This is a genomic window from Amnibacterium setariae, from assembly GCF_003581425.1.
GTDB classification, from domain to species: Bacteria; Actinomycetota; Actinomycetes; order Actinomycetales; family Microbacteriaceae; genus Amnibacterium; species Amnibacterium setariae.
On sequence record NZ_QXTG01000002.1, the window covers coordinates 507,006 to 562,470 of the forward strand.

Genomic DNA, 55,465 nt, shown 5'->3' on the forward strand with positions numbered 1-55,465 from the left:
GCGACCAGCCGGGGCAGAAGCCGCTGCGGCGCATCGCCGGCGCGAAGAAGCTGCTCACCACCGCCGCCATCACGATGAGCGTCTTCCTGCTGACGTCGAGCTTCGTCACGACGCTGCTGATCCCCCAGCGCGCGTTCGAGCCGGGCGGCGAGGCGAACGGGCGCGCGCTCGCCTACCTGGCGCACGAGCACCTCGGCGCGGTCTTCGGCACCGTCTACGACGTCGCCACCATCGCGATCCTGTGGTTCGCGGGCGCCTCCGCCATGGCCGGCCTGCTCAACATCGTGCCGCGCTACCTGCCCCGCTACGGGATGGCGCCGACCTGGGCGCGCGCGGTCCGGCCGCTCGTGATCGTCTTCACCCTGCTCGCCGTGCTCGTCACCTTCGTCTTCAACGCGTCGGTGGACGAGCAGAACGGCGCCTACGCGACCGGCGTCCTCGCGCTCATCAGCTCCGCCGCCGTCGCGGTGACCCTGTCCGCGCGCCGCAAGCGGCAGTGGAAGCGGATGGTCGGCTTCGGCTTCGTCGCCCTCGTGCTGCTCTACACGCTCGTCGTCAACGTGGTCGAGCGGCCCGACGGCATCCGCATCGCCCTGCTCTTCGTGCTCGGGATCGTCGTCGTCTCGCTGCTGTCGCGGGTGCGGCGCTCGTTCGAGATCCGTGCGACCAGCGTCACGTTCGACGACACGGCGCTCGAGTTCCTGCGCGAGGCGGAGGACTTCGGCGAGGTCCACCTCGTCGCGAACGAGCCCGGAGCCCGCGACCGGCTCGAGTACACGATCAAGGCGAAGGAGGAGCGGCGCGACAGCAACATCCCCGGCCGCGCCTCGATCATCTTCCTCGAGGTCGAGAAGACCGACTCCTCCGACTTCGAGGAGGACCTCGTCGTGCGGGGCATCGTCCGGCACGGCTTCCGCGTGCTCGAGGTCGCCTCCGGGAACGTGCCGAACACGATCGCGACCGTGCTGCTGCAGATCCGCAACCTCACCGGCGTCGTGCCCCACGTCTACTTCGAGTGGACGGAGGGGAACCCGATCTCCAACCTCGTCCGCTTCCTCGTCTCCGGCGAGGGCGAGGTCGCGCCCGTCACCCGCGAGGTGCTCCGCGAGACCGAGCCGGACGTCCGCCGCCGGCCGATGGTGCACGTCTCCTAGCGCTTCCCCGCGCTCACCTCCGGTGCTCCCAGCCGCGATCCGGGAGGCTCCCGGCATGGCGGAGCGGAACAACCTCGGGCCGGCGGACCTCGGCGTCGACGTGGCACGGAGCCCCGAGCAGCGGTACCGCTGGTTCCTCGCGTCGGTGCTCTTCGGCCGGCGCATCCGGCAGGAGCAGGCGGCCCGCACGTACCGGGTGCTGATCGAGCACGGGCTGACCAGCCCGGAGCGCTTCGCCGACCTCGACCGCGACGCGCTGCGGCGCCTCCTCGACGAGGGCGGCTACGACCGCTTCGACTGGCTCATGACGGACGAGCTGCACGAGGTGATGGCCGGGGTCGCGCGCGACTGGGGCTCGGTGAACCGCCTCGTGACCTCCAGCGCCGACCGCCGGGAGGCGCACGACCGGCTCGTCGCGTACAAGGGCGTCGGCGAGGTCACGGCCCGGATCTTCCTCGACGACGTGCCCGCCGACCTCTACGGCACAGCCCCCCGTTGACTGCGAGCCCGCCTCCTCCCAGGCGCGCGCCTGCTTGGATCCTCCGGATGAGCATCACGGAGACCGCGATCGAGGACACGGGCGACGAGGGGGTGTCGGAGGCGCGGGCGGCGGAGATCGCCGCCGCCGCGAAGGACGTCTTCGGCTGGGACCCGCTGCGGCCCGGCATCGGGCGGGCGGTGGCCTCGGTGCTCCACGGCCGCGACGTCCTCGGCGTCATGCCGACCGGGTACGGCAAGTCGGCCGTCTACCAGCTCGCCGGAGCGCTGAAGCCGGGCCTCGTCGTCGTGGTCTCCCCGCTGATCGCGCTGCAGGCCGACCAGGTCGCCTCGCTGCGGGACCGGCCCGGCGCGCGCCCCGCAGCGCTCGTGAACTCGACGATCGGCGAGCGCGCGATCGAGGAGGCGTGGGCCGGCGTCGCGGACGGCTCCCTCGGCTACCTGTTCGTGGCGCCCGAGCGGTTCGCCGACGACGCCGTCGTCGAGCGGCTGGCCGCGGCCGACGTCGGGCTCTTCGTCGTCGACGAGGCCCACTGCGTCTCGAGCTGGGGCCACGACTTCCGGCCCGACTACCTGCGCCTCGGCGAGGTCGCGGAGCGCATCGGGCGGCCGCCGGTCCTGGCCCTGACCGCGACCGGGTCCCGGCCCGTGCGGGAGGAGATCCTCCAGCGCCTCGGGATGCCGCACGCCCGCGTGCTCACCCACGGCTTCGACCGGCCGAACATCCACCTCGGGGTCCGGCGGCACGAGGACGAGGACGCGAAGGTCGCGGCGGTGCTCGACGACGTCGTGGAGCTCGCGAAGCCGGGCCTGCTCTACGTCGCGACCCGCAAGGGCACCGAGGTGTTCGCCGAGCGCCTCCAGGAGCGCGGGGTGCAGGCGGAGGCCTACCACGGCGGCCTCCCCGCCAAGCGGCGGCGGGAGCTGTCGGCGGCGTTCCACGAGGGCGGCATCGACGTCGTCGTCGCGACGAGCGCGTTCGGCATGGGCATCGACAAGGGCGACGTGCGGTTCGTGGTCCACGCGGCGATCCCGGAATCGCTCGACGCCTACTACCAGGAGGTCGGCCGCGCCGGGCGCGACGGGGAGCCCTCCGCCGCGAAGCTGCACTACCGCGAGGCGGACCTGGGGCTGCGGAAGTTCTTCGGCGCCACCGCGCCGAAGCGCAAGGAGCTCGAGCGGACCGCCGCGGCGGCCGCGGAGCACGCCGACCTCAAGGAGCTCGCGGACGAGCTCGACGTCAGCACGCGTCGCGCGACCTCGCTCGCGAACCTGCTCGCCGACGCGGGCGTCGCCGAGCTCGACGGCGGCCGCGTCGTCGTCACCGAGGAGGACAGCGCGGCGGCGGCGGCCGCCGCGCTCGAGGCCGCGGAGAGCCGCCAGCGCATCGACGAGTCCCGGCTCGCGATGATGCGCGAGTACGCGGAGACCCGCGCCTGCCGCCGGCAGTTCGTGCTCGGCTACTTCGGCGACGGCGGCGCCGGCCCCTGCGGCAACTGCGACACCTGCGAGAGCGGCTCGGCCTACCGGATCGCCGACGAGCAGGACGTGGCCGCCGACGCCGACGTGCCCTTCCCCGTGGACTCCGCCGTGCGGCACGCGCAGTGGGGCGACGGCCGGGTCATGAAGGTCGAGGAGGACCGGATCACCGTGTTCTTCGAGTCCGAGGGCTACCGCACGCTGTCGCTCGCGGCGATCGAGGAGCACGACCTGCTCGCTCGCACCGACTCCTCAGACGCCGCCGCCTAGCGTCGGCCCCATGAGCGACCCCGAGAACGACGAAGCGGCCGGCATCGGCGCGGCCGATCCCATCACCGGCGTCGCCGCCGGCGGCGACGACCTGGCGAGCGACACGCGCCTCCCCGACTCCGGCACGGAGGACGGCGACGCGGAGGAGGAGTCGGACGCGGGCGAGGCCGCCGACTACGCCCGCGGCGACTGGGCCACGATCCAGGCCGAGTCGAACTCCGTCACGACGAACGACGCGGTCGCCGGCGAGACGGTCTACGCGGGCGAGGGCGACGGCAACGACGGCCCGACCGGCGGCGCGCCCGCCGAGACGCGGCCGGACGAGCCGGACAACGCGATCGACCCCGACTCCATCGAGCTGGACGACGAGCGATGAGCGACCCGCGCGCCGAGGAGCAGGCCCTCACGGGGATGCTGCCGAACGGCTCCTTCGGGGCCGAGCCGAACGACCCGAGCACCGGCGAGGGCGACGACGCCCCGACCGAGGACATCCAGCGCGAGGACGAGCCGGACGACTGACCGGCCCGTCCCGCTCTGAAGCCCGCCCGGCTCAGCCCTCGCGGCGGAGCCGGGCGAGCTTCAGGGGCGGCTTCACCGGCGCGTGGTCCCGGCGGTACGAGCGCTTCATGGCCGTCTCGATCGAGTCGAAGTCGCCGAGCACCGCGTCGATGACGCTGTCCTCGTAGCGGCCCTCCCGCTGCGCCCCCAGCACGGCCGTGCGCTCGCTGTCGAGCATCAGCAGCCTGAGGCGCGCGTAGGCGTCGGGCTGCGAGATCAGACCCTGCTCGTCCGTCGTGCCGATCATGACGCGGTACTCCGCGCTGCGGCGCAGGCTCGCGACGAGCTCCTCCGGGTCGTCCTCCGTCGCCTCGTTCTCGAGCCGCTGGATCGCCGCGGTCTGCGCCTCGGCGATCAGCGTCCGGATCTGCATCCGGTCCTGCTCGGGGTTCGGCAGCGGCAGCCGGAGCAGCGACACGAGCGGGCCGACCGCGAGCCCCTGCAGCAGGCTCAGCACCACGATCACGAACGCGGCGAGCTGCAGGAAGCCGACCGCGGGCGTCGGGTGTGCCCCGTCGAGCGGCAGCAGGAACACGGCGGCGAGCGTGACGACGCCGCGCACGCCGGCGAAGGAGATCAGGAACGCGGTCTTCCAGTCCCAGCGCCGCTCGCGCAGCCGCTCCGGACCGAAGCGGTACAGCAGCGTCGCCGCGAACACCCAGGCGAAGCGCGCGAGGACCATGGCGACGTAGATGCCCGCGATGATCAGGACGCCCTGCCAGAACGCGATCGTGGTCCGCGCGGCCATCTCCACGATGCCCTTCAGCTGCAGGCCGATGAGCAGGAAGACGCCGTTCTCGAGCACGAAGTTGACCGTGCGCCAGTTGATGCGCTCCGCGATCCGCGACTCCGCGGACTGGAACGACGGCGCGCGGTAGCCGAGCCAGATGCCGGTCAGGACGACGGCGAGGAAGCCGGAGCCGCCGATCGCCGCGGCCGGGATGTAGGCGACGTAGGGCGTCGCGAGCGAGAGCGAGGTGTCGAGCACCGGCGCCTTCAGCTTCCGACGGACGCGGACGACCGCCCAGGCGACGACGATCCCGAGCGCGATCCCGCCGATCACGGCCCGGCCGAAGTCCCAGAAGACGTTGCCGAAGCCGTCCTCCGGTGCCCGGATCGCGGCGATCGCCGTGTTCAGGGAGACGAGGGCGGTCGCGTCGTTCAGCAGCCCCTCCCCCTCGAGGAGCGCCGCGAGCCGTCGCGGCATCCGCCCCGTGCCGGCGAGCGCGTTGACGCTCACCGCGTCGGTCGGCGCGAGGATCGCGCCGAACGCGAGCCCGACCGCGAGCGTGACGCCGGCGACCGCGGTGCCGAGCAGCCAGGTCGTGACCAGGCCGACGACGAGCACGGAGAAGAGCACCAGGCCGACGGAGAGCAGCAGGATCGAGTCGCCCCGGGCCCGGACCTCGAGGTAGGGGGTCTGCAGCGCCGCCGCGAAGAGCAGCGCGGGCAGCACGATGAACAGCACGACGTCGGGCTTCAGCTCCACGTCGGGCACGAACGGCAGGAACGAGGCCCCGACGCCGACGGCCACGAGGACCAGCGGCGCGGACCAGCCGACCTTCCTCGACAGCCCGGTGACGGTGACCACGAGCAGCAGGCCGCCCACCACCCAGGCGATGGCCTCGAGGAACTGCAGGTCCGCCGCTTCCACGTTCTCAGCCTATTCGTGGCCCCCGTTGGGGTCGGCACGCGGCATCGCGTGCACCCGGGCCCGAATGGTTCGTGCAGCCCGCTTCCGACGGCTCCGGCCCTGTTCCTACGCTCCTGCCGCGGCTTCGGGGGAAGTCGCGGACCGATCTTCTGGGGGAAGACCGCAATGCACTCGAACTGGATCCGCACCGCCACGGGCGTGTGCGCCGCCGCCGCGATCGTCGCCGGCGCCGGCATCGTCTTCGCACCCGCGGCGAACGCGGCGACGACGGGCGACGACCCGACCGTCTCGCCGAACGGCCTCGTCGGCGGCGTGGTCGGGACCGTCGGCGGCACCGTCGGCGTCGTGACGCAGACCGTCGGCAGCACCGTCGGCGGGACCACCGGGGTCGTCACGGGCGTCCTGGCCCCGACCACGGGGACGTCGTCGCCCATCAGCGTGACCGGCAGCGGCTCGGGCGGCGTCGCGGTCGGCGTCGGCGGCACGACCGTGAGCATCGGCGCGGGCGGCGGCTCGGTCGGGGTCGGCGTGACCGGCTCCGGCGGCTCCGGCGTCGGCGTGGTCCTGGGCGGCACGCCGGGCACGACGACCGTCGGCGGCACCGTCACGACGCCGACCACGCCGCCGTCGACCGGCACGACCGACTCCGCGGGCGGCACGCCCTCGACCGGCACCCCGTCCACCGGCGCGCCGTCCGGCTCGGGCACCGGCGCCACCCCGGCTCCCTCGACGCCGATCGTGCTCACCGCGCTCGCCGTCACGCCCTCGCTCGACACGGTCTACCCGGCGAAGGACGGCTACCGCGACAGCGTCGCCTTCCGCCTCGCCGGCACCGTCAGCGACGGGCAGCAGCACGCCGCGAACGGCGTCGCCACCCTGACGTTCGGCTCGAGCACCGTCGCGACCTGGGCCGTCCGGGCGACGAACGACGTCATCACCTGGAACGGGCTGAAGGGCGGCAAGGTCGTCCCCGGCCGCTACGTCTTCACGGCGCGCATCGGCGACGGCACCACCAGCGTCGCGGGCAGCACGACCGTCGTCGTCTCCCCGAAGCGGCTCGCCGCGGCCACGCACGTGGTGACGACGAAGGCGGTCTCCGGGAAGCACAAGATGGCCGCGAAGCCGCTCGCCGGCCTCTCGAAGGGCAAGGTCACCCTCCGCGTCGTCGCGAAGGCGAAGGGCATCAAGGGCAAGCAGTACCTCGTCTTCAGCCACGGCAAGAAGAAGATCAAGGTCCTCATCCGCAACGGGAAGCACACCTCGAAGGCCGTGACGATCCCGAAGTCCTTCACCACCTACACGGTCTCGCACACGTGGAAGAAGGGCGTGAAGATCACGGGCCTGAAGTACCGCTACTCGTTCAAGGCGCTCAAGTAGCCCGGGAGGGGCAAGCACGAGGGGCCGGTCGCATCGCGACCGGCCCCTCGTGCACGTCCCGACGCGGTCAGGCGGTCTCCTCGTCCTCCGCGTCGCCGGACGAGCGCAGCGGCACCGGCGCCCGGCCCTCGCTCGCGCGCTCCGCGTACTCGGCGATCGTCATGCCGTACCGCGCCTTGAACGCGCGCGTCAGCTGGTCCCGGGCGGCGAAGCCGCTGCGCTCCGCGAGCGCCCCGATGCGCGGGAACCGGCGGTCGCTCTGCAGCTGCGCCGCGACCATGTCGAGCCGCCGCTCGCGGATGTGCCGGGCGACCGAGGCGCCGTCCACGTTGAACACGTGGTGCACCCAGCGCAGGCTGATGCCGAACGCGGCCGCGATCGACTGCGGCCCGAGGTCCGGGTCGCCGAGGTGGCGCTCGATGTGGTCGAGGATCTGGCTGCGCAGGTCGTGCTCCGCGGCCTCCGGCACGCTGTCCTCGAGCGCCGCGACCGCGAGCGCCCGCACGGCGCGGGCGGCCGGCGACGCGGGGCCGCCCAGCACCGGGTCGAGCACCTGCTCGACGAGCGAGGTGAGACCCGCCGTCACGCGGGTCGCGGGCACCTGGCCGATCGTGCTCGCGGTGGCGGCCCGGATCTCCTGCGGCAGGAACGCGCCCGGCACCGCGACGCGCAGCAGGCGGGTCGGCTCCGGCACGGCGAAGCGGACGGCGTCGGTGGACGAGACGAGGTGGAGCGAGCCGCCCCGGGCGTCGATCGCACGGCCCTCGGACCAGTAGCGGAACGAGCCCTCGACGACCGTGACGAGGAACACCGTGGGCGCGGTCGGACCGGTCGCCCCTGGTCGCTGCGCGCCCGAGATCGGGGACGTCGTCCACTCGCCGAGCTGCACGCCGTCGACGACGACGCTCCGCCAGGTTGCCCGGAACCGCTTCACGTCCGGCACGGCGAACCGTCCCTGGGCCGCGAAGCGGTCGAATCCGGCCGGGCCGTCCCACTCCCGCGTGGGCACGTCGATCTCCGCGCTGGTCCGCATCGCTGTTCGGTTCCTCCTGCTGCCGTGCTGTCCCTGACAGGGTGTTCGGCGCGCGCCTCGATTTCCAGATGAAACGGTGCTCCGCTGCGAAAGTGCAGCACGATTCGGGCTGCCGGTGCACTGCGAAGCGGGTCCGAGGGGCCCGCGCGGGGCCGCGAAAGGTTTGGCCGAGACCGGTCCGACGCGCCGAGCGGCGAGGGACTTGTCCCAGTTCGAAGACGTGTTCGATACTGAGGACGTGCCTGCAGCAGCCCGATCCGAGACGGTGGCCGCGCTGCAGGCGCGCATCGCGGCGATGCAGGCGAGGACGCTCGGTGCCAGGACGCTGCCGACGGACCCCGCCGTCGCGCCGCTGCTCCCGGGCGGCGCGCTCCGCTCGGGCGTCGCCTACGCCGCACCGGGGTCGCTCGCGCTCGCGATGCTGCTGCTCGCCGGCCCCTCCGCCGCCGGCGCGTGGGTCGGCGTCGTCGGCATCCCGGAGTTCGGCGCGGAGGCCGCGGCCGAGCTCGGCGTCGCGCTGGACCGGCTCGTGCTCGTGCCCTCCCCCGGCGAGCACTGGCTCTCCGTCACCGCCCAGCTCGCCGAGGTGCTGCCCGTCGTGCTGGTGCGCCCGCCCGCGCGGGGCGCCTCCCCCTCCGAGACCGCCCGCCTCGCCTCCCGGCTCCGGCAGCGCGACGCGACCCTGCTCGTCGCGGGCGAGTGGAGCGGCGCCGAGGCGACGCTCACCGCGACGGGCGGCAGCTGGGCGGGGATCGGCACGGGGTGGGGCTACCTCGCCGCCCGCGAGCTCGACGTCGTCACCACCGTCCGCGAGGTGCGGACGCGGCACCGGGTGCGCATCGAGACCGGGTTCCGCCCGTTCGTGCCCGCCGCGCCTGCAGCGCCCGTCCGCCCCCGCCCCGTCGCGGTGCCGGCGATGGAGGCGGCGGAATGACCGGGACGACCGGGACGATGACCGAGCGCTGCCTCGTCCTCTGGTGCCCGGACTGGCCGGTGCGCGCCGCCGCCGCGGAGGCGGACCTCGACCCCGCCGCGCCCCTCGCGCTCGTCGAGCACGGGGTCGTGCACGCCTGCTCCGCAGCGGCGCGGGCCGCCGGCGTGCAGCGGGGGCTGAAGGTGCGGGAGGCGCAGTCGCGCTGCGCCTCGCTGACCGTGCTGCCGCTCGAGCCGGCGGTGGACGCGCGGCGGTTCGAGCCGGTGCTCGCCGCGCTCGAGGCGGGCATCCCGACCGTGCAGGTCGTGCGGCCCGGCCTCGTGGTGATCCGGGCCGCCGGGCCCGCGCGGTTCTTCGGCGGCGAGGAGTCCGCCGCGGGCGAGGCGCTGCACCTGCTCGCCGAGGCCGGGGTGCCGGACGCGCGGGCCGGCGTCGCCGACGGTCCGTTCACCGCCGAGCAGGCCGCCCGCGCGACCGACGCGGGCCGCACGATCCGGGTCGTGCCGGCCGGCGCCTCCGCCGACTTCCTCGCCCCGCTGCCGGTGTCCGTGCTCGGGATGCCGGCGCTGGTCGGCCTGCTCGCGCGGCTCGGCGTGCGCACCCTCGGCGCCTTCGCCGCGCTGCCCGAGGCGTCGGTGCGCGACCGGTTCGGCCCCGAGGGCGAGGCCGCGCACCGGGTCGCCGCCGGGCTCGACCCGCGGCGGGTGGTCGCGCGGGTCGTGCCCGCCGACCGCGACCGCCGGCAGGCGTTCGAGCCGCCGCTCGAGCGGATCGACCAGATCGCGTTCGGGCTGAAGCGGACGGCGGAGGCCTTCCTCGAGGCCCTCGCCGGGGACCTGCTCGTCTGCACCGCGCTGACCGTCGAGCTCGTCCCGGAGCGCGGCGCGCCCCACCGCCGCACCTGGCTGCACCCCCGCTCCTTCACCCCGCTCGATGTGATCGACCGGGTGCGCTGGCAGCTCGCCGCCGCCGAGCTCGCCGCGCCGGTCGCCGAGGTCGTGCTGCACCCGGAGGCGGTCGACGAGGCCGCGCACCACGAGCAGGGGCTCTGGGGCGGCGGCCCCGGCGAGCGGATCCACCACGCGCTCTCCCGCGTGCAGAGCCTCCTCGGCCACGAGGCGGTGCTCACCGCGCAGCCGAGCGGCGGGCGGCTCGCCGCGGACCGCACCGTGCTCGCGCCGTGGGGCGAGCAGCGCACGCCGCCGCGGCCGCCGGGCGCGCCCTGGCCCGGGCGGCTGCCGGGGTTCGTGCCGACCGCGGTGCTGGGCGACCGGCCGCCCGTCGTCGTGCAGGACCCGGCCGGCCGCGACGTGGCCGTCGACGATCGGGACGCCATCAGCGGGCCGCCCGCCCTCCTCGTCGCGCCCGGGCGCCCCGCGACCCGGATCGAGGGCTGGGCCGGGCCCTGGCCGCTCGAGGAGCGGTGGTGGGACCCGGCCGCGGCCGTCCGGCTCCACCGCATGCAGGTCGCGTGCGCGGACGGCTCCGCCTGGCTGCTCGCCCGCGACGCGACGGGCTGGTGGGCCGAGGCCCGCTACGACTGAACTCCCACTCTGCTCACGCTTCTGGACGCCGAGACGGCGCTCGCGCGTCCAGAAGCGTGAGCGAAGTCGGGTCAGGCGGTCAGCCGGCGGCGGCCGCGGCCGTGCGGAGGTCGGCGACGAGGGCGGCGTAGGCCTCGTCGTAGCCCGGGTCGCGCTGCATGCGCAGCACCGCGGAGGGGTGCGCGGTGAGCAGCGCCTTCGCGGTCGAGTCCGGGATCGCGCCCTCGAGCACCCGCCCGCGCTCGGCGCCGATCCGCACCGGTCGCCCGAACACGCTCCGGCCGGCGGTCGCGCCGAGCGCGACGACGATGCCGGGCGACAGCTGCCCGAGCTCCGCGTGCAGCCACGGGTGACACGCCACGATGTGGTGCACCTCCGGCGTCTTGTGGATGCGCCGTCCGCCGCGCTCCTCGAACCGGAAGTGCTTGACCGCGTTGGTCCGGTAGACGGCCGCCGGGTCGATGCCGGCGTCGCGGATCGCGCGGACGAGCAGCTGCCCGGCGGGCCCCACGAACGGCAGGCCGCGCCGGTCCTCCTGGTCGCCCGGCTGCTCGCCCACGAGCACGATGGACGCGGCAGGCGGCCCGGCGGAGAACACGACCTGCGACGCCGGCTCCCACAGCTCGCAGCCCCGGCACCCGGCCGCCGCGTCGCGCAGCACGTCGATCGGCGCGCCCTCCGGCACGAACGGCGCCGCACCGCCCTCATCCGTCATGCGCGGACCGTAGCGAGCCCGCCTGCGAGGCCCGGCCAGGGTCGCGGCGCAGCATGGGACCATGGAGCTGAGCGGGTCGGTGGTGCTGGTGACGGGCGCGTCGAGCGGGATCGGGGCGGCGACCGCGCGGGCCGCGGCGGACGCGGGGGCGAAGGTCGTGCTGACCGCGCGCCGGGCGGACCGCATCGACGCCCTCGCGGCCGAGCTGCCCGACGCGCTCGCGGTGCAGACGGACGTGACGCACGAGGGCGACCTCGCGAACGCGGTCGAGCAGGCCCTCGCGCGCTTCGGCCGCGTCGACGTGCTGGTCAACAACGCCGGGCAGGGGCTGCACGAGCCGCTCGAGCGGATCCGGCTCGACGACCTCCGCGCGGTGCTCGAGCTCAACGTCGTCGCCGCGCTCGCGGCGATGCAGGCGGTGATCCCGCCGATGCGGCGGCAGGGCGCGGGCGCGATCGTGAACGTGAGCAGCGGCACGACGCTGCACCGCATGCCGGGCGTCGGCGGCTACGCCGCGTCGAAGGCCGCGCTGAACACGCTGTCCGAGACCGCGCGGCTCGAGCTGGCGGACGCCGGGATCGTCGTCTCCACCGTCTACCCGCGCATCACGGACACCGAGTTCCACGACGTGCTCCGCGCCGGCGAGCTGCGGGCGGGCGCGCCGCGCGGCCACTCGCCCGAGCAGGTCGCCGGGGTGATCCTCGACCTCGTCCGCAGCGGCGAGGAGCGCGCGGTCCTCCCCGCCCCCACCGCCTGACGGATTCCGTTTCGAAGGAGTTCCTGCGCCGATCGCTCGAGAACTCCTTCAGAACGGACGCGGAGCGGGGAGTTGCGGAAGTCGAACACGTGTTCGAGGATGAGCGCGTGGGATACAGCAACCCGCCGATCCCGTGGTCGGAGTTCGAGCGGCGGCTCAGCGACGCGCGCCGTCCGGGCGGGCCGCCGGAGGGCGCCGACGGCGGCGACTCCCCCGCCTGGTCCCTGAAGCGACACCCCTACCGCCCGCCGACGGGCGCGCCGGAGCGGGACCCCGACGCGGTGCCGTACGCCGAGCTGCACGCGCACTCGAACTTCAGCTTCCTCGACGGCGCCTCGAGCCCGGAGGAGCTGCTGGAGGAGGCGAGCCGGCTCGGCCTGCACGCCCTCGCGCTCACCGACCACGACGGCTTCTACGGCTCGGTCCGGATGGCGGAGGCGGCCGACCAGCACCCGGTGCACACGGTGTTCGGCGCGGAGCTGTCGCTCGGCCTCGGCGCCCCGCAGCAGGGCGTGCCGGATCCGGAGGGGTCCCACCTGCTGCTGCTCGCCCGCGGCTCGGCCGGCTACCACGCGATGTCCGGCCTCATCACCGAGGCGCAGCTCGCCGCCGAGGCGGAGAAGGGCCGCCCCGAGTACGACGAGGCGCAGCTCGTCGAGCGCCTCGCCGGGAAGGTCGTCGCGCTGACGGGCTGCCGCAAGGGCCGGGTGCGGCAGGCGCTCGTCACCCCCTCCGGCCTCGACCCGGCCGCTGCGGGCCGCGAGCTCGACCGGCTCGTCGACGCGTTCGGCCGCGACGGGGTCGTGGTCGAGCTGTTCGACACGGGCGCCCCGCTCGACGGCCCGGCGAACGACGCCCTGTTCGCGCTCGCGGGGTCGCGCCGCCTCCGCACGGTCGCCACGGCGAACGCGCACGCCGCCTCCCCCGAGCGGCGGCGCCTCGCGACCGCGCTCGCCGCCGTGCGGGCCCGCCGCAGCCTCGACGAGATGGACGGCTGGCTGCCCGCCGCCGTCCCGCACCTCCGCAGCGGCGCCGAGCAGCGCGAGCGCTTCGCCCGCTACCCGGGCGCCGTCGAGACGACCGTCGAGGTCGCCGACGAGACCCGGTTCGTGCTCCGCAGCCTGCGCCCGGGGCTGCCGAAGCTGCCCGTGCCCGAGGGGCACACCCCGATGACGTGGCTGCGGCAGCTCGTCCACGACGCGATCCCGGAGAAGTACCCGGACGCGAAGCCGGAGCACCTCGCCCGCATCGAGCGGGAGCTCGGCGTGATCGAGGAGAAGGACTTCCCCGGCTACTTCCTCATCGTGCACGGGATCGTCTCGTACGCGAAGTCGCGGGGCATCCTCTGCCAGGGCCGCGGCTCGGCCGCGAACTCCGCGGTCTGCTACCTGCTCGGCATCACCGCGATCGACTCGATCTTCTTCGACCTGCCGTTCGAGCGCTTCCTCTCCGCCCTCCGCGACGAGGAGCCCGACATCGACGTCGACTTCGACTCCGACCGGCGGGAGGAGGTGATCCAGCACGTCTACGAGCTGTACGGCCGGCGGAACGCGGCGCAGGTCGCGAACGTGATCACCTACCGGCCGAAGAACGCGGTGCGCGACATGGCGAAGGCGCTCGGCGCCTCCCCCGGCCAGCAGGACGCGTGGAGCCGGCAGGTGGAGCGCTGGGGCGCCGTCACCTCCTCGCAGGACCACGACATCCCCGGCGCGGTCGTCGACCTCGCCGAGCAGCTGCTGAAGGCGCCGCGGCACCTCGGCATCCACTCCGGCGGCATGGTGCTCACCGACCGGCCCGTCGGCGAGGTCGTGCCGATCGAGCACGCCCGCATGGAGGCGCGGACCGTGCTGCAGTGGGACAAGGACGACTGCGCCTACATGGGGCTCGTGAAGTTCGACCTGCTCGGGCTCGGGATGCTCGCGGCGCTCCAGTACGCGTTCGACCTCGCCGCGGAGCACACCGGCGAGCGGTGGACGCTCGAGACGATCCCGAAGGAGGAGGCGGGCGTCTACGACCAGCTCTGCCGCGCCGACGCGATCGGGGTGTTCCAGGTGGAGTCGCGCGCGCAGCTCGGGCTGCTCCCCCGCTTCCTGCCGCGCCGGTTCTACGACCTCGCGATCGAGGTCGCGCTGATCCGGCCGGGCCCGATCCAGGGCGGCGCGGTGCACCCGATCGTCCGGCGCCGCCGCGGGGACGAGCCGATCAGCTACCTCCACCCGCTGCTCGAGCCGGTGCTCGGCCGCACCCTCGGCGTGCCGATCTTCCAGGAGCAGCTGATGCAGATCGCGATGGCGGTCGGCGGCTGCTCCGGCGAGGACGCGGACCTGCTGCGCCGGGCGATGGGGTCGAAGCGCGGGATCGAGAAGATCGAGTCGCTGCGCGGCAAGCTCTACGCCGGCATGGCGGGCAACGGCATCACGGGCGCCGTGGCCGACGAGATCTACACGAAGATCCAGGCGTTCGCGAGCTTCGGCTTCGCGGAGAGCCACTCCCTGTCGTTCGCGCTGCTCGTCTACGCGTCCGCCTGGATGCGCCTGCACTACCCCGGCGTGTTCCTCGCGAGCCTGCTGCGGGCGCAGCCGATGGGCTTCTACTCCCCCGCCTCCCTCACCGCGGACGCGCGGCGGCACGGCGTCGTCGTGCGCCGCCCCGACGTGAACCGCTCGGGCGCCGACGCGGGGCTCGAGCCGCTCTCCCCCGCTGGTCGAGGTGCGAGCGGAGCGAGCCTCGAGCGGCGTCCTGAGGCTCTCGAAGGGACCACCGCGCAGGGCATGCCGAGCTGCCTCGACCCCGTCCAGCCGCCGGTTCCCGCCGACTTCGACCACACCGCACCGGCGCGGGACGCGGACCACCGCCGCGACGGCGCCTTCGCGGTGCGGCTCGGGCTCGCGGGCGTCACCGGGATCGGGGCGCGGCTCGCGCAGCGGATCGTCGCGGAGCGGACCGCGCACGGCGACTACCGCGACCAGCGCGACCTCGCCCGCCGGATCGGCCTCACGGCGCCGCAGCTCGAGGCGCTCGCGACCGCGGGCGCGTTCGAGGGGTTCGGGATGACCGTCCGGGAGGCGCTGTGGGGCGCGGGCGCCGCGGCCGAGGAGCGGCCGGACACCCTCCCCCACACGTCGATCGTCGTGCAGCCGCCGCTGCTGCCGGAGACGACCGGGATGGACCGGGTCGCCGCGGACCTCTGGGCGACGGGCATCTCGCCCGACGACCACCCCGTCGCGCACGTCCGCGCGGACCTCGACCGCCGCGGCGTGCTGAGCGGCGAGGCGCTGCGCGGCGCGGAGTCGGGGCGCCGGGTCGAGATCGCCGGCGTCGTCACGCATCGGCAGCGGCCCGCGACCGCCTCCGGGATCACGTTCCTCAACCTCGAGGACGAGACCGGGATGGTGAACGTGATCGCGTCCGTCGGGGTGTGGCAGCGGTACCGCCGCGTCGCCCGCGAAGCGCCGGCGATGATCGTGCGCGGCATCCTCGAGCGCTCCCCGGAGGGGGTCGTGAACATCGTCGCGGACCGCTTCGAGCGGCTCGTCATCGGCGCGAAGCACGTGAGCCGCGACTTCCGCTAGCCGCGTCGCCGACGGCCGCGACCTCCGGTAGGAAGGCGCGATGACGACGGTGATCCGGGAGGCGACGGCCGACGACGGGGAGGCGCTGGGGCGGATGCACTGGGCGTCCTGGCGCGAGGCCTACGCCCCGCTGCTGCCCGACGGGTTCTTCACGCCCGAGGGCGAGGAGCGGCGCGTGCAGCAGTGGCGGCGGATCGTCGCGGAGCCCGCCTCCGCCGACGTCGTGCTGCGCATCGCCGAGCGCGACGGCGCAGTCGTCGGCTTCGCGACGGCGGGGCCGGCCCGCCCGAACGACACCGCCGGCGCGACGGTGCGCGACCGGGAGCTCTGGTCGATCTACGTGCTCGCCTCCGAGTACGGCACCGGCCTCGCCGACCGCCTCCTCGCCGCCGTGCTGCCGGACGACGTGCCCGCCGAGGTGTGGGTGTTCGAGGCGAACCCGCGCGCCCGCGCCTTCTACGGGAAGCACGGGTTCGCCCCGGACGGCGCCCGCCACGTCTTCGGCCCGGAGCTCGGCGGGCAGCCCGAGATCCGGCTCGTCCGCTGACCCTCCTTCGTCTCGTCGGCACGACGTGCCTACGAGACGAAGGGGAAGGGGAGGGTCAGGCGATCGCGTCGAGCTCGGCGACCGCGTCCGCCGGCAGCACGAGGCCGGCGCCCGCGACGTTCTCGCGGAGGTGCGCGACCGAGGAGGTGCCGGGGATGAGCAGCAGGTTCGGCGAGCGCTGCAGCAGCCACGCCTGCGCGACCTGCATCGGCGTCGCCCCGACCCGCGCGGCGACCGCGTCGAGCGTCCCGGACTGCAGCGGGCTGAAGCCGCCGAGCGGGAAGTACGGCACGTAGGCGATGCCGTCGTCCGCGAGCCGGCGGATCAGGTCGTCGTCGCCGCGGTTCGCGAGGTTGTAGAAGTTCTGCACCTCCACGATCTCGGTGATCGACCGCGCCTCCGCGACCTGCTGGGCGTCGACGGTGCTCACGCCGACGTGGCGCACGAGGCCCTGCTGCTGCAGCTCGGCGACCGCCTCCACCTCCGGCGCGATGCTGCCCGGCACCGCGCTGTGGGCGTCGTCGCCGCCGCCGACCCGCACGTTCACGACGTCGAGCACGTCGACGCCGAGCGTGCGGAGGTTGTCGTGCACCTGCGCCTGCAGGTCCTCGGGCTCGCGCCGCGGGATCCAGGCGCCGCGGTCGTCGCGCCGCGAGCCGACCTTCGTCACGATCACGAGGTCGTCCGGGTAGGGCGCGAGGGCCTCGCGGATCAGCTCGTTGGAGACGTGGGGGCCGTAGAAGTCGGCGGTGTCGATGTGGCGGATCCCGAGCTCCACCGCGGTGCGGAGCACCGCGATCGCCTCGTCGTGGTCCCGCGGCGGTCCGAAGACCCCCTTGCCGGGCAGCTGCATGGCCCCGAAGCCCACGCGCGGCACCTCGCGGTCGCCGAGTCGGTACGTGCCGCCGGGGAGGGTGCCGCCGGGGAGGGAGTTCGTCGTCTCAGTCATGCCTCCACCCTGCGCCTCGCCGGCTGGGGGCGGCAGCATCCCCGCGTCCCTGGGACCGCGGGGACCAGGATGCGGCGACGCGTCCGGTCGTACCGTTGCCGCATGAGCGATCCGCGCCTGCTCGGGGACTACCTCCGCGCCCGCCGCGCGCAGGTGCGGCCGGAGGACGCGGGCGTCGTCGTGACCGGCGTCCGCCGCACGCCCGGGCTGCGGCGGGAGGAGGTCGCGACGCTCGCCGGCATCAGCGCCGACTACTACCTGCGCCTCGAGCAGGGCCGGGACCGCAACCCGAGCGCGCAGGTGCTCGACGCCCTCGCCCGCGTGCTGCGGCTGGACGCGACGGCCGTGGAGTACCTGCACGGGCTCGCCGCCGACGCTCCGTCCCGCCCGCGCCCGACCAGGGACGCGGTGCCGACCGGCACCGCGCAGCTGCTCGCGGCGCTCGACCTGCCCGCGTTCGTCGAGAGCCGCCGGTTCGACGTGCTCGCTGCGAACCCGCTCGCGACGGCCCTGTCCCCGTCCATCACCGCCGGCGAGAACCGCCTGCGGTCGGTGCTGCTCGACCCGGCCGAGCAGGCGCTGCTGCCCGACTGGGACTGGGCCGTCAGCGGCATGATCGCCTCCTTCCGGACCTCGCTCGGCCCCGGGCGCCCGGATCCGGAGACCGCACGCCTCATCGACGAGCTGACGACGCGGAGCGAGGTGTTCCGCGAGCACTGGTCGCGGCACGACGTGCAGCCGCTCGAGGGCGGCGGCTTCACCATGGAGCACCCCGCCGTCGGCCGGCTCGACCTGCGCCGCGAGAAGCTCGGCGTCGGCGGCACGGACGGGCAGGTGCTCGTCGTCTACCACGCCGACCCCGGCACGCGGACGGCCGAGCGGCTCGCGCTGCTCGGCTCGCTCGTCGCCGCGGATCAGACCCCGGCGGCGTTGAAGAGCAGCCCGAGCACGTAGGTGACGGCCGCGGCGCCGAAGCCGATCGCGAGCTGGCGCACGGCGCGCAGGATCATCGGCGCCCCGGAGAGCAGCCCGACCACCGCGCCGGAGGCGAGCAGCGCGACGCCGACGAGCGCGGCCGCGACGACCACCGCGACGACGCCGGAGGCGCCGAACAGGTACGGCAGGATCGGGATCAGGGCGCCCGACGCGAAGAACAGGAAGCTCGACAGCGCGACGCCGAACGGCGTCCCGACCGTCTCCACGTCGACGTCGTCCGCGGGCAGCCGCGGTGCGACCCGCTCCGCGAGCAGCTCGTGCGCGGCCCGCTCCGCCTCCGGCGCCGCCATGCCGCGCGCCCGGAAGACGAGCGCGACCTCGTTCTCGTCGAAGTCGATGCGGGTCAGGGCGTCGGCGGACTGCGGCGAGGGCGTGGAGGCCGCGAGCAGCTCCCGCTGCGAGGACACGGAGACGTACTCCCCGGCGCCCATCGACAGCGCGCCGGCGAGCAGCCCGGCGACGCCCGTGGCGAGCACGAGGCCGGGCGTCGCGCCCGCCGCGCCGACGCCGAGGACGAGCGCGAGGTTGCTGACGAGGCCGTCGTTCGCGCCGAAGACCGCGGCGCGGAAGGTGCCGGAGATCCGCGACCGCCCCCGCATCGCGAGCGAGCGGACGACCTCCTCGTGGATCCGCTCGTCGGCAGCCATCTGCGGCGTCGCGTCCGCCTCGTCCTCGTAGGGCGAGCGCCCCTCGGCGCGCTGCAGCAGCGCGAGCACGAACACGGAGCCGAAGCGGCGCGCGAGCAGGCCGAGCAGGCGGGTGCGCACGCTGACGCGGGTGGGCCGATCGCCGTCGACGCCGAGCAGGTCGAGCCAGTGCTGCTCGTGCCGGCGCTCCGCCTCCGCGAGCTCGAGCAGGATGTCGCGGTCCGGCCCGGTGCGGCGGGAGGCGAGGTCGCGGTAGACGGCGGCCTCCGCGCGCTCGTCGGCGAGGTAGCCGCGCCAGCGGCGGACCTGCTCGCGCGACCGGGGGCTCGTGGTGCTCATGCGGCGTCCGGGTCGGGCAGGAGGGCCTCCAGGGGCGTGACGAGGCGGACGTGGAAGAAGCGCCGCGGGTTCTGCAGCACGGCGGGCACGGGCAGCGAGGCGCGGTCGAGGTTGCCCTCGAAGCGCGCGCTGACGGCGGTGTACTCGGCGTCGTCCACGGTAGCGGGCGCCGCCTCGCCGGTGACGGCGGCGAGGTGGATCAGGTCCGGCTGCTCGTCGGCGAGCACGCCGACGACGACGTCCGGCACGAGCTCGTCCTCGAACGCGCGCAGCTGCTGCCGCCAGGCCGGGGTCACCCGCCCGCGCGGGTCCGTCGCGGGCAGCCCGAGCAGGTCGTAGCCCCGCCACGGCTCGAGCGAGGGCAGGCGGAGGATCCAGAGGCCGTGCGGGGTCGGCTGGTCCTCGACGACCTCCGGCTGCGGCCAGACGTACTCGAGGCCCTCCGGCGTGCCCGGGAAGAGCGGCCGGTAGAACTCGGGCTCCTTGGCGATCAGCTTCGAGCGGTGGCTCTCGTGCACCCGGACGTCGCCGACCCACCGGGGCAGCAGCCCCTGGCGCGCGAGCCACGTCTGCGGGCGTCCGTCCACCTCCGGCGCGAACTCGAGCAGCTGCTCGCCGACGGCGTCGGCGTAGCCGCGGCGCGTCCACTCCCGCACCATCGCGAGTCCGTACGCGGTCAGGGCGGGCACGTGGCCGCGCCACATGCCGACCGCGGGATGGCGCTGCCAGCCGTAGGTCGGCACGACCAGGGCCCGGAGGATCTGCAGCGTCTCGACCCGCTGCTTGCCGAGCCGCGGCCCGTCGAGCACGCGGGCGCTCTCGTCGAACGACGCGAACGGCAGGAACGTCTGCATCCCGTCGACCCTAGAGCGGGCCCCTGACCGTGCGGACGAGGAGCGGTCAGTCGCCCTCGGCGCGACCCTTCCGCCAGTAGCCCATGAAGGCGACCGAGCGGCGGTCGACGCCGAGCTCGGCGACGAGCATCCGGCGCAGCGCCTTGATCATCGACGCCTCCCCAGCGAGCCAGGCGTAGAACGGGCCGTCGGACCGGGCGATCGCGCCGTCGCCCGGGACCTCCCAGAGCAGGCCCGCGTCGACGTCGACGTCCTCCGGCTCCTCGCCGCGGTGCGCGTCGAGGAGGCGGCCGGCGGCGGCACGCACGGCCGGCGCGAGCAGGGAGCCGTGCTCGGCGCCGTCGCGGGCGAGCACCCGCACGGCGACGCCGGCGGGGGCCGCGGGCAGCTGGGCCGCGTCGAGCGCGGAGGGCACCTCGAGCAGCACCTCGCCGCGGACGCGGCCCGGCAGGCCCTCGAGGATCCGGGCGACGGCCGGCAGCGCGGTCTCGTCGCCCGCGACGAGCACGCGGTCGGTGGAGGGCGGCAGCCGGAAGTCCACGCCGCCCGCGCCGGCCGCGCAGCCGCGGTTCGGGCCGCAGAGCACGACCTCGTCGCCCTCGCGGCAGTCCTGCGCGAAGCGGCCGGCCGGGCCGCACGGCTCGTGCACGACGAGGTCCACGTCCACCTCGCGCGCCGCAGGGCGCACGGCGCGGGTCGTGTAGGTCCGGATCACCGGGCGGAGGTCGTCGGGGATCGCCCGCCAGGCGCCGTACCAGTCGTCGACGAGGGGCAGCGCGTCGAGCGAGCCCTCCCCCGACGGCAGGATCAGCTTGATCCGCTGGTCGAGGCCCGGGTCCGCGAAGCGGTGCAGCGTCGGACCCGTGAAGGTCACGCGCATGAAGCCGTCTGAGAGACGGCGGCGGCGCGCGACGCGGACGCGGTGCAGGAGGAACGGCGCCGTGCTCGCCTCGGCCGGGTCGGCGGCCTGCGGCGCGGGCGGGTCGGTCTCGACGAGCGTCACGCAGGTAAGGCTAACCTCACCCGCGCTCGAGCGGGAGGCTCAGCCCTTGACCCGCTTGCGCAGCAGGTCGATGCGGGCCTGCAGCTGCTCGGTCGTCGCCTGCGCCACCGCCGGCCCGCCGCAGAGGCGCCGCAGCTCCGAGTGGATCGCGCCGTGCGGCGTGTTCGTGCGGTGCGACCAGAGCCCGACGAGGTCCTGCAGCTGCTGCCGCTGCTCCTTGAGCCGCTTGTGCATCGGGATGTCTGCGAGGCGCTGCTCGGCGGGCGTCGGCGCGGACGCGGGCGCCGGCTTCTTGCCGCGCTTCTGCTGCCTCGCCTGGCGGTGGAGCAGGAGGTTGCGCACCTCGTCCGGCTCAAGCAGCCCGGGCAGCCCGAGGAAGTCGAGCTCCTCCTCGCTGCCGACCTCCGCCTCGAACCCGAACTCGCCGCCGTCGTAGAGCACGCGGTCGAAGGCCGCGTCGCTGCCGAGCGCCTGGAACGAGCCGTCGAGGGCGAGCGTCTCGGACGCCTTCTCGAGCCGGTTGGCCGCGTCGAGGGCGGCGTCGTCGAGGCCCCCGGCCGCGTCGTCGCCCTCGCGCTCGTCGCGGTCGAGCGCGTGGTCGCGCTCGAGCTCGAGCTGCTCGGCGAGCTTCAGCAGCACCGGCACGTTCGGGAGGAACACGGAGGCGCTCTCGCCGCGCCTCCTGGCGCGCACGAAGCGGCCGATGGCCTGCGCGAAGAACAGCGGGGTGGAGGCGTTGGTCGCGTAGACGCCGACCGACAGCCGCGGCACGTCGACGCCCTCGGAGACCATCCGGACCGCGACGAGCCAGCGGTCGGTGCCGGCGGAGAACGCGGCGATCCGGTCGCTCGCCTCCTTCTCGTCGGACAGCACGACGGTCACGGGCTCGCCGGTCAGCGCCTTCAGCTGCTGCGCGTAGGCGCGGGCCGTCGTCTTGTTCGTCGCGATGACGAGGCCGCCGGCGTCCGGCACGCCGCGCCGCACCTCGGTGAGCCGCTGGTCGGCGGCGCGGAGCACCGCCGGGATCCACTCGCCCTCGGGCGCGAGCGCGGTCCGCCAGGCCTGCGCCGTGATGTCCTTCGTGGTCGCCTCGCCGAGGCGGGCGCTCATCTCCTCCCCCGCGCTCGTGCGCCAGTGCATCGCGCCGGAGTAGACCATGAAGAGCACCGGCCGGACGACGCCGTCCTCGAGCGCCCGCCGGTAGCCGTACGAGAAGTCGGTGATCGAGGTGCGGATGCCGTGCTGGTCCGGCGCGTACTCGACGAACGGGATCGGCGCGGTGTCGCTGCGGAACGGCGTGCCGGAGAGGGAGAGCCGGCGGGTCGCGCCCGCGAACGCCTCCCGCATCCCGTCGCCCCACGACAGCGCGTCGCCGCCGTGGTGCACCTCGTCGAGGATGACGAGCGTCCGCGCCGACTCGGTCATCCGCTTGTGGACGACGGGGTCCATGCCGATCTGCGCGTAGGACAGCGCGGCGCCGTGCCAGTGCTTGCCGAGCCAGCCGTCCGCGTTCTTGAACAGCGGGTTCAGGTGGATGGCGACGCGCTCGGCGGCCTCCGCCCACTGGCGCTTCAGGTGGTCCGTCGGCGCGACGACCGTCACGTGGTCGACGGTGCCGCGGGCGAGCAGCTCCTTCGCGAGCCGCAGGGCGAAGGTCGTCTTGCCGGCGCCCGGCGTCGCGGCGACCAGGAAGTCGCGCGGCTCCCGCTCGAAGTACGCGGCGAGCGCCTCCTCCTGCCAGCGGCGCAGGCGCGGGCCGGCGCCCCACGGGGTGCGGTCGGGGAAGGCCGGCGGCAGGGCCGCCGCCTGGTGCGCGCCCGGGGCCGCGTCGAAGAGGTGGACGGGCTCCGGCGCGGGCGAGGGCAGACGCGGTGCGGGGGTGCTCATCGGAGCGTCAACGCTAACCGCGACCACCGCGACTCGCCGACCTCCCCCGCGCGCCGGGCGCGCCGCCCGTTCCGGGGGCGACCACGCAGCGCGCACGACGGCCGCGAGGACAGGAGCAGGATGGGAGGAGTGACCTGGCAGCGCTACGTCGCCATCGGCGACTCGTTCACGGAGGGCTACGGCGACCCGGACCCGGACAGCCCCGGCGGGCTCCGCGGCTGGGCCGACCGCGTCGCGGAGGTGCTCGCGACCCGGACCGAGGACTTCGCCTACGCGAACCTCGCGGTCCGCGGGCGGCTGCTCGGCCGGATCGTCGACGAGCAGGTCGAGCCGGCGATCGCGCTGGCGCCGGACCTCGTCACGATCTCCGCGGGCGGCAACGACGTGATCCGCCCCGGCACGGACCCGGACGAGATCGCCGCCCGGCTCGACCCCGCGCTCGGGCGGCTCGCCGCGACCGGCGCGACCGTCGTCCTCTTCACCGGCGTCGACGTCGGCTTCTCCCCCGTCTTCCGGCGGATCCGCGGCAAGGTCGCGATCTACAACGAGCTGCTGCGCGGGCTCGCGGCGAAGCACGGCGCGCTCGTCGCCGACCAGTGGTCGCTGACGGCGATCCAGCGGGCCGACTTCTGGCGCGAGGACCGCCTGCACCTGAACGCCTACGGCCACCACGAGGTCGCGCGCATGGTGCTCGACGTGCTCGGCGTCGAGAACGACCTCGAGCCGAGCCGCCCGGCGCCGCTGCCGCCGCGCTCGTGGCGGGAGGCGCGGGTCGAGGACCTGCACTGGACGCGGGAGCACCTGATCCCGTGGATCGGCCGCCGCATCCGCGGCGTCTCCTCCGGCGACACGGTCGCGGCGAAGCGCCCGGGCTTCGAGGGCCGCTAGCGGAGCGGGTGCGTCAGCCGCCACCACACCGGCGCGGCGAGCACGTCGCGGTCCAGCACGAGCGGCACGACCACGGTGCTGCCGTCGACCGAGTAGGTCACCTCGCCGACCCGCTCGCCCTTGCGGCCGCCCGTGATGGGGTCGACGCTCGCCTTCCGCACGACTCGGGCGCGGCTCCACACGACCCGGCTGACCGCCTTCGCGGCGACGGCCCTGCCGACACCGCCCCACCGCGTCTCGTAGGTGGCGAAGACCTGGCCCGGCTTCGCGAGCGCGAGGTCGTGGTACCCGGCGACGACGCTGTCGACCACCGCGGGCACCCGCGCGTCGAGGGTCGGGTGGTCCCGCGCGCCGAGCACCACGCCGACGATGCGCACGGTCCGGTCGCCGACCCGCCGCGTCGCGCTGAACAGCAGGTTCGCGCCCGTGTCGTACGTGCCGGTCTTCAGGCCGTCGATCCCGTCCGTGCCGAGCAGCTGGTTCGTGTTCTCGAGCGCGCCCACGTTCGGCTCGTCCGCCGTCGCCATCCTGACCGTGGCCGCGAGGACCGGGTTCGCGAGGGCGATCCGGCCGAGGTCGACGAGGTCGGTGGGCGTGCTGCGGTCCCCGGAGGAGAGCCCGTTGGTGTCGACCACGGTCGTGTCGTCGAGCCCGTTCGCCTTCAGGAACGCGCGCGCCGCGTCGAGGTAGGCGGGCACGGAGCCGTACGCCCACACCGCCAGCGTCTCCGCGTAGTTGTTGGCGGAGGGGATCATCGTCGTCTCGATCGCGGCCCGCTGGCTCACCCTCCAGCCGGCCTGCACGGGCTGCCACGAGCCGTTCGCCGCGATGACCTGGTCCAGGTAGCCGACGTCGCGCTGCCCGAGCGTGATCGTCGGGCCGTCCTCGCCGGCCGCGAGCGGCCGCTTCTCGAGCACGACGAGCATCGTGATCACCTTCGTGATGCTCGCCATCTGCCGCGGCGCCTGCGGTCCGCGCTTCGCGAGCACGCCGGGCATGCCGACGACGCCGACGGCGGAGGACCCGAACGACGGGAGGCGGATCGCGGCCGGGTCGGTGGCGCGCTGCTGCTCCTGCGCGACCTCCGCCCGTGCCTGCGGCACCGGGGCGACGATGGAGACCGGGACGCCGACCCCGATCAGCAGGATCACGGTCGCGGAGACGGCGGCCACGAAGCGGCGCAGCCCGTATCGGGGCTCCTCTCCGCGCGGCACCGGTCGAGTGTAGGAGGAGGGCGCCGCCACCCCTCGTCCGGGGGACGGGATGTCGCGGAACCGCCTCAGCGGGGCCGGACGGCCCAGACCGCGAGCGCCGCGGCGGCCGCGACGTTGAGCGAGTCCACGCCGTGCGCCATCGGGATCCGCACGTGCCGGTCCGCGACCGCGAGCGCTGCGCGGCTGAGCCCGTCGCCCTCCGTGCCGAGCACGAGCGCGAGCCGTTCCGGCGGATCCGCGGCGAGCACGTCGAGGTCCTCCGCGCGGTCGGTGAGCGCGAGGGCCGCGATCGCGAACCCGGCGTCGTGCAGCAGCGGCGCCGCCTCCCGCCACTCGGGCAGGCGGGTCCACGGGACCTGCAGCACCGTGCCCATGCTGACCCGCACGCTGCGGCGGTAGAGCGGGTCCGCGCAGCGGGGCGTCACGAGCACCGCGTCGACGCCGAGCCCGGCCGCGCTGCGGAAGATCGCGCCGACGTTCGTGTGGTCGACGACGTCCTCGATCACGACCACGCGACGCGCGTCGCGCAGCAGGTCGCCGGGGTCCGGCAGCTCGGGGCGGTGCATCGAGGCGAGCGCGCCGCGGTGCAGGTGGAAGCCGGTCAGCCGCTCGAGCACCGCGTCGTCGCCGACGTGCACGGGCACGTCGGGGAACGGGGCGAGCAGCGGCTCGAGCTGCGGCAGCCACTCGGCGCGGGTCAGCACGGCGCGGGGACGGTGCCCGGCCCGGATCGCGCGCTCGATCACCTTGGTCGACTCCGCGAGGTACAGGCCGCCCTCCGGCTCGAGCAGCCGGCGGAGCGCGACGTCGGTGAGCCGCGTGAAGTCCTGCAGCGCGGGGTCGGCGAGGCCGTCCGCGGAGAGCGCAACCGTCCGCATCGCCCCTCCTCCCCGCCCGATTACGCTGCAAGGCTATGGGCGGGGAGGCGGTGCGCGTCGCGGACGGACCGGCCGCCGACGTCCTCGCGCAGGCGGCGGAGCTGCTGTCGGGCCGCGTCGCCGTGCTGACCGGGGCGGGCATCAGCACCGACTCCGGCATCCCCGACTACCGCGGCGAGGGCGCCCCGCAGCGCCGGCCGATGACGGTGCAGCAGTTCCTGGCGGGCGAGTCGTTCCGGCAGCGCTACTGGGCGGGCAGCTACCTCGGCTGGGAGCGGTTCGTCGCCGCGGCGCCGAACGCCGGGCACGTCGCCCTCGCGGACCTCGAGGCGGACGGCCGCGTCCTCGGCGTCGTGACGCAGAACGTCGACGGCCTGCACGGTCGAGCCGGGTCGCGGCACGTCGTGGAGCTGCACGGCTCCGTCGACCGCGTCGTGTGCCTCCGCTGCGGCCAGCTCTACGCGCGCAGCGCGATCGCCGAGCGGATCGAGAGCGCGAACCCGTGGTTCGTCACCGGCGAGACCGTGACGCTGAACCCCGACGGGGACGCGGACGTCGGCGACGTGAGCGGGTTCTCCGTGCCCGACTGCACCGTCTGCGGCGGGGTGCTGAAGCCCGAGGTCGTGTTCTTCGGCGAGTTCGTGCCGAAGGAGCGCTTCACGGAGGCGGCCGCGCTGGTCCGCCGCGCGGACGCGCTGCTCGTGGCCGGCTCCTCCCTCGTCGTGAACAGCGGCATCCGCCTGCTCGAGCAGGCGCGGCGCCGCCACGTGCCGATCGTCGTCGTGAACCGCGGCGCGACGAAGGGCGACCGGGTCGCCGCGCTGAAGATCGAGGCCGGCACGACCGAGACCCTCACGGCGCTGCGGGACCGCCTCCGCGCCTGACCCGCGGATCCGCAGTTCTTGCGCGGATCCGGAGTTCTGAGGCGACACGCCGCGTCGGCGGCTCGTGATGCGGCGTGTCGCGCAGGAACTCCGGATCCGCGCACCGGCTACTCCCCTTCGACGTCGCCTTTTGTCGCAGTACGTTGCTACATTGGGTGCGACAGAAGGAGGTGCGCGATGAGCGATCTCGTGATCTCGTGATCTCGAGCGTCTTCGCCGTCCTCGCCGCGGTGCTGATCGCGCTCCCCGCACTGCGCCCGCGCAAGGTCGAGGCGGCGGTCGGGAGGTGGTCGCAGCGGTTCGGCCTGGGGATCACGGCCGACGTGCGCCCGTTCCTCCTGCGCCGGAGGCGGGCGACGTGGATCGGCTACGCGGCCGGGGTGGCGGTCGGGATCGAGCTCTCGACGCTGCTGCGGCTCGTCGTGCCGCCGGCCGCGCCGGCCCTCCTGCAGGGTTTCGTCGTGCAGGGCGGCGCCCTGCTGGTCGGCGGCCTCGGTCTCCTCGCCGGCGGCTGGCTCGCCGCGTCGCTGACGCCGCCGGCCGGTCCCCGCGTCGCCCGGGAGCGGGCGGTCGCCGTCGCCGACTACGTCGAGCCGTTCGAGCGGCGTCTCGTCCCGGCGGCCGCGGTCGTCGCCACCGTCAGCGGGCTGCTCCCCCTCCTGCTGGGCGCGCCGCGGGAGCGCGCCGCGACGGCGCTCGCCGCCGGGCTCTCGGCCCTGCTCGTGGCGGCGGTCGCCGAGGCCGTCGCCGTGCTCGTGACGACCCGTCCCCAGCGGGCGGGGACCGCCGCGCAGCTGGCCTGGGCGGACGCGCTGCGGGCCGACGTCGCCCGCACCGTCCTCGGCGCGGGCGCGCTGCTCGCGGTCGGCACGATCGTGGTCTCGGCTCCCGTCGTGATCGCCGCGGTGGACCGCCGCGCGGACGAGTCGGCCGACCAGCTGCTGATCGCCTACGGCGTGCTGGCGCTGCTCGCGGTGCTCTCCGTCCGCGCGATGCGGCAGGGCTCGGCGCGATACTTCCTCCGACGGCTCTGGCCCGCGACGGCGGCGGAGCTGGCGCGCAACGAACGCGTGGGGACGGAGGTGGAGCGATGATCGTCGTCGATCCCGCGTCGCCCACGCCCCCGTTCGAGCAGGTCCGCGCGCAGCTCGCGGACCGGATCCGCAGCGGCGAGCTGGCCGCCGGGGAGCGGCTGCCGACCGTGCGACGGCTGGCGGACGACCTCGGGCTCGCCGTGAACACCGTGGCGCGCACGTACAAGGAGCTCGAGGCGGAGGGTCTCGTCGAGGCCCGCGGCCGCAACGGCACGGTGGTGAGCTGGTCGCCGGACGCCGACACGCGGGCGCTCGAGCAGGCGGCGGCGAGCTTCGCGTCCCGGGTGCGCAGCCTCGGCGTCGAGCCGCAGGACGCGCGGCGGCTGATCGACCGGGCGCTCGGCCTCGGCGCCTGAGCCCCCGCCCGAGGGCCGCCGGGTAGGCTCGCCGGGCCCTGCAGCCCGTCCCCGAAGGAGACCATGACCGAGCTCGTCCTCGTCCGCCACGGTGAGACCGAGTGGAACCGGATCGGGAAGGTCCAGGGCCGCACGGACATCCCGCTGAACGACACGGGACGCGGGCAGGCCCGGGCGACCGGCGAGCGCCTCGTCGGCACGCGCGTCGACGCGGTCGTCTCCAGCCCCCTCTCCCGCGCCGCCGAGACGGCGCGGATCATCGCCGACGAGCTCGGGATCGGCGACGTCGAGGTCGTCGACGAGCTCGTGGAGCGCGACTACGGCCGGGCGGAGGGCATGACCGACGCCGACGTGGCGCGGGAGTTCGGCGGCCGCCTGCAGGCGCTCGAGTCCCGCGAGGCGACGGTCGAGCGCGTCACCCCTGCCCTCCTCGCCGTCGCCGACCGGCACCCCGGCGAGCGCGTCCTCGTCGTGTCCCACGGCGGCGTCATCGGGTCGCTCGTCCGCGCCGCGACCCGCTGGACCTGGCCGCCCCGCGGCGAGCGCATCGAGAACGGCTCGGACCACGTGTTCCGCGTCGTCGACGACGCCGCGGGCGTTCCCGGGCTCGAGCTCGTCTCCTTCGCGGGACGCCCGTGGTCCCGCGACCTGCTCCCGCCGGAGGATGCGGCGCTCAGCCGCGACTGACCCGCGTCCGCCTCGCCGCGGCGACCCGCTCCAGCACGGGCAGGAGCCGGGCGGCGGAGGCGTCCCAGCTGTACCGGCCGGCCTGCTCGAGCGCGGCGTTCGACCGCCGGTCCCACTCCCCCGGGTCCTCGAGGCGGCGCACCGCGGCGGCGAAGGCCGCGGCATCGCCGGCGGGCGCGTAGAGCGCCGCGTCGCCGCCGACCTCGCGGAAGATCGGGATGTCCGTGAGCACGACCGGCACGCCTCGCTGCATCGCCTCGACCACCGGCAGCCCGAAGCCCTCGTCGAGCGACGCGGTGACGAGCGCGGTCGCGCGGTCGAGCAGCGCCGCGTACGCCGCCTCGTCGACGCCGTCGTGGAACACGACCGCCGCACCGGAGGCCTCGGCGAGCGACGTCAGCGACGCGCGCACCCCCGCGGGGACGCGGCTCGCGAGGTGCAGCGTCCAGCCCGGCAGCAGCCCGGCGGCGCGCACGAGCGTCGGCACGTCCTTGTACCCGATGAACGCGCCCATGTAGACGATCGAGCGCTCGCGCTCCCCCGGCGCGGCCCGCTCGAGCGGCGCGCCGTCCGCCGCGTTCGGCACCACGGTCACGGGTCGCCGGGTGAGCCGGTGCGCGGCGATCTCGCCGGCGACCGTCTCGGAGACCGTCACGACCTCGTCGGCCCGGTCGAGCAGCAGCCGCTGCGGCAGGTAGCTGGCGTAGAGCAGGCGCCACCCGAGCCGGACCCACCACGCGAACTCGGCCGGCGGGGTGCGGTGACGGTAGTAGATGAGGTCGTGCAGCGTCAGCACCAGGCCGTACCGGCGCCCGATGGAGCCGGACGTCTGGAGGGGGCAGAAGACCACGTCGGGCCGCAGCCGGTTCACGACCCGCGGGATGAGCGGCTCGAGCGGTGAGGCCGGCGGCCGGGTGCGCGCCCACGGCAGGTCGGGCAGCAGCGCGAGCTGCCGCTCGTCGTCGATCAGCATCGTGAGCGGCGTCAACCGGCCGAGCCCCGCGGTGATCCCGGCGGTGAAGCGGCTGATGCCGTCGTGGCGGCCGTCGCGCCGGATGTAGCGGCAGTCGACGACGAGCCTCATGCGACCTGCAGCCCGGCGACCGCGGCGATCTCCCGGGCGGCGTCGCGGGGCGTCTCGTAGTGCACGAGGTGGCCCACGTCCGGGATGACGGCCATCGTCGCGTCCGGCAGCATCGCCCGCAGCCGCCGCACGGCCTCGACGGTGGTGATGTCGTCGTGCTCGGCGGCGACGAGGTGCACGGGCAGCGTCAGCCGGTCGGCCCACTCCGTGATGTCGTGGTCGACGGAGGCGCGGAACGCCTCGAGCACGACGCGACGGGTGGCGTAGCCCGAGAAGTAGCGGTCGTGCTGGTCGTGGATCCACCGCCGCAGCGCCGGGTCCTTCGTCTTCGCGAGGAACGCGCCCGCGCCGCGGGTGATCACGCGGCTCTGCAGCAGCGCGTTCCCGATCCGCTCGGGCAGCGCCGCGCCGACGCCGAAGTAGAGGGAGGACAGCCGCGTGCCGAGCGCGTTCGGCCCGGCCAGCGCGGGCGCCGCGATCGGGTTGAGGAGCACCGCGCGGGCGGCGGGCAGCCCGTCGGCGAGCGCCTTCGCGGCGACGATCGTGCCGAACGAGTGGCCGACCACGACCGCGTCGGCGGGCAGCCCGATGGTGGCGGCGAACGCGCGCAGCCAGGCCGAGTACCCGTCGACGGAGTGCTCGCCCGGCAGCGGGGCGGAGGCGCCAAAGCCCGGCAGGTCCGGCGCGACGACGTGGACGCCGGGCAGGAACGACACCACCGGCTCGAGCCCGTGGTGGTCGCCGCGGAAGCCGTGCACGAGCAGCAGCGTCGGGCCGGGTCCGGGCTCGCCGTACTCCCACCACGCGGCGGGGAGGCCGTCGACGTCGACGTGGTGGCGGGCGACCGGGGTCCTCGAGAGGCCTTCGGCGTACGGGGAGGGGACGATGCGCATCGAGCCGTCAGTCTAGGAAGTCGGCCCCGCTGCGGCCGTCCGGACCGGCGGCGGGTCCGGCTCAGGCGGCGGCCCAGGACCGGCTCATAGGATCGCCGCACCGCGACCCGGCCTCATCCGTCGAGAGGACCATCTGTGAGCTTCACCGCACCGATCCAGCTGCCGGGCCTCACCCGGGATCCCACCTGGTACAAGCGCGCGGTGTTCTACGAGGTGATGGTCCGCAGCTTCGTCGACAGCAACGGCGACGGCACGGGCGACATCGCCGGCCTCGCGTCGCGGCTCGACTACCTGCAGTGGCTCGGCATCGACTCGCTGTGGCTGCCCCCGTTCTACATGAGCCCGCTCCGCGACGGCGGCTACGACATCTCGGACTTCAAGGCCGTGCTGCCGGAGTTCGGCACGATCGACGAGTTCCGCGACCTGGTCCGCCGGGCGCACGAGCGCAACATGCGCATCGTCATGGACTTCCCGCTGAACCACACGTCGGACGCCCACGAGTGGTTCCAGCAGTCGCGCAGCGACCCGGAGGGCCCGTACGGCGACTTCTACGTCTGGAGCGACACCGACGAGAAGTACAAGAACATCCGCGTGATCTTCGTCGACACGGAGGAGTCGAACTGGACCTTCGACCCGGTGCGGCGCCAGTTCTTCTTCCACCGCTTCTTCAGCCACCAGCCCGACCTGAACTTCGACAACCCGAAGGTGCAGGAGGCGATCTTCGACATCGTCAAGTTCTGGCTGGACCTCGGCGTCGACGGCCTCCGGCTCGACGCGATCCCGTACCTCTTCGAGAGCGAGGAGGGCAACGGCGAGGGCGAGCCGAAGACCCACGAGTTCATCAAGCGCCTGCGCGAGTACGTCGACCGCGAGTACCCGGGCCGCATCCTGCTCGCGGAGGCGAACCAGTGGCCGCGCGAGGTCGCCGCGTTCTTCGGCTCCGAGGACGAGCCGGAGTGCCACATGGCCTTCGACTTCCCCGTCATGCCGCGGATCTACTACTCGCTGCGCGCGCAGACCGCCACGGAGCTGGTGAAGATCCTGTCCGAGCAGACGAACATCCCCGACGCCGCGGCGTGGGGCGTCTTCCTCCGCAACCACGACGAGCTGACGCTCGAGATGGTCGACGAGGAGTACCGGCAGGCGATGTACGGGTGGTACGCCTACGACCCGCGGATGCGCTCGAACATCGGCATCCGGCGGCGCCTCGCGCCGCTGCTCGACAACTCGCGCGCGGAGCTCGAGCTCGCCCACGCGCTGCTGTTCTCGCTGCCCGGCAGCCCGTTCCTCTACTACGGGGACGAGATCGGGATGGGCGACAACATCTGGCTGAACGACCGCGACGCGTCGCGCACGCCGATGCAGTGGACGCCGGACCGCAACGCCGGCTTCTCCACCTCCGACCCGGGCAAGCTCTACCTGCCGGTCGTGCAGTCGCTCGTGTACCACTACTCGCTCGTCAACGTGGAGTCGCAGCTCGCCCAGTCGCGGTCGCTGCTGCACTGGGTGCGCAACGTGATCCACACGCGGAAGGCCCACCCGGTGTTCGGGCTCGGCGACCTCACCGTGCTCGAGACGGACCACGAGTCGGCGCTCGCGTTCCTCCGCAACTACAGCGGCTCCACCGGCTCGATCGGCGACCAGGCGGAGGCGGTCCTCTGCGTGTTCTCGTTCCTGCACAACCCGGTGTCGTTCACGATCACCGCGCCGGAGCTCGCGAACCACAGCCTCACGGACCTGTTCGGCGGCAGCCGGTTCCCGTCCTTCGACGACGAGGGCCGGGTGACGATCACCCTCGGCACGCAGAGCTTCTTCTGGCTGCGGGTGGCCCAGCCGGTGCCGCCGGAGGTGCCCGTGACGACGACGGCGATCCCGGTGATCGCCGTGCCGGACCCGCAGGTCTGAGCCGGCCGCCGATGCCCGGGCTGCGCGACGTCGTCGTGCCGCTCGGGCTCGGCGCCGTGATGGGCGGGCTGCTGCGCGCCGCCCGGACGGTGTCGGACCGGCGACGTAGCGTCGACGACGTGCCTCAGGACACCCCGACGCTGCTCTTCGAGTTCGAGGCGCCGCCCGTGCCGCGGGCGGCCGCCGCCGACGTCGTGTCCACCTGGACGCCGCCCGCGCCGGAGCCCGTCGCGGAGCCCGTGCCGCTGCTCCTGATCGAGGAGACCGACGTCGTCGCGTCGCCCGACGAGGTCGTCGTCGTGCAGCAGGCGGAGCTGCTGATCGCGGACCGGGCGCAGCCCGCTCCCCCGGCGCCCGCCGAGCCGGAGCGCCCGCTGCCGGGCTGGGCGAGGGCGCTCGGCGTCTTCGACCTCGAGACGACCGGCGTCGACACCGCGACCGCCCGCATCGTCACCGCGCACGTCGGCGTCATCGACGAGACGGGCGCGCTCGTCGAGCGCAAGGACTGGATCGTCGACCCCGGCGTGCCGATCCCCGAGGGCGCCGCCGCGGTGCACGGCATCACCGACGAGCGCGCGCAGCGCTTCGGGCGGCCGCCCGGGGAGGTCGTGGCCGAGATCCTCGCCGCGATCCGCAGCGTCTTCCTCCGCGGCTTCCCGCTCGTCGTCTACAACGCGCCCTACGACCTCACGCTGCTCGCCGCGGAGGCCGCGCGCCACCGGCTGTGGCCGCTCGAGACGACCGCCCCGATCGTCGACCCGTTCGTGCTCGACAAGCAGGTCGACCGGTACCGCAAGGGCAAGCGGACGCTGACCGCCGCGGCCGAGGTGTACGGCGTCGGCCTCACCGACGCGCACGACGCCGGCGCCGACGCGATCGCGGCCGGCCGCGTCGCCCAGGCGATCGCGCGCCGGTACCCCGTCGAGCTCGCGTTCGAGGCGCAGGAGCTGCACGACGCCCAGGTCGGGTGGTGCGCCGAGCAGGCGGAGCGGTTCCAGGCCTACATGCGCGAGAAGCGCGACCCCGGCTTCACCGGCTCGGGCGGCTGGCCGCTCCGCTGACCGCCGTCATGAAGGCTCGGGCGGGCTCCCCTGCCCGCGACGAGGACTTCGACGAGCTGGCGGAGGCAGCCACTGGCGCACCCGCGCCGAGACGCGGCCGGGCGACTGGCTGCTGATCCTCGCCGTCGAGCACGAGGGCCGGCTCATCGGCTCGCAGGACGTCCGGGCGCGCGACCTCCCGGTGCTCCGCACGGTGACGAGCGGGTCGTGGCTGACGCGCGGCGCGCAGGGGAAGGGGCTCGGCACCGAGATGCGCGCCGGGATCCTGCAGCTCGCGTTCGACCACCTCGGCGCCGAGTGGGCGGAGTCCGGCGCGATCTCCTGGAACGCGGCCTCCCTGCGGGTGTCCGAGAAGCTCGGGTACCGCCCGAACGGCAGGGCGCGGGTGCAGACGAGGCCCGGCGAGGCCCGGGACGAGGTGCGGGTGCGCCTGCACCGCGACGACTTCGTGCGGCCGGGTTGGACCGCGACCGTCGTGCTGCCGGATGCGGCGCGCGCGCAGCTGCTGGGCTGACCCCGCCCCGACCGCCCCGGCTCAGCCGATCCAGGCGGCTCGTCGCCAGACGGCGGCCATGGGCACGGTTCGGCCGGTGCAGACCTGCACCGGTGCCCCCGTCTCCTGGCTCGTCACGCCGCTCGGGTCCTGCAGCCGCTGCACCACGGTGCACTGCGCGAAGGCGGACGACAGCCAGTCGAGCCCGTAGCCGACCGCCACGACGGTCTCGGTGGAGGCGGGCGGCGCCGCGAGGTCGTGCAGGGCGTTGTGCCCGCTGAACACGCGCCCGCGCAGCGCCGGCGCGAACCGGTCGAGCGCCGCGGCCTCGCCGTAGTTGCGCGTCAGCACGACCGTCGAGGGACCGTGGACGGCGGGCACCGCCGCGACCTGCTCGGCGAGCTGCGGCCAGCCCAGCTGGTCGCGGGTCGCCTGGTTCCAGGCCGGGATCACGGACCCCGCGAGCGCCGCCTGCGGCACGACCGGCAGCGCGAGCACCGCGGACGCGATCGCGTTCACCGCGACGCCGGCGACCAGCACCCGGCGCCGGCCGGCCGTCGCCGCCCACTCCGCGACCGGGACGCACCCCACGGCGAAGACCGCCATGAGCACCCCGAGGTCGTAGTAGAGCTGCGCGCCCATCACGATCACGAGCGCGACGATCGCGACGAGCGCCACCGGCAGCCAGCGGACCTCCCGCCAGTCCGGCCGTCGGAACGGGGCGACGAGCCCGGCGATCCAGACGGGCACGAGCAGCGGCCCGAGCAGGACGGCGAGGAACGGCACGATGAACGGCCGCACCGCGGCGGCGTTCTGCGCGGAGAGGGCGCTGCCGACGTCGAGCTGGGGCAGCCCGTGGGTCAGCTGGTAGACGAGGTTCGGGGCGCCGAGGACCAGGACGAGCAGACCGCCCGCCGCCGCCCAGCCCCAGAGCGCGAGCCGCCGGGGTCCGGCGACGGCGAGGCCGACGGCGATCGCCAGCAGCAGGGCGAGGACGAGCAGCTTGTTGTACAGGCTCAGGCCCGCCACGACGCCGGCGAGCAGGAACCAGGCGCCGGCGCCGCGGAGCACCGCCCGCAGCACCAGCAGGAGCACGAGCGGCCAGACGACGAGGTCGAAGGTGGCCGTGAACAGCACGTGGCCGAGCAGCAGCGGGTAGTACGCGAAGCCCGAGCCCCACGCGGCGAGCGCCTGCGCGCCGCGGGAGCCGCCGACCTCCGCGGTGATCGCGGCGACCACGACCACGGCGCCGGCCGCGACCAGGGCGGCGGGGATCCGCAGCGCCCACGGCTGGTCCGCGAGCGCGGACATGACGTGCGCGACGAGCGGGGTGAACGGCGGCTGGTCCGTGTAGCCCCAGGCGAGCGGCAGGACCCGGAAGTAGAGCTCGTCGCGGTGGTACCCGTACTGCGGCGCGAGCACCAGCAGCACGGCGAGCACCGCGACCGCGGCGGGCAGCACCGTGCGCCACGCGAGCGGCGCGGGGACGACGGACGGGGGCCGACGGAGGCGGAGCGAGCGCTCCCCCAGATCCGCGACCACACCGCGACGCTAGCGGGCGGAAGCCGAAGGGCCGCTCCCCCTTGCGGAGGAGCGGCCCATCATGCGTACCGAGCTCTCGGCTCGGCGAGGTGTCAGCGACCGAAGTTCTTGAAGCGCTGGTTGAACTTCTCGACGCGGCCGGCCGAGTCGAGGATGCGCTGCTTGCCCGTGTAGAAGGGGTGCGACGCGGACGAGATCTCGACGTCGATCACCGGGTAGGTCTCGCCGTCCAGCTCGATCGTCTTGTCGCTCGTCGCCGTGGACCGCGTGAGGAAGGTCTCGCCCGACGCGAGGTCGCGGAAGACGATGGGGCGGTACTCGGGGTGGATCGCGGACTTCATGGCTGACGGACCTCTTCGGATCGGGCGACGGACGTGTCGGGACTGATGCGTCTGGGGCGGCCGACCGGAGACCGGGCGGCGGCGGGGGCCGCGCTGCGGCCGACCGTCGATGCTACCAGAGCCGGGACGTCCCGGTCAGGCGGCGCCGGTCGCGCGGGCGGCGTACCGACCGTCGCGCTCGGTGATCTCGACGGCGAGGCCGAACGTCTCGCCGATGCGCTCGGAGGTGATCGTCTCCCCGATCGGGCCCGCGGCGACGACGCGGCCCTGCTTGAGCAGCAGCGCGTGGGTGAAGCCGACGGGGATCTCCTCCACGTGGTGCGTCACCATGACCATGCCCGGGGCGCTCGGCGCGCTGGCGTAGCCGCCGAGCAGCTGCAGCAGCTCCTCGCGCGCGCCGAGGTCGAGGCTCGCGGCCGGCTCGTCGAGCAGCAGCAGCTCCGGGTCGGTCATGACCGATCGGGCGATCTGCACGCGCTTCTGCTCGCCGTCGGAGAGGTCGCCGAAGCGGCGGTCCGCGAGGTGGTCGAGGCGCCACTCGGCGAGCACCCGGTTCGCCCGGCGCACGTCGATGTCCTCGTACTGCTCGTTCCAGCGGCCCGTCACGGAGTACGCGGCCGTGAGCACGACGTCCAGCACGGCCTCCGTCGGCGGGATCCGCCTGGCCATCGCGCTCGAGGCGAAGCCGATTCGCGGGCGCACCTCGAACAGGTCGGCCTTGCCGAGATGCGCGTCGAGCACCTCGACCGTGCCGCGCGTCGGGTGCAGCATCGCGGCGGCGAGCTGGAGGAGCGTGGTCTTGCCGGCGCCGTTCGGGCCGAGGACGACCCAGCGCTCGGCGCTGTCGACCGACCAGCTCACGCCGTCGAGGATCGTGGTGCTGCCCCGGGTCACCGTGACGTCCGAGAACCGCAACACCGCTGCCATGCCTCCAACCCTAGATGCCGGGAGGGCCTGCGGACCTCGGCGCGCGTCAGACGAGCGAGCGGTAGACCGCCGTCGTCTGCCCGGCGATCGCGTCCCAGTCGAAGACGGCGCGGGCGCGCTCGCGCCCGGCCGCGCCGAACCGCGTCGCCTGCGCGCGGTCGACGACGGTCTCCCCGAGGATCCGCCCGAGGTCCGCGACGAAGCGCTCCGGGTCGACGGGCGTGCCGGTGCCGTCCTGCACCTGGTCGATCGGCACGAGCCGCCCCGTCTCGCCGTCGACCACGACCTCCGGGATGCCGCCGGTCGCGGTGCCGACCACGGCGGTGCCGCAGGCCATCGCCTCGAGGTTCACGATGCCGAGCGGCTCGTAGACCGACGGGCAGACGAAGACGTCCGCCGCGGTGAGCAGCGCGGTCAGCTCGGGCCGGGGCAGGATCCGCTCGATCCACACGACGCCGCTGCGCTGCTCCTGCAGGTCGTGGACGAGGCCCGTGACCTCGGCCATGATCTCCGCGGTGTCGGGCGCGCCCGCGCAGAGCACGAGCTGCACCTCGGGCGGCAGGGTCGCCGCGGCGCGCAGCAGGTACGGCAGGCCCTTCTGCCGGGTGATGCGGCCGACGAAGATCACGGTGGGCCGGTCCGGGTCGACGCCGAGCGAGCGCACCAGGTCCGCGTCGTGGTTCGGCTTCCACTGCTCGAGGTCGATGCCGTTGTAGACGACGTGGAGGCGCTCGGGGTCGACGCGCGGGTAGGAGCGGAGGATGTCGTCGCCCATGCCGCGGCTCACCGCGATCACCGCGTCGGCCGCCTCGAAGGCGGTGCGCTCGATCTCGCTCGTGATCCGGTAGCCGCCGCCCAGCTGCTCCGCCTTCCAGGGGCGCAGCGGCTCGAGGCTGTGCGCCGTGACGACGTGGGGCACGCCGTGCAGCAGCTTCGCGAGGTGGCCGCCCGCGTTCGCGTACCAGGTGTGCGAGTGCACCAGGTCGGTGCCCGCCGCGCCCTGCGCCATCTGCAGGTCGACGCCGAGCGTCGAGATGGAGCCGTTCGCGCCGTCGAGCTCCGCGGGGGGTCGGTAGGCCGTCACGTCGGCCTCGTCGCGCGGGGCGCCGAAGCAGCGCACCTGCACCTCGATGCTCCGCCGCAGCGCCCGCGTCAGCTCCGCGACGTGCACCCCGGCACCCCCGTAGATCTCCGGCGGGTACTCCTTGGTCAGCAGGTCGACGCGCACGCCCGTCACTGTAGCCCCGGCGACACGGAGCCGACCCCTACCCCCAATTCGCCCGCTGACCACTGATTTCCAGGTCGCTCGAAAGATCCTTGGGAGTACGGTGAACGCATGCCATCGAAGAAGATATTCGGCATCGTGCTCGCCGGCGGCGAGGGCAAGCGCCTCATGCCGCTCACCGAGGACCGGGCCAAGCCCGCGGTGCCGTTCGGTGGCGTCTACCGCCTCATCGACTTCGCGCTGTCGAACCTGCTGAACTCCGGCCTCACGCAGATCGTGGTGCTGACGCAGTACAAGTCGCACAGCCTCGACCGCCACGTCGCCGAGACCTGGCGCCTGTCGGGCCTGCTGAACTCGTACGTCGCGTCCGTGCCGGCGCAGCAGCGCCTCGGCAAGCGCTGGTACCTCGGCAGCGCCGACGCGATCTTCCAGAGCCTCAACCTCATCGGCGACGAGCGCCCCGACATCGTCGTGGTGGTCGGCGCGGACCACGTGTACCGGATGGACTTCAGCCAGATGATCGACGCGCACATCGCGTCGGGGCGGAAGGCGACGGTCGCCGCGATCCGCCAGCCCATCGAGCTGGCCAGCTCCTTCGGCGTGATCGACGTCGACCCGAAGGACCCGACGCGCATCCGCGAGTTCCTCGAGAAGCCGAAGAACCCCTCCGGCCTGCCGGACTCCCCCGGCGAGGTGCTCGCGTCGATGGGCAACTACGTCTTCGACACCGACGCGCTCGTCGAGATGCTGCACGTCGACGCGGAGCGCGAGGGCTCCGACCACGACATGGGCGGCGACATCGTGCCGGCCTTCGTCGAGCAGGGCGACGCCGGCGTCTACGACCTCAACCGCAACGAGGTCCCCGGGTCGACCGACCGCGACCGCTTCTACTGGCGGGACGTGGGCACGATCGAGTCGTTCTACGAGGCGCACATGGACCTCGTGTCGCCGGTGCCGGTGTTCAACCTCTACAACCGGCGCTGGCCGATCTACACGCAGACGTTGAACTCGCCGCCCGCGAAGTTCAACCGCGACGGCTACGGCAACAACACGATCGTGCACGACTCGATCGTGTCGCCGGGCTCGCTCTTCTCCGGGTCGCGGATCCAGAACAGCGTCCTCGGCCCGTGGGCCGTCGTCGGGCCGGGCGCCTCCGTCACCGACTCGGTGCTGTTCGACCGGGTGCGGATCGGCCCCGGCGCCGTCGTGCAGCGCGCGGTCCTCGACAAGAACGTCGAGATCGCGGAGGGCGCCCGGATCGGCGTCGAGCACGAGCGGGACCGCGAGCGCGGGCTGACCGTCACCGAGAGCGGCATCGTCGTCGTCGGCAAGGGCGTCCGCGTCGAGCCCTGAGACCTGCCACGCTGAAGGGGTGCCGCGCCTCCTCGTCGTCCTCGACGTCGACTCGACGCTGATCGGCGAGGAGGTGGTCGACCTCCTCGCGGACGCCGCCGGCGTCGGCGACGAGGTCGCGTCGATCACCGCCGCGGCGATGCGCGGCGAGCTCGACTTCGCCGGCAGCCTCACCCGCCGCGTCGCGCTGCTCGAGGGCCTCCCCGAGCAGGTGCTCGACGAGGTGCGCGGCCGCATCACCGTCACCGACGGCGTGCCCGAGCTCGTCGCCGCGGTGCACGCGGGCGGCGGCGCGATCGGGGCGGTGTCCGGCGGCTTCCGGCAGGTGCTCGACCCCCTCGCGGCGGAGCTCGGGCTCGACCGGCGGCACGCGAACGACCTCGAGGTCGTGGACGGACGCCTCACCGGCCGCGTGCTCGGCCGCATCGTCGACGCCGAGGTGAAGCGGGAGCGGCTGCTCGCCTGGGCCGCGGAGCTCGGCGCGACGCGCACGGTCGCGGTCGGCGACGGCGCGAACGACCTGCTCATGATGAGCGCGGCCGGGCTCTCCGTCGGCTTCGACGCGAAGCCCGCCGTGCGCGCGGTCGCCGACGTGTGCCTGCCGGGCCGCTCGCTGCGCCCCCTCCTCCGCCTGCTCTGAAGGGCTGGCTGGTAGCCAGTCCCGAAGCCGCCGTCAGCCGAGCGCGCGTTCAGCGCGCCGGTACGGCAGCCGCGCCGCAGCGGCGGCGGCGCGGCAGAGAACTCAGTGGCCCATGCCGAGGCCGCCGTCGACCGGGATGACGGCGCCCGAGATGTAGGAGGCCTCGTCGGAGGCGAGCCACACGACGGCCTTCGCGACGTCGTCGCCGGAGCCGAACCGGCCCGCCGGGATCCGGCCGAGGTAGGCCTGCTGCTGGTCCTCGGGCAGCGCCGCCGTCATGTCCGACTCGATGAAGCCGGGCGCGACGACGTTCGCCGTGATCCCGCGGCCGCCGAGCTCGCGCGTCAGCGACCGGGCGAAGCCGATGAGCGCGGACTTCGAGGCGGCGTAGTTGATCTGCCCCGGGGAGCCGAGCATCCCGACGACGCTCGAGATGAGGACGACGCGGCCGAACCGCGCGCGCAGCATGCCCTTCGAGGCGCGCTTCACGACGCGGAAGGCGCCGCCGAGGTTCGTCGCGACGACGTCGTCGAAGTCCTGCTCGGACATGCGCAGCAGCAGCACGTCCTTCGTGATGCCGGCGTTCGCCACGAGGACCTCGACCGGCCCGAGCTCGGCCTCGACGACGCGGAAGGCGGCGTCGATCGACGCCGCGTCCGTGACGTCGGCCTGCACCGTGAGCACGCCCTCGGGTCCCGAGCCGTTCCGCGAGGTGATCGCGACGCGGTGGCCGGCGGCGGCGAAGGCGAGCGCGATCGCCCGGCCGATGCCGCGGTTGCCGCCGGTGACGAGGACGGTGCGCTGGGTCAAGGGGGCGTCTCCTTCCGCGAGGACTCCGAGAGCCTAGTGATCCGGGCAGGAAGACCCGGGGCCCGGCGTAGGTTGAACCCACTGTGACTCATGACGTCGTGCAGTCCGCAACTGCCCTCCCCGCCGCCCCGGTCGACGACCGCAAGCGGCGGATGCGCGCCTACTCCACGGCCATGTCCATCCGCATGGCCTGCTTCATCCTCGTGTTCTTCGTGCCCGGCTGGTGGAAGCTCGTCTTCGGCCTCGGCGCGGTCGTCCTCCCCTACGTCGCCGTCGTGCTCGCGAACGCGGGCTCGCGCGGGGCCGTCCAGCCGCGGATGCCCGGCGTCGCGTCGCAGCTCGCGCTCGAGCAGCCCCGCCCGGAGTGACCGATCCGGCCGAGCGCCGGACCTGCTCCCGCGCCGGGTGCCGCCGCGTCGCCACGACGGCGATCGAGTGGCGCAACCCGCGCATCCACACCGGCAAGCGGTTCAAGACCTGGCTGGCCTGCGAGGAGCACGTCCCGGTGCTGCGCGAGTTCCTGGCGGCCCGGGCGTTCCCCCTCGAGATCCGGCCCCTGACGCCGCCGACCGAACGGGTACGCTGACCGCACAGTGGAGCAGCTCGGTCGGATCCTGCGCGCCCTGGTCTCCGACGGCCGGTGGCACCGCTACCTCGCACTCGCGATCGCCTTCGCGGTGGGCTGCGGCCTGCTCTCGTGGTGGCAGTTCTCCCGCCGCGCCGACACGGCGGAGGCGAACGCGCTGATCACGGCGAACGCGTCGGCGGCGCCGGTCCCGCTCGAGCGCCTGCTGCCCTCCCGATCCGCGTACCGCCCGGACCTGCAGTGGCGCACGGTCGAGGTCGAGGGCGAGTACCTCGTCGACCGCCAGCTGCTCGTGCGCAACCGGGTGAACCCGGACGGGAACCCCGGCTTCGAGGTGCTGACGCCGTTCCGCCTCGCCGACGGCTCGGTGTTCGTGCTCGACCGCGGCTGGGTGTCGATCGGCAGGAAGCAGGACCGGCCGGACTCGGTGCCGGCGCCGCCGTCGGGCACGGTCGCCGTGGAGGCGCGGCTGCAGAGCGACGAGGGGCCGCTCGCCGGCCGCACGGCGCCGACCGGCGAGATCCCGTCGATCGACCTGAAGGCGGTCGCGGCGGACGTCGGGGCGCCGACGTTCACCGGCGCCTACGGCCAGGTCCGGTCCGAGTCCCCCGCGGCGCCCGCGGGAACGCCGGAGCGGATCGAGCCCCAGTCCGCGGACACCGGCGTCGACGAGGGCACGCACCTCTCCTACGCGATCCAGTGGATCCTGTTCGCGCTGCTCGGCTTCGGGGCGCTCGGCTGGTCGATCCGCCGGGACCTGCTCGACGCGGGCGACGAGGTCGTCATCGCGGCGGAGGAGCGCGCCGTGGCGCGCCGGGCGAAGCGCGCCCCCTCCGACGAGGCCGTCGAGGACGAGCTCACCGACGTCCGCTGACCTCGCGGATCCGCAGAACCGTCGCGGTTCCGCAGAATCCGCCCGACACGCCGCGGCGCGCGGGGTCGAACCCGGCGTGTCGGCCCGGAACTGCGGATCCGCGGAGCGGCCCGGTCAGCTGACGCTGATCAGCTCCGCGTACTCGGGCGTCCAGAGGTCCTCCGTGCCGTCCGGCATGATCAGCACCCGCTCCGGGTTCAGCGCCTCGACCGCGCCCTCGTCGTGGCTGACGAGCACCACGGCGCCGGTGTAGTTCGCGAGCGCGCCGAGGATCTCCTCGCGGCTGGCCGGGTCGAGGTTGTTCGTCGGCTCGTCGAGCAGCAGCACGTTCGCCGCGGAGACGACGAGCATCGCGAGCGCGAGGCGCGTCTTCTCGCCGCCGGAGAGCACGCCCGCGGGCTTGTCGCCGTCGTCGCCCGTGAAGAGGAACGAGCCGAGCACGCGGCGCGCCTCGGTCGCCGTGAGGTTCGGCGCGGCCGACACCATGTTCTCGAGCACGGTGCGCTTGACGTCGATCGTCTCGTGCTCCTGCGCGTAGTACCCGATGCGCAGCCCGTAGCCGGGCTCGAGCTGCCCGGTGTCCGGCTGGTCGACGCCCGCGAGGATGCGCAGCAGCGTCGTCTTGCCGGCGCCGTTCAGGCCGAGGATGACGACCTTCGAGCCGCGGTCGATCGCGAGGTCGACGGCGGAGAAGATCTCGAGCGAGCCGTAGGACTTCGACAGGTCCGAGGCCATGAGCGGCGTCTTGCCGGAGGGCGCCGGGTCCGGGAAGCGGAGCTTGGCGACGCGCTCGACCTGGCGGACCTCCTCGAGCCCGGACAGCAGGCGCTCCGCGCGACGGACCATGTTCTGCGCGGCGACCGCCTTCGTCGCCTTCGCGCCCATCTTCGCGGCCTGCAGCTGCAGCGCGGACGCCTTCTTCTCGGCGTTCTGCCGCTCGCGCTTGCGGCGCTGCTCGTCGGTCTCCCGCTGCTTCAGGTACTGCTTCCAGCCCATGTTGTAGACGTCGAGGACCTGGCGGTTCGCGTCGAGGTAGAAGACGCGGTTCACGACGTCGCCGACGAGGTCGACGTCGTGGCTGATCACGATCGCGCCGCCCTTGTAGGTCTTCAGGAACTCGCGCAGCCAGATGATCGAGTCGGCGTCGAGGTGGTTCGTCGGCTCGTCGAGGATCAGCGTGTCCGCGTCGCTGAAGAGGATGCGGGCCAGCTCGATGCGGCGGCGCTGGCCGCCGGAGAGGGTCTTCAGCGGCTGGTCGAGGATGCGGTCCGGCAGCGCGAGGTTGGAGGAGATGGAGGCGGCCTCGGCCTCGGCCGCGTAGCCGCCCTTCGCCGTGAACTCCTCCTCGAGCCGGGCGTAGCGGTTGATCGCCTTCTCGGCGACCTTCGGGTCGGTCGAGCCCATGCGCTCGGTCGCCTCCGCCATCTGCAGCTGCAGCGTGCCGAGGCCGCGCGCGTCGAGGATCCGGGTGCGGGCGAGCTGCTCGGGGTCGCCGGCGCGCGGGTCCTGCGGCAGGTACCCGAGCTCGCCGGAGCGCTCCACGCGGCCGTCGGCGGGCTGGAGGTCGCCGGCGAGCACCTTGGTCAGCGTCGTCTTGCCCGCCCCGTTGCGCCCGACGAGGCCGACCTTGTCGCCGTTCGAGACGCGGAACTCGACGTCCGCCATCAGCCGGCGAGCGCCGACGGTGATCTCGAGGCCGTGCACGGCGAGCATGACGGGCTCCTTGCATGAGGGTCGAGTTGGACGACATCGACGGCGATCGGGCCCGTCGCTTGTGCAGGAGGCACAGAACCGCGATCCGGGCAGCGCTCTAGTGTAGTTCGCGGCCGGTCCGTCCCCGGTCCTCGTCAAGGAGCCGCACGTGTCGCTGTCCCTCGCCCCGTCCCGTCCGGTCCTCGCGGACCGCGTCCTGCCGAAGTCGCTGGCGACGGACGCGGCGCTGGTCGTCGGCGGCGCCGCGCTCACCGCGCTGCTGGCGCAGGTCGAGATCCCGCTCTGGCCCGTGCCGATCACCGGGCAGACCCTCGCCGTCCTGCTCGTCGGCGCCTCGCTCGGCGCCGCGCGCGGCGCGATCGCCATGGTGCTCTACGCCCTGGTCGGCGCCCTCGGGGCCCCGGTCTTCTCGGACTGGTCGGGCGGCGCGGGCGTGCTGCTCGGCGCGACCGGCGGCTACATCGTCGGCTTCGTGCTCGCCGCCGCGTTCACGGGCTGGCTGGCGCAGCGCCGCTGGGAGCGCGGCCTGCTGCGCGGGCTCCTCGCGTTCGTCGCCGGCTCCGGCGTCGTCTTCCTCGTCGGCCTGCCGTGGCTGAAGATCGCGCTCGGCCTGACCTGGGCGCAGACGCTCCAGGGCGGCCTCTACCCCTTCGTCGTCGGCGGCGTCGTGAAGGCCGTGGTCGCGGCGCTCGTGCTCCGCACCGCCTGGGCGTTCGTCGACCGCGCGGACGCCGCGAAGGGCCGCTGACCCCGCGCCGCCCTGCAGCCGAAGGGCCGCCTCCCGGTCGGGAGGCGGCCCTTCGCGCGTCACAGCACCGGGGCGAACGCCTCCGGCACGTGCAGGCCCGCGGCGGTGCGGCGCCACGCCTCCGCGAGCAGGCCGACGGCGGCGGCCGTCGCCGCGGGCGCGCCGCCGATCGGGATCCGCAGGTTGCGCTCGAACGCGCCGTCGACCCCGAAGCGGGGCCCGGCGACGATCCGCACCCCGACGGCAGCGGCGGCGGGCACGAGCAGGGAGCTGCGCGCTTCCGGCAGCCCGGCCCAGATCGACAGCCCGCCGGACGGGACCGGCACGCGCCAGTCCGGGAGGTCCGCGCGGAGCCGGTCGAGCACGGCGGCGCGGGTCGCCCGGAGCTGCACGGCGCGGTCGGCGAGCACCCGCTGCACGTCGGGCAGGAGCGCGGCGACGACGAGCTGGTCGAGCACGGGCGTGCCGAGGTCGCGCGCGGGTCGCGCCGCCGCGATCGCGGCCACCGTCCTCGGGTCGGCGCGGACCCAGCCGATCCGGAGCCCGTGCCAGACCGTCTTGTTGACCGACCCGACGGTCACCACGCGCGCGCCCGTACCGACGGCGAGCGCGGCGAACGGCGGGTGCGGCGCCGCCGGGTCGATCGCGAGCTCCGCGCTCGTCTCGTCGACGATCAGGACGGTGCCGGCCGCACCGGCCGCCCGCAGGATGCGGCGCCGCTCCTCCTCGTCGAGCGATGAGCCCGTCGGGTTGTGGAAGTCGGGCATCAGGTACGCGAACTCGGGACGGGTGCGGGCGAGCACGCGCTCCCACTCGGCGACGTCCGGCCGCGCGTCCGGCATCGCGAGCGGCACGGTCCGGGCGCCCGCGGCCCGGAAGGCGTCGAGGGCGTGCGGGTAGCTCGGGACGTCGACCACCACGCGATCGGCGCGGTGGAGCAGGGCGTGCAGCACGAGCCCGATGCCGTGCTGGGCGCCGTTCGTCACGAGCACGTGGTCCGGCCCCGTCGGCAGGCCGCGGTCCGTGTAGCGCGCTGCGAGGCCCTCCCGGAGCTCCGTGAGGCCCGCGTAGTCGAGCGTCGCGGCGTCCAGCACCTCCGGGAGCCGGGCCGCGGCGACCGCGACGTACTCCGGCAGCGCGGGCCAGGCGGGCGGGATCGCCTTCGAGAGGTCGGCGACCGCGGGAGCCCCGCCGCCCGGATCGCCGGGCGCGGCACCGAGGGCGAGCGCGCTGCCGGACCCCTGCAGGCTCACGAGCCGTCCGCGGTCGCGGAGGAGGCCGTAGGCCGCGGTGACGGTCGTCCGGCTGACCCCGAGCTCGGCGGCGAGCACGCGTTCGGCGGGCAGCCGCCGGCCGGCGGAGAGCCGGCCGTCCTCGAGGAGCACGCCGATGCGCTCGGCGAGCGCCCGCGCGGAGGTCCCGTCGCTGCGCCAGCCGGTGAGCAGCCGGGCGAGCTGCGGCGCGGAAGGACCCGGCGGAGGCGTCATGCCGACCACTTTCCTCCGATTGGCCCGCGCCCGCGCGGGCCGATCGCGCTGAAGTGGCCCGCATGACGCTCGATCCGGCGCTCGGCGCGCCGTCCGCGAGGCGACCCGGGCTGCTGCTCCGCAGCGGCCGCCTGGTCGTCGGCCTGCTCCTCTACGGCGCCTCCATCGCCGTGATCCTGCGGGCGCAGCTCGGCGTCGGCCCGTGGGACGTCCTCGCGCAGGGGCTCGCCCGTGTGACGGGCGTGCCGTTCGGCCTCGTGACGAACGGGATCGGCGCGCTCCTCCTGCTGCTCTGGATCCCGCTCCGGCAGCGGCCGGGCGTCGGCACCCTGCTGAACGTGCTGCTGGTCGGCACGGCGGCGCAGGCGGTGCTCGACCTGACGACCCCGCCGGACGGACTCCTGCTGCGGATCGGCCTGCTCGTCGGCGGGATGGTGCTGCTCGCCGTCGCGACCGCGGTCTACGTCGGCGCGGAACTCGGGGCCGGACCGCGCGACGGCCTCATGCTCGGCCTGCACCGCCGGCTGGGCTGGCCGGTGTGGGTCGCGCGCGGCGTCGTGGAGGGCTCGGCGCTCCTCGCGGGCTGGCTCCTCGGCGGGAACGTCGGCATCGGCACCGTCGTCTTCGCGCTCGGCATCGGCCCGCTCTGCGGCGTCGCGATCCGCCTCCTGGCCCCGTCCCAGCTCCGCGCCCACTGAGGGCGGGGGCGGGCTCGGCGTGGTCTCGGCACGGGCGCGGAGCGCCCGACTCGACCACCGTCGCTTCGCACGAACGGTGAAGGGCCGCCCCGCGCAGTGCGGAGCGACCCTTTCAAGGTCTCCAGCTCAGATCTGGAAGCCGATGGCCCGCATCATGTCCTTGCCGTCGTCGGTCATGCGCTCCGGGCCCCAGGGCGGCATCCACACCCAGTTGATCCGGAAGCGCTCGACGTGGCCGTCGAGGGCCTGGGCGGTCTCGTCCTCGATCACGTCGGTGAGCGGGCAGCCGGCCGACGTCAGGGTCATGTTGATGACGAGGGCGTCGTTCTCGTCGTCCCAGCCGAGGTCGTAGATCAGGCCGAGGTCGACGACGTTGACCCCGAGCTCGGGGTCGACGACGTCCTTCAGCGCCTCGGAGATCTCGTCGAAGCGCTCGGCGGCGAGCGGGGTGGCCATCAGGACGCGGCCGCCGCGGCGGAGACGTAGCGGTCGTAGCCCTCGTCCTCGAGGCGGTCGGCGAGCTCGGGCCCGCCCTCCTCGGCGACGCGGCCCGCGACGAACACGTGCACGAAGTCCGGCTTGATGTAGCGCAGGATCCGCGTGTAGTGCGTGATGAGCAGCACGCCGAGCCCGGTGGCGTCCTTGGCGCGGTTGACGCCCTCGGACACGATCTTCAGCGCGTCCACGTCGAGGCCGGAGTCGGTCTCGTCGAGCACGGCGAACCTCGGCTTCAGCAGCTCGAGCTGGAGGATCTCGTGGCGCTTCTTCTCGCCGCCCGAGAAGCCCTCGTTGACGTTGCGCTCGGCGAAGGCGCTGTCCATGCGGAGGTTGTCCATGGACTGGCGGACGTCCTTCACCCAGCCGCGGATCGCGGGCGACTTGCCGTCGATCGCGGTCTTCGCGGTGCGGAGGAAGTTCGAGACGGTGACGCCGGGGATCTCGACCGGGTACTGCATGGCGAGGAAGAGGCCGGCGCGGGCGCGCTCGTCGACGCTCATGGCGAGGACGTCCTCGCCGTCGAGCGTGATCGAGCCGGAGTCGACGTTGTACCGGGGGTGGCCGGCGATCGTGTAGGCGAGCGTGGACTTGCCGGAGCCGTTCGGGCCCATCACGGCGTGGGTCTCGCCCTCGTTGATCGTGAGGTCGACGCCGCGGAGGATCGGCTTGGTGCCCTGGTCGGTCTCGATGGAGACGTGGAGGTCGCGGATCGCGAGGGTGGACATGCGGTTCCTTCTGGTCGCCGCCGTCAGGCGGGGAGCTCTTCGGCCGGGATCGGGGTGGGGTCGACGAGCACGTCGCCGCCCTCGACGGTGACCCGGAAGACGGGGACCGGCTGGTAGGCCGGCAGGGTGAGCGGTCGCCCGCTCGTCAGGGAGAACTTCGAGCCGTGCGCCCAGCACTCCAGGGTGTCGTCCTCGACGAACCCTTCCGCGAGCGAGATGTCGCCGTGGGTGCAGGTGTCACCGATGGCGAAGACGTCGCCGTTGCCGTCCTTCACGACGGCGACGGGCGTGCCGCCCACGACGACGCGGATGGCGGTGTCCTGCTCGAGGTCGTCGATGCCGCAGACGCGCTCGGGGGCGCTCATCGGGCCTCCCCCGCGAGCTCGGCCTCGATCGCGTCCTGGAGCCGGACCTCGAGCGCGGGCACGCCGATCTTCTGCACGATCGAGGACAGGAACCCGCGCACGACGAGGCGCCGCGCGACCTCCTCCGGGATGCCCCGGGCCTGCAGGTAGAAGAGCTGCTCGTCGTCGAAGCGGCCGGTCGCGGAGGCGTGGCCGGCGCCGGCGATGTCGCCGGTCTCGATCTCGAGGTTCGGCACGGAGTCGGCGCGGGTGCCGTCGGTGAGCACGAGGTTGCGGTTCTGCTCGTAGGAGTCGGTGCCGGTCGCGTCCGGGCCGATCAGCACGTCGCCGATCCAGACCGTGTGCGCGCCCTCGCCCTGCAGCGCGCCCCGGTACTCGACGCGACCCTTCGTGTGGTCGGCCTCGTGGAACAGGAAGACCTGGCTCTCCAGGTGCTGCGCAGCGTCGGCGAAGTAGACGCCGAGCAGGTCGCCGTCCGCCCCGGAGCCGGCGAGCGTGACGGACGGGTTGACCCGCACGACGCCGCCGCCGAAGGAGACGACGACGTGCTTCAGGTGCGCGTCGCGGCCGACCTGCGCGAAGTGGTTCGCGACGTGCTTCGCCTCGTCGGCCCAGTCCTGCACGGTCACGACGGTGACGTCCGCGCCGTCGCCGACGAGGATCTCGACGTTCTCGGCGAGCTGCGCCGAACCGCGGTTGTCGAGCACGACCACGCCGCGGGAGAAGGCCTTCGCGTCGACGATCGTGTGCGCACCGCGGGCGGTCGGACCGAACGCGCTGCGGATCAGGGTCGTCGAGGAGGGCTCCTCGCCCGTCAGGCGCACGAGCAGCGCCTCCTGGAACGACGACCAGGCGTTGGCCGCCGCGCGGTCCTCCGGGATGCCGGCGGTGCCGATGCGGGCGTCGTCGCGGCCGACCCAGGTCACCTCGGCGCCCTCGGTCGTCTCGATCCCGAGCTCGTACCGGCCGCCGTCGAGCTCGCCGGCGATCAGGCCCTGCAGCGCGTCGACCGGGGTCAGCTTCCAGCCCGCCTCGCGACCGGTGACCGGCGGGAAGGCGCTCACGTCGGTGGAGGCGAACCGCTCGTTGCGGGTCTGCACCGGCACGGGCGAGCCAGCGCCGTGCGACGCGGTCGCGTCGGCGATGATCGCCGGCCGGGTGCCGGTGCCGGTCACGACGGGCGTCGTGCTCCCCTGCGCGGGGTGCTCCGGGTCCGTCGAGAGGGTCGTCACGGTGTCCGTCTCAGACCTGTCCGCCACCTAGCCGACGCTCCCTTCCATGCCCATCTCGATGAGCTTGTTCAGCTCGAGGGCGTACTCCATCGGCAGCTCGCGCGCGATCGGCTCGATGAAGCCGCGCACGATCATCGCCATCGCCTCGTCCTCGGGCATGCCGCGGCTCATCAGGTAGAAGAGCTGCTCCTCGCTGACCTTCGAGACGGTCGCCTCGTGGCCGAGCTGCACGTCGTCGACGCGGATGTCGATCGCCGGGTAGGTGTCGGAGCGGCTGATCGTGTCGACGAGCAGCGCGTCGCAGCGGACGGTGTTCGCCGAGTGGTGCGCGTTCGGGTCGACGCGGACCTCGCCGCGGTAGCCGGCCCGGCCGCCGCCGCGCGCGATCGACTTCGAGACGATCGACGACTGGGTGTACGGCGCCATGTGGATCATCTTCGCGCCGGCGTCCTGGTGCTGACCGGGCCCCGCGAAGGCCACCGAGAGCGTCTCACCCTTGGCGTGCTCGCCGACCAGGTAGATCGACGGGTACTTCATCGTCACCTTGGAGCCGATGTTGCCGTCGATCCACTCCATCGTCGCGCCCTCGTGCGCGATCGCGCGCTTGGTGACGAGGTTGTAGACGTTGTTCGACCAGTTCTGGATGGTCGTGTACCGGACGCGGGCGTTCTTCTTGACCACGATCTCGACGACCGCGGAGTGCAGCGAGTCGCTCTTGTAGATCGGCGCCGTGCAGCCCTCGATGTAGTGCACGTAGGAGCCCTCGTCGGCGATGATCAGCGTCCGCTCGAACTGGCCCATGTTCTCGGTGTTGATCCGGAAGTAGGCCTGCAGCGGGATGTCGACGTGGACGCCCTTCGGCACGTAGACGAAGGAGCCGCCCGACCACACCGCGGTGTTCAGGCCCGCGAACTTGTTGTCGCCGGCGGGGATGACCGTGCCGAAGTACTCCTCGAAGAACTCGGGGTGCTCCTTGAGCGCGGTGTCCGTGTCCATGAAGATCACCCCCTTCTCCTCCAGCTCCTCCTGGATCTGGTGGTAGACGACCTCGGACTCGTACTGGGCCGCGACGCCGCCGACGAGGCGCTGGCGCTCCGCCTCCGGGATGCCGAGGCGCTCGTACGTGTTCCGGATGTCCTCGGGGAGGTCCTCCCACGTCTGCGCCTGGCGCTCGGTGGACTTCACGAAGTACTTGATGTTGTCGAAGTCGATGCCGGAGAGGTCGGCGCCCCACATCGGCATGGGCTTGCGGTCGAACATCGACAGGCCCTTGAGGCGGTTGCGCAGCATCCATTCGGGCTCGCCCTTGCGGGCGGAGATGTCGCGGACCACGTCGGCGGAGAGCCCCCGCTTCGCGGAGGCGCCTGCGGCGTCGGAGTCGGCCCAGCCGAACTCGTAGACGCCGAGCCCCTCGAGCTCGGGGCGGTCGATCAGCACGTCGGACATGAACGGTGCTCCTCTCCTCGCCGGTGTCAACGCGACCCGCACGCGGTGCATTCCGCGCGGCTCCCGCTCGATGCGCAGGGCGTCGATCGGGCGTGGGACGCGGTCGGCTCGGGCGCGCCGGCGGCGCGCTCCCGGCCTCCGGCCGAGCAGCGATCCTACCGCCGGGCGGTCCCCGCCGGGCGCGTGCGGCCGATCAGCGCAGCGCTTCCGCAGGCGTGCGCTCGGGCGCGGCGACGTCGCGCACCGGGATCACCCGCCCGAACAGCGCCGGATGCGTGTCGAGCAGCACGCGGAGCACGCCGACCCACACGAGAGCGGCACCCAGCAGGTGGACGACGACGAACACCGCCGGCAGCCCGGTGAGCGCCTGGGCGACGCCGACGAGCGCCTGGGCGGCGAGCACCGCCAGCAGCAGGACGACGCGGCGACGGGCGAGTGCGGTCGCGGCGCCGCCCTCCCGCAGCTGCAGCAGCAGCACGACCGACAGCGCGATCACGGCGACGGCGGCGGCGCCGTGCACGACCGTGATCGCGGTCCAGCTCACGCCCATCCGCGGCACGTCCGCCGAGTCGCCGGAGTGCGGCCCGGCGCCGGTCACCACCGTGCCGAGCACGACGAGGACCGCGGCCGCGGCGGTGAGGACCCAGGAGGCGGTGCCGGCAGCGGCGCCGACCGGGCTCGCGGCGGCGGACTGCCGGGCGCGGTGCCAGGTCAGCGTCGTCGTGGTGAGCAGCGCGAACGCGAGCACGAAGTGCACGGCGACGAAGTAGGGGTTGAGCCCCGCCAGCACGGTCAGGCCGCCCGCGACCGCGTTGACGACGACGAGCCAGAACTGGCTCCACGCCAGACGGGTGAGCGGGCGCTGCCGGACCCGCTGCAGGCGGGCGGCGACGATCGCCCAGGCGACGGCCGCGATCAGCACGCTCGTGAGCGCGCGGTTGCCGAACTCGATGGCCCCGTGGATGCCGAGCGCCGGCGTCGTGGTGAGCGATCCGGCCTCGCAGACCGGCCAGGTGGGGCAGCCGAGGCCGGAGCCGGTGACCCGCACCACGCCGCCGGTGACGACGATGAGGATGCTGACGAGCAGCGCCGCGGTGGTCCCCCAGCGCAGCGCGCGGTTCCCGAGCACGACCCGCTCGGCCAGCCAGCCGAACGGCGTCCGCAGCCGGAACCCCCGCTGCCGGAGCCACTGACGCGTCGATCCGCTCACGGGGAGGATTCTACGGAGCGTCGAATCCTCCCGGGGCGCTTCGCGCGGTTCTCGGGCGCGGCTCAGAGCCGGACGAGGACGTCGAGCGCGATGCCGAGGAAGACCAGCGAGAGCGAGCCGATGGACGCGTGGAAGACGCGCATCGGCGCCGCCTTCTCCCCCGCGAGCGCCCGGGCGTAGAGGCGGTGCGTCTCCCAGACGAACCAGCCGCCCGCGCCGAGCGCCACCACGGTGTAGATCGGGCCCATGCCGGCGACCGGGACGAGCAGCAGCGTGCAGGCGAGCGTCGCCCACGCGTAGAGGACGGTCTGCAGGCCGACCTGGCTCTGCGAGCGGATCGCGCCGAGCATCGGCACGCCGACCGACGAGTAGTCGTCCCGGTACTTCATCGACAGGGGCCAGTAGTGCGGCGGGGTCCACAGGAAGATCACCGCGAAGAGCACCCACGCCGCCGGCGACAGCGAGCCCGTCACGGCCGCCCAGCCGATCAGCACCGGGAAGCAGCCCGCCAGGCCGCCCCAGATGATGTTCTGGCTCGTGCGGCGCTTGAGCCACAGCGTGTAGATGAAGACGTAGAAGCCGATGGCCGCGAGCGAGAGCGCGGCGGCGAGCCACGTCGTCAGCAGGCCGAGCACGAGCGTCGAGGCGACCGTCAGCGCCCACGCGAACACGAGGGCCTGCCGTGGCGTCAGGTCGCCGGTCACGAGCGGGCGGTGGCGCGTGCGGTGCATGACCCGGTCGATGTCGCGGTCGATCACCATGTTGAACGCGTTCGCGGCACCCGCCGAGAGCGTGCCGCCGACGAGCGTCGCCGCGACGACGAGCAGGTCGGGCACGCCGCGGACCGCGAGGATCATGACCGGGACCGTCGTGACGAGCAGCAGCTCGACCACGCGCAGCTTCATCAGCGCGACGTAGCCGCGCACCTGGCGTCCTGCGGGGACGCGCTCGCGCCGGGCGGCTTCGGCCTGCCCGTCGGACGCCCTGACCGTCGTGCTCACTGCCTCAATCCTAGGCGAACCGGGCCGCCGTCGTCAGCGGGCGTTCAACCGCGGGGGGCAGCATCGGACCGGCGTCCGACGGCCGTCCTGCCCTCAATAGACTCATCGACGGCCTTCGTACAGCCACCGCTCATGGACTCCACCGACGGAAGGATCGTCGTGACCGACCTCAAGACCAGCACCGGCACCGAGCTCGAATGGACGGAGCTCGACCGGAAGGCGGTCGACACGACCCGTGCGCTCGCCGCCGACGCCGTGCAGAAGACCGGCAACGGGCACCCGGGCACCGCGATCAGCCTCGCGCCGCTCGCCTACCTGCTCTTCCAGAAGGTGATGCGCCGCGACCCGTCCGACTCGACGTGGATCGGCCGCGACCGCTTCATCCTGTCGAACGGCCACTCGTCGCTGACGCAGTACATCCAGTTCTACCTCGCCGGCTACGGCCTCGAGCTCGAGGACCTGGAGCAGCTGCGCCAGTACGGCTCGAAGACCCCGGGCCACCCCGAGTACGGCCACACCGACGGCATCGAGATCACGACGGGCCCGCTCGGCTCCGGTCTCGCCGCCGCCGTCGGCTTCGCCTACGCCCAGCGCTTCGAGCGCGGGCTGTTCGACCCCGACGCCGCGCACGGCGAGAGCCCGTTCGACCACTTCATCTACGCGGTGGCGGGCGACGGCGACATCGAGGAGGGCGTCACCAACGAGGCCTCCTCGCTCGCCGGCACGCAGCAGCTCGGCAACCTGATCGTCTTCTACGACGACAACCAGATCTCCATCGAGGACGACACCAACATCGCCCTCTCCGAGGACGTCGCGGCGCGCTACGAGGCGCTCGGCTGGCACGTGCAGACCGTCGACTGGAAGGCCGGCGCCGAGTACCACGAGGACGTCCAGGCGCTCCACGCCGCGACGCTCGAGGCCCAGCGGGTCACCGACAAGCCGTCGATCGTCGTCCTGAAGACGATCATCGGCTGGCCGGCCCCGACGCTGCGCAACACCGGCAAGATCCACGGCGCCGCGATGGGCGAGACCGAGATCAAGGGCATGAAGGAGGCGCTCGGCCTCGACCCGGAGAAGTCGTTCGACGTCGCCCCCGAGGTGCTCGCCCACACCCGCGAGGCCGTCGACCGCGGCAAGGCGCAGCACGCCGAGTGGAACGAGCAGTTCGACGCGTGGGCGGGCGCCAACCCCGAGAAGAAGGCGCTGCTCGACCGCGTGCTCGCGGGCGACCTGCCCGAGGACGCCTTCGCCGACGTGCCGGTGTTCCCGGCCGGCAAGGCCGTCTCGACCCGCGTCGCGTCCGGCAAGGTCATCAACGGCATCGCGAAGCACGTCCCCGAGTTCTGGGGCGGCTCCGCGGACCTCGCCGAGTCGAACAACACGACCATCGAGGGCGTCGGCAGCTTCCTGCCTCCGGAGCGCGCGACGGCGATGTGGAAGGCGAACCCCTACGGCCGCGTGCTGCACTTCGGCATCCGCGAGCACGCGATGGGCAACATCCTGAACGGCATCGTGCTGCACGGGAACACCCGCGTCTTCGGCGCGACGTTCCTGATCTTCAGCGACTACATGCGGCCGGCCGTGCGCCTCGCCGCGCTGATGAAGGCGCCCACGATCTACGTCTGGACCCACGACTCGGTCGCCCTCGGCGCCGACGGCCCGACCCACCAGCCGGTCGAGACCCTGTGGGCGCTGCGCCTCATCCCGCAGCTCGACATCATCCGGCCCGCGGACGCCAACGAGACGGCGGCCGCGTGGAAGCAGGTCATGTCGCGCCGCATGGGCCCCGCCGGGCTCGCGCTCAGCCGCCAGAACCTGCCGGTCTTCGAGCGCGGCGAGG

The 55,465-nt window shown here is 74.1% G+C and carries 53 protein-coding genes and 1 pseudogene (2 of these 54 only partly in view); 28 read left to right on the forward strand and 26 right to left on the reverse strand.

The genetic code is table 11. The features are described 5' to 3' along the window. The 5 genes in view from D1781_RS10405 to D1781_RS17575 are tightly spaced (at most 55 nt apart) and all read left to right on the forward strand, a layout consistent with a single transcriptional unit that may run on beyond the window. Positions 1-1,154: the 3' portion of an APC family permease gene (locus D1781_RS10405; protein ID WP_119483183.1), read on the forward strand. The gene continues 802 nt to the left of window position 1, outside the view; 1,154 of the gene's 1,956 nt are visible here — the last part of the coding sequence; its start codon lies off the left edge, out of view; its stop codon occupies positions 1,152-1,154. Positions 1,155-1,209: 55 nt separating this feature from the next. Next, the gene (locus D1781_RS10410) at positions 1,210-1,653 is read left to right on the forward strand and encodes an HhH-GDP family DNA glycosylase (protein ID WP_119482235.1); all 444 of its coding nucleotides are present in this window, start codon (positions 1,210-1,212) and stop codon (positions 1,651-1,653) included. Positions 1,654-1,700: 47 nt separating this feature from the next. Beyond that, entirely contained in the window at positions 1,701-3,401 is a 1,701-nt protein-coding gene (locus tag D1781_RS10415) for a RecQ family ATP-dependent DNA helicase (protein WP_119482236.1), read from the forward strand. A gap of 10 nt (positions 3,402-3,411) precedes the next feature. Further along, on the forward strand, positions 3,412-3,777 hold the full coding sequence (locus tag D1781_RS10420) for a hypothetical protein (RefSeq protein ID WP_119482237.1): 366 nt from the start codon (positions 3,412-3,414) through the stop codon (positions 3,775-3,777). Next, on the forward strand, positions 3,774-3,920 hold the full coding sequence (locus D1781_RS17575; protein WP_158590070.1) for a hypothetical protein: 147 nt from the start codon (positions 3,774-3,776) through the stop codon (positions 3,918-3,920). The genes D1781_RS10420 and D1781_RS17575 overlap by 4 nt, the downstream gene beginning before the upstream one ends. Before the next feature lie 31 nt (positions 3,921-3,951). Here D1781_RS17575 and D1781_RS10425 read toward each other — a convergent pair whose 3' ends face one another. Beyond that, entirely contained in the window at positions 3,952-5,613 is a 1,662-nt protein-coding gene (locus tag D1781_RS10425; RefSeq protein WP_233551261.1) for a cation:proton antiporter, read from the reverse strand. Between the two features lie 165 nt (positions 5,614-5,778). Between D1781_RS10425 and D1781_RS10430 the strand changes: the two genes are divergently transcribed. Continuing rightward, positions 5,779-6,990, forward strand: a complete 1,212-nt coding sequence (locus D1781_RS10430) for a hypothetical protein (RefSeq protein WP_199706558.1) — start codon at positions 5,779-5,781, stop codon at positions 6,988-6,990. Positions 6,991-7,057: 67 nt separating this feature from the next. Here D1781_RS10430 and D1781_RS10435 read toward each other — a convergent pair whose 3' ends face one another. After that, entirely contained in the window at positions 7,058-8,023 is a 966-nt protein-coding gene (locus D1781_RS10435; protein WP_158590071.1) for a helix-turn-helix domain-containing protein, read from the reverse strand. A 238-nt stretch (positions 8,024-8,261) separates the two neighbouring features. On the opposite strand from D1781_RS10435, the gene D1781_RS10440 reads away from it, so the two are divergent. After that, positions 8,262-8,957, forward strand: a complete 696-nt coding sequence (locus D1781_RS10440; protein WP_147392076.1) for a hypothetical protein — start codon at positions 8,262-8,264, stop codon at positions 8,955-8,957. After that, positions 8,954-10,501, forward strand: coding sequence for a DNA polymerase Y family protein (locus D1781_RS18075; RefSeq protein ID WP_119482241.1), 1,548 nt, complete (start codon positions 8,954-8,956; stop codon positions 10,499-10,501). Before D1781_RS10440 ends, D1781_RS18075 begins: the two co-directional genes overlap by 4 nt. 79 nt (positions 10,502-10,580) lie before the next feature. Here the strand turns inward: D1781_RS18075 and D1781_RS10450 are convergent, their stop codons facing one another. Then, positions 10,581-11,216, reverse strand: a complete 636-nt coding sequence (locus D1781_RS10450; RefSeq protein ID WP_119483185.1) for a UdgX family uracil-DNA binding protein — start codon at positions 11,214-11,216, stop codon at positions 10,581-10,583. A gap of 61 nt (positions 11,217-11,277) precedes the next feature. On the opposite strand from D1781_RS10450, the gene D1781_RS10455 reads away from it, so the two are divergent. The 3 genes from D1781_RS10455 to D1781_RS10465 all read left to right on the forward strand — a co-directional run bounded on the left by D1781_RS10455 (position 11,278) and on the right by D1781_RS10465 (position 16,092). Next, positions 11,278-11,973: an SDR family NAD(P)-dependent oxidoreductase gene (locus D1781_RS10455; protein WP_119482242.1), complete on the forward strand. Its 696-nt coding sequence runs from the start codon at positions 11,278-11,280 to the stop codon at positions 11,971-11,973. Positions 11,974-12,080: 107 nt separating this feature from the next. Beyond that, on the forward strand, positions 12,081-15,545 hold the full coding sequence (locus D1781_RS10460) for an error-prone DNA polymerase (protein WP_119482243.1): 3,465 nt from the start codon (positions 12,081-12,083) through the stop codon (positions 15,543-15,545). Between the two features lie 40 nt (positions 15,546-15,585). Next, entirely contained in the window at positions 15,586-16,092 is a 507-nt protein-coding gene (locus D1781_RS10465; protein ID WP_119482244.1) for a GNAT family N-acetyltransferase, read from the forward strand. Between the two features lie 55 nt (positions 16,093-16,147). Here D1781_RS10465 and D1781_RS10470 read toward each other — a convergent pair whose 3' ends face one another. After that, positions 16,148-17,041 carry an oxidoreductase gene (locus D1781_RS10470; RefSeq protein WP_119482245.1) on the reverse strand — a complete coding sequence of 298 codons (894 nt, stop codon included), beginning with the start codon at positions 17,039-17,041 and terminating at the stop codon, positions 16,148-16,150. Positions 17,042-17,143: 102 nt separating this feature from the next. Between D1781_RS10470 and D1781_RS10475 the strand changes: the two genes are divergently transcribed. After that, on the forward strand, positions 17,144-17,995 hold the full coding sequence (locus D1781_RS10475) for a helix-turn-helix domain-containing protein (RefSeq protein ID WP_119482246.1): 852 nt from the start codon (positions 17,144-17,146) through the stop codon (positions 17,993-17,995). Here D1781_RS10475 and D1781_RS10480 read toward each other — a convergent pair. Genes D1781_RS10480 through D1781_RS10495 form a run of 4 tightly spaced genes read right to left on the reverse strand, consistent with a single transcriptional unit; the run spans position 17,956 to position 22,767 of the window. Further along, on the reverse strand, positions 17,956-19,023 hold the full coding sequence (locus tag D1781_RS10480) for a VIT1/CCC1 transporter family protein (protein ID WP_119482247.1): 1,068 nt from the start codon (positions 19,021-19,023) through the stop codon (positions 17,956-17,958). The genes D1781_RS10475 and D1781_RS10480 overlap by 40 nt on opposite strands. Continuing rightward, on the reverse strand, positions 19,020-19,877 hold the full coding sequence (locus D1781_RS10485) for an MSMEG_6728 family protein (RefSeq protein ID WP_119482248.1): 858 nt from the start codon (positions 19,875-19,877) through the stop codon (positions 19,020-19,022). The genes D1781_RS10480 and D1781_RS10485 overlap by 4 nt, the downstream gene beginning before the upstream one ends. Before the next feature lie 46 nt (positions 19,878-19,923). After that, a complete protein-coding gene (locus tag D1781_RS10490; RefSeq protein ID WP_119482249.1) occupies positions 19,924-20,880 on the reverse strand; it encodes a siderophore-interacting protein in 957 nt (318 codons plus the stop codon). Positions 20,881-20,919: 39 nt separating this feature from the next. After that, the gene (locus tag D1781_RS10495) at positions 20,920-22,767 is read right to left on the reverse strand and encodes a DEAD/DEAH box helicase (RefSeq protein WP_119482250.1); all 1,848 of its coding nucleotides are present in this window, start codon (positions 22,765-22,767) and stop codon (positions 20,920-20,922) included. 120 nt (positions 22,768-22,887) lie between these two features. Here D1781_RS10495 and D1781_RS10500 point away from each other — a divergent pair, with 120 nt between their 5' ends. Beyond that, a complete protein-coding gene (locus D1781_RS10500; protein WP_119482251.1) occupies positions 22,888-23,655 on the forward strand; it encodes an SGNH/GDSL hydrolase family protein in 768 nt (255 codons plus the stop codon). Here the strand turns inward: D1781_RS10500 and D1781_RS10505 are convergent. Both D1781_RS10505 and D1781_RS10510 read right to left on the reverse strand, forming a co-directional pair. Next, positions 23,652-24,869, reverse strand: coding sequence for a D-alanyl-D-alanine carboxypeptidase family protein (locus tag D1781_RS10505; RefSeq protein ID WP_147392077.1), 1,218 nt, complete (start codon positions 24,867-24,869; stop codon positions 23,652-23,654). The genes D1781_RS10500 and D1781_RS10505 overlap by 4 nt on opposite strands. Before the next feature lie 65 nt (positions 24,870-24,934). After that, on the reverse strand, positions 24,935-25,747 hold the full coding sequence (locus D1781_RS10510; protein ID WP_119482253.1) for a TrmH family RNA methyltransferase: 813 nt from the start codon (positions 25,745-25,747) through the stop codon (positions 24,935-24,937). A gap of 35 nt (positions 25,748-25,782) precedes the next feature. On the opposite strand from D1781_RS10510, the gene D1781_RS10515 reads away from it, so the two are divergent. The 4 genes from D1781_RS10515 (at position 25,783) to D1781_RS10530 (ending at position 28,768) form a co-directional block, all read left to right on the forward strand. After that, on the forward strand, positions 25,783-26,631 hold the full coding sequence (locus D1781_RS10515) for an NAD-dependent protein deacetylase (protein WP_119482254.1): 849 nt from the start codon (positions 25,783-25,785) through the stop codon (positions 26,629-26,631). Positions 26,632-26,828: 197 nt separating this feature from the next. After that, a complete protein-coding gene (locus D1781_RS10520; RefSeq protein WP_119482255.1) occupies positions 26,829-27,725 on the forward strand; it encodes a hypothetical protein in 897 nt (298 codons plus the stop codon). Then, entirely contained in the window at positions 27,722-28,081 is a 360-nt protein-coding gene (locus D1781_RS10525) for a GntR family transcriptional regulator (protein WP_119482256.1), read from the forward strand. The genes D1781_RS10520 and D1781_RS10525 overlap by 4 nt, the downstream gene beginning before the upstream one ends. Positions 28,082-28,144: 63 nt before the next feature. Next, positions 28,145-28,768: a histidine phosphatase family protein gene (locus D1781_RS10530; protein ID WP_119482257.1), complete on the forward strand. Its 624-nt coding sequence runs from the start codon at positions 28,145-28,147 to the stop codon at positions 28,766-28,768. Here the strand turns inward: D1781_RS10530 and D1781_RS10535 are convergent. Both D1781_RS10535 and D1781_RS10540 read right to left on the reverse strand, forming a co-directional pair. Then, a complete protein-coding gene (locus D1781_RS10535) occupies positions 28,755-29,852 on the reverse strand; it encodes a glycosyltransferase family 4 protein (RefSeq protein WP_119482258.1) in 1,098 nt (365 codons plus the stop codon). The two genes, D1781_RS10530 and D1781_RS10535, sit on opposite strands and share 14 nt — an antisense overlap. Next, entirely contained in the window at positions 29,849-30,745 is an 897-nt protein-coding gene (locus D1781_RS10540) for an alpha/beta fold hydrolase (RefSeq protein ID WP_119482259.1), read from the reverse strand. Before D1781_RS10540 ends, D1781_RS10535 begins: the two co-directional genes overlap by 4 nt. Positions 30,746-30,880: 135 nt before the next feature. On the opposite strand from D1781_RS10540, the gene treS reads away from it, so the two are divergent. From treS to D1781_RS10555, 3 genes and pseudogenes are all read left to right on the forward strand, one after another. Then, positions 30,881-32,650, forward strand: a complete 1,770-nt coding sequence (treS, locus tag D1781_RS10545; protein ID WP_119482260.1) for a maltose alpha-D-glucosyltransferase — start codon at positions 30,881-30,883, stop codon at positions 32,648-32,650. Positions 32,651-32,661: 11 nt separating this feature from the next. Next, on the forward strand, positions 32,662-33,711 hold the full coding sequence (locus D1781_RS10550) for an exonuclease domain-containing protein (RefSeq protein WP_325048815.1): 1,050 nt from the start codon (positions 32,662-32,664) through the stop codon (positions 33,709-33,711). A gap of 85 nt (positions 33,712-33,796) precedes the next feature. After that, a pseudogene (locus tag D1781_RS10555) lies at positions 33,797-34,225 on the forward strand (GNAT family N-acetyltransferase); the annotation flags it as partial. Positions 34,226-34,246: 21 nt separating this feature from the next. On the opposite strand, the gene D1781_RS10560 reads toward D1781_RS10555, so the two are convergent. The 4 genes from D1781_RS10560 to glgA form a co-directional block, all read right to left on the reverse strand. Then, entirely contained in the window at positions 34,247-35,746 is a 1,500-nt protein-coding gene (locus D1781_RS10560; RefSeq protein WP_119482262.1) for a glycosyltransferase family 39 protein, read from the reverse strand. Positions 35,747-35,838: 92 nt separating this feature from the next. Continuing rightward, positions 35,839-36,087 (reverse strand): type B 50S ribosomal protein L31, encoded by a 249-nt coding sequence (locus D1781_RS10565; protein ID WP_119482263.1) that lies wholly within the window; start codon positions 36,085-36,087, stop codon positions 35,839-35,841. A 135-nt stretch (positions 36,088-36,222) separates the two neighbouring features. Then, positions 36,223-37,014, reverse strand: a complete 792-nt coding sequence (locus tag D1781_RS10570; RefSeq protein ID WP_119482264.1) for an ABC transporter ATP-binding protein — start codon at positions 37,012-37,014, stop codon at positions 36,223-36,225. Positions 37,015-37,060: 46 nt separating this feature from the next. Then, positions 37,061-38,242 (reverse strand): glycogen synthase, encoded by a 1,182-nt coding sequence (gene glgA / locus D1781_RS10575; protein WP_119483187.1) that lies wholly within the window; start codon positions 38,240-38,242, stop codon positions 37,061-37,063. Between the two features lie 108 nt (positions 38,243-38,350). On the opposite strand from glgA, the gene glgC reads away from it, so the two are divergent. Both glgC and serB read left to right on the forward strand, forming a co-directional pair. After that, positions 38,351-39,592 (forward strand): glucose-1-phosphate adenylyltransferase, encoded by a 1,242-nt coding sequence (gene glgC, locus D1781_RS10580; protein ID WP_119482265.1) that lies wholly within the window; start codon positions 38,351-38,353, stop codon positions 39,590-39,592. 19 nt (positions 39,593-39,611) lie between these two features. Beyond that, positions 39,612-40,232, forward strand: a complete 621-nt coding sequence (serB, locus tag D1781_RS10585; RefSeq protein ID WP_119482266.1) for a phosphoserine phosphatase SerB — start codon at positions 39,612-39,614, stop codon at positions 40,230-40,232. 102 nt (positions 40,233-40,334) lie between these two features. On the opposite strand, the gene fabG is transcribed toward serB, so the two are convergent. Further along, positions 40,335-41,042 carry a 3-oxoacyl-ACP reductase FabG gene (gene fabG / locus D1781_RS10590; RefSeq protein WP_119482267.1) on the reverse strand — a complete coding sequence of 236 codons (708 nt, stop codon included), beginning with the start codon at positions 41,040-41,042 and terminating at the stop codon, positions 40,335-40,337. Positions 41,043-41,140: 98 nt separating this feature from the next. Here fabG and D1781_RS10595 point away from each other — a divergent pair, with 98 nt between their 5' ends. From D1781_RS10595 to D1781_RS10605, 3 genes are read left to right on the forward strand one after another with little or no spacing between them, the layout of a single operon-like run. Then, a complete protein-coding gene (locus D1781_RS10595; protein ID WP_147392078.1) occupies positions 41,141-41,410 on the forward strand; it encodes a DUF3099 domain-containing protein in 270 nt (89 codons plus the stop codon). After that, on the forward strand, positions 41,407-41,628 hold the full coding sequence (locus D1781_RS10600; RefSeq protein WP_119482269.1) for a hypothetical protein: 222 nt from the start codon (positions 41,407-41,409) through the stop codon (positions 41,626-41,628). The genes D1781_RS10595 and D1781_RS10600 overlap by 4 nt, the downstream gene beginning before the upstream one ends. Before the next feature lie 7 nt (positions 41,629-41,635). After that, a complete protein-coding gene (locus D1781_RS10605) occupies positions 41,636-42,502 on the forward strand; it encodes an SURF1 family cytochrome oxidase biogenesis protein (protein WP_233551265.1) in 867 nt (288 codons plus the stop codon). A 114-nt stretch (positions 42,503-42,616) separates the two neighbouring features. Here the strand turns inward: D1781_RS10605 and abc-f are convergent, their stop codons facing one another. Further along, positions 42,617-44,215: a ribosomal protection-like ABC-F family protein gene (gene abc-f / locus D1781_RS10610; protein ID WP_119482270.1), complete on the reverse strand. Its 1,599-nt coding sequence runs from the start codon at positions 44,213-44,215 to the stop codon at positions 42,617-42,619. A 148-nt stretch (positions 44,216-44,363) separates the two neighbouring features. Between abc-f and D1781_RS10615 the strand changes: the two genes are divergently transcribed. Further along, the gene (locus tag D1781_RS10615; RefSeq protein WP_119482271.1) at positions 44,364-44,963 is read left to right on the forward strand and encodes a biotin transporter BioY; all 600 of its coding nucleotides are present in this window, start codon (positions 44,364-44,366) and stop codon (positions 44,961-44,963) included. Positions 44,964-45,022: 59 nt separating this feature from the next. On the opposite strand, the gene yczR is transcribed toward D1781_RS10615, so the two are convergent. Continuing rightward, a complete protein-coding gene (gene yczR, locus D1781_RS10620) occupies positions 45,023-46,450 on the reverse strand; it encodes a MocR-like transcription factor YczR (protein WP_147392079.1) in 1,428 nt (475 codons plus the stop codon). Between the two features lie 62 nt (positions 46,451-46,512). Between yczR and yczE the strand changes: the two genes are divergently transcribed. Continuing rightward, complete coding sequence (gene yczE, locus D1781_RS10625; protein WP_119483189.1) at positions 46,513-47,148, forward strand: membrane protein YczE; 636 nt, start codon at positions 46,513-46,515, stop codon at positions 47,146-47,148. Between the two features lie 126 nt (positions 47,149-47,274). On the opposite strand, the gene D1781_RS10630 is transcribed toward yczE, so the two are convergent. From D1781_RS10630 to D1781_RS10660, 7 genes are all read right to left on the reverse strand, one after another. Next, complete coding sequence (locus D1781_RS10630) at positions 47,275-47,604, reverse strand: metal-sulfur cluster assembly factor (RefSeq protein ID WP_119482273.1); 330 nt, start codon at positions 47,602-47,604, stop codon at positions 47,275-47,277. Continuing rightward, the gene (gene sufC / locus D1781_RS10635) at positions 47,604-48,371 is read right to left on the reverse strand and encodes a Fe-S cluster assembly ATPase SufC (protein ID WP_119482274.1); all 768 of its coding nucleotides are present in this window, start codon (positions 48,369-48,371) and stop codon (positions 47,604-47,606) included. The genes D1781_RS10630 and sufC overlap by 1 nt, the downstream gene beginning before the upstream one ends. Before the next feature lie 23 nt (positions 48,372-48,394). Further along, positions 48,395-48,736 carry a non-heme iron oxygenase ferredoxin subunit gene (locus D1781_RS10640; protein ID WP_119482275.1) on the reverse strand — a complete coding sequence of 114 codons (342 nt, stop codon included), beginning with the start codon at positions 48,734-48,736 and terminating at the stop codon, positions 48,395-48,397. Then, positions 48,733-49,884: a Fe-S cluster assembly protein SufD gene (sufD, locus tag D1781_RS10645; protein ID WP_119483190.1), complete on the reverse strand. Its 1,152-nt coding sequence runs from the start codon at positions 49,882-49,884 to the stop codon at positions 48,733-48,735. The genes D1781_RS10640 and sufD overlap by 4 nt, the downstream gene beginning before the upstream one ends. Positions 49,885-49,995: 111 nt before the next feature. Continuing rightward, entirely contained in the window at positions 49,996-51,414 is a 1,419-nt protein-coding gene (gene sufB, locus D1781_RS10650; protein ID WP_119482276.1) for a Fe-S cluster assembly protein SufB, read from the reverse strand. Between the two features lie 193 nt (positions 51,415-51,607). Then, on the reverse strand, positions 51,608-52,624 hold the full coding sequence (locus tag D1781_RS10655) for a COX15/CtaA family protein (RefSeq protein ID WP_233551267.1): 1,017 nt from the start codon (positions 52,622-52,624) through the stop codon (positions 51,608-51,610). A gap of 62 nt (positions 52,625-52,686) precedes the next feature. Beyond that, positions 52,687-53,625, reverse strand: a complete 939-nt coding sequence (locus tag D1781_RS10660) for a heme o synthase (protein WP_119482277.1) — start codon at positions 53,623-53,625, stop codon at positions 52,687-52,689. Positions 53,626-53,757: 132 nt separating this feature from the next. On the opposite strand from D1781_RS10660, the gene tkt reads away from it, so the two are divergent. Then, on the forward strand, positions 53,758-55,465 hold the 5' portion of the coding sequence (tkt, locus tag D1781_RS10665; RefSeq protein ID WP_119482278.1) for a transketolase. 434 nt of this gene lie beyond the right edge of the window; only the first 1,708 of its 2,142 coding nucleotides appear in the window; its start codon is at positions 53,758-53,760; its stop codon lies off the right edge, out of view.

Coding starts and splice junctions, on each gene's coding strand:
- abc-f (WP_119482270.1), bottom strand. CDS start 44,215: ATGCTCGCCGTGCACGGCCTCGAGATCACCGTCGGCGCTCGCCGGCTG.
- D1781_RS10630 (WP_119482273.1), bottom strand. CDS start 47,604: ATGGCCACCCCGCTCGCCGCCGAGCGCTTCGACGAGATCTCCGAGGCG.
- D1781_RS17575 (WP_158590070.1), top strand. CDS start 3,774: ATGAGCGACCCGCGCGCCGAGGAGCAGGCCCTCACGGGGATGCTGCCG.
- D1781_RS10540 (WP_119482259.1), bottom strand. CDS start 30,745: ATGCGCATCGTCCCCTCCCCGTACGCCGAAGGCCTCTCGAGGACCCCG.
- D1781_RS10510 (WP_119482253.1), bottom strand. CDS start 25,747: ATGCGGACGGTTGCGCTCTCCGCGGACGGCCTCGCCGACCCCGCGCTG.
- D1781_RS10485 (WP_119482248.1), bottom strand. CDS start 19,877: ATGCAGACGTTCCTGCCGTTCGCGTCGTTCGACGAGAGCGCCCGCGTG.
- D1781_RS10410 (WP_119482235.1), top strand. CDS start 1,210: ATGGCGGAGCGGAACAACCTCGGGCCGGCGGACCTCGGCGTCGACGTG.
- glgC (WP_119482265.1), top strand. CDS start 38,351: ATGCCATCGAAGAAGATATTCGGCATCGTGCTCGCCGGCGGCGAGGGC.
- D1781_RS10470 (WP_119482245.1), bottom strand. CDS start 17,041: ATGACTGAGACGACGAACTCCCTCCCCGGCGGCACCCTCCCCGGCGGC.
- D1781_RS10465 (WP_119482244.1), top strand. CDS start 15,586: ATGACGACGGTGATCCGGGAGGCGACGGCCGACGACGGGGAGGCGCTG.
- D1781_RS10415 (WP_119482236.1), top strand. CDS start 1,701: ATGAGCATCACGGAGACCGCGATCGAGGACACGGGCGACGAGGGGGTG.
- yczR (WP_147392079.1), bottom strand. CDS start 46,450: ATGACGCCTCCGCCGGGTCCTTCCGCGCCGCAGCTCGCCCGGCTGCTC.
- D1781_RS10495 (WP_119482250.1), bottom strand. CDS start 22,767: ATGAGCACCCCCGCACCGCGTCTGCCCTCGCCCGCGCCGGAGCCCGTC.
- yczE (WP_119483189.1), top strand. CDS start 46,513: ATGACGCTCGATCCGGCGCTCGGCGCGCCGTCCGCGAGGCGACCCGGG.
- D1781_RS10515 (WP_119482254.1), top strand. CDS start 25,783: ATGGGCGGGGAGGCGGTGCGCGTCGCGGACGGACCGGCCGCCGACGTC.
- D1781_RS10525 (WP_119482256.1), top strand. CDS start 27,722: ATGATCGTCGTCGATCCCGCGTCGCCCACGCCCCCGTTCGAGCAGGTC.
- D1781_RS10565 (WP_119482263.1), bottom strand. CDS start 36,087: ATGAAGTCCGCGATCCACCCCGAGTACCGCCCCATCGTCTTCCGCGAC.
- D1781_RS10480 (WP_119482247.1), bottom strand. CDS start 19,023: ATGAGCACCACGAGCCCCCGGTCGCGCGAGCAGGTCCGCCGCTGGCGC.
- sufB (WP_119482276.1), bottom strand. CDS start 51,414: ATGTCCGACGTGCTGATCGACCGCCCCGAGCTCGAGGGGCTCGGCGTC.
- D1781_RS10530 (WP_119482257.1), top strand. CDS start 28,145: ATGACCGAGCTCGTCCTCGTCCGCCACGGTGAGACCGAGTGGAACCGG.
- D1781_RS10420 (WP_119482237.1), top strand. CDS start 3,412: ATGAGCGACCCCGAGAACGACGAAGCGGCCGGCATCGGCGCGGCCGAT.
- D1781_RS10455 (WP_119482242.1), top strand. CDS start 11,278: ATGGAGCTGAGCGGGTCGGTGGTGCTGGTGACGGGCGCGTCGAGCGGG.
- D1781_RS10640 (WP_119482275.1), bottom strand. CDS start 48,736: ATGAGCGCCCCCGAGCGCGTCTGCGGCATCGACGACCTCGAGCAGGAC.
- D1781_RS10450 (WP_119483185.1), bottom strand. CDS start 11,216: ATGACGGATGAGGGCGGTGCGGCGCCGTTCGTGCCGGAGGGCGCGCCG.
- D1781_RS18075 (WP_119482241.1), top strand. CDS start 8,954: ATGACCGGGACGACCGGGACGATGACCGAGCGCTGCCTCGTCCTCTGG.
- D1781_RS10500 (WP_119482251.1), top strand. CDS start 22,888: ATGGGAGGAGTGACCTGGCAGCGCTACGTCGCCATCGGCGACTCGTTC.
- D1781_RS10570 (WP_119482264.1), bottom strand. CDS start 37,014: ATGGCAGCGGTGTTGCGGTTCTCGGACGTCACGGTGACCCGGGGCAGC.
- D1781_RS10435 (WP_158590071.1), bottom strand. CDS start 8,023: ATGCGGACCAGCGCGGAGATCGACGTGCCCACGCGGGAGTGGGACGGC.
- D1781_RS10430 (WP_199706558.1), top strand. CDS start 5,779: ATGCACTCGAACTGGATCCGCACCGCCACGGGCGTGTGCGCCGCCGCC.
- D1781_RS10550 (WP_325048815.1), top strand. CDS start 32,662: ATGCCCGGGCTGCGCGACGTCGTCGTGCCGCTCGGGCTCGGCGCCGTG.
- D1781_RS10475 (WP_119482246.1), top strand. CDS start 17,144: ATGAGCGATCCGCGCCTGCTCGGGGACTACCTCCGCGCCCGCCGCGCG.
- sufC (WP_119482274.1), bottom strand. CDS start 48,371: ATGTCCACCCTCGCGATCCGCGACCTCCACGTCTCCATCGAGACCGAC.
- D1781_RS10535 (WP_119482258.1), bottom strand. CDS start 29,852: ATGAGGCTCGTCGTCGACTGCCGCTACATCCGGCGCGACGGCCGCCAC.